Origin of the sequence: Clostridium pasteurianum BC1 (genome assembly GCF_000389635.1) — a bacterium.
Classification (GTDB): Bacteria; Bacillota; Clostridia; order Clostridiales; family Clostridiaceae; genus Clostridium_I; species Clostridium_I pasteurianum_A.
This window is the reverse complement of record NC_021182.1, coordinates 1,557,131-1,614,801: the sequence shown is the minus strand read 5'-3', so window position 1 is coordinate 1,614,801 and position 57,671 is coordinate 1,557,131. Positions and strand designations below refer to the sequence as shown.

The window sequence follows — 57,671 nt, the reverse complement described above, 5'->3', positions numbered from 1 at the left end:
TTACTTTGTGAGAAGTAATGGCTTCAAAAATATAATCAAGTCTTTCTAAGTCATCAGAACCATATTCTACTAATTTTTGTTTCAAATTTCTTACCGTAACAATTTTGTCTTTTTTAATATCATTTAATTTTAATCTGCTTTTGTACAAATATATTTTATCTCAATCTTTTAAATCTAACAATGTTTACACAATAACCACCTTCCTATTTATTATTTCGGATAAAAGAAAGATTTATTGATATGTTCTATTAAATTTAATTTACTATATTTTTGTAATTGTTAAATATAGCAATATTCAAATCTTGTTATTTCAACTTGATCAGCTACATTACTAAATAGTCCGAAATAATCGTTTAAGTTTCTGGTGTTAGTAATAGTTGATTGCTCTACTATCAACAAAAACAGTAATCGCTCCATCATAGTTATGTTCTACCCTTACTAATTGGTCTTACTAAATTTATAAGCTGCTCTTCTAAAAGAAACTAAATGTATCTATAACTTTTGTGGGAAAATAAAAATACAAGCGAATCTACATCATGCGTAAACCGGCTTGTATCAAGGCTTTGGTGTACCCAGGGAGACTCAAACTTCCGGCCTTCAGATTTGTTTTAATGGCTTTTTATTTTTCTGCACTTTTCTATAAATGTTGATATTACTAGCTTTGCTTACTTATACTTTCTAACCAAAACTAGAGTTATCTGAAACTTTTGTGGGAAAAGTGTGGGAAAATTTTAATTGACTATTTTCCATTTCTTTAAGCCTAGTAAAAGCAACGTTGCCTAAAATAATACTCGATGTGAGAACAAGAAAACTTGAAAAAGCTTCTATTTGATTTGGTTGTAAATTATTGGATACTTGTATACCCATTTCCCTTTGAAGAATAGCTTGCCTAGCTTGATTTGCAGAAATAATAAGAACTATATATGCTGTTATAGCAACGGTTGCTCCAAATATTTGTTGTTATATTAATTCTAATTCAAATTCATCATTTTCTAAGCTATTTTGAGCCATGTTTAATATTTGTCATAAAAGCAGACTTTGGGAATGCGTGGAAATGATCGTCATACACTATGCTCGAGTCCGTTTAATCCGCATTTTATACGGTGATAATCCAAATATAGAGTTAATTATCAGTGAACACAAGCTGCTGCTTGATGCTATAAAAAACAAAAAATCCTCTGAATATATTGAAGCTGTGCTCCGTCAACACTTTATGAAGCCTATGGAAGAATCTGCAGACTTATTTGAAAAACTTGCATTTAATTTGGATTTCAGATTGTTACTAATAGAAGAACCACTTAACATAGAAGCTCTGGCCCTAAAATAGATATTAGAAATCATCTTAAACTTATAATAAAGATTTTCAAATAATTAAATAGTCCAAAGCCCCATTGCAGGTGTCCTTACAAAGTAAATTTCTTCTCCATTTTCAAGTATGTTATAACCATCCTCAAGTTTTGCTGGATCATATAGCTTAGATGCTTCGCTAAGTGGCATATAATTAAATCCAACTCCTTCAATTTCTTCCTTAGTTAAATGCTGTGTTGCATAAGTAATTGTAAATCTTTCATCGCTAGAGCCTTGAATTAAATGTGCCGCAACCATCATGTTATCCTTAATTTCAGGGACAGTATTATATAAGTTCAATACATAGTCACGTCCCTTATATCCATATTTACAGATTGCACGATTGACTTCCTCATTTTCTCCAAAGCTTCTAATTCCAGGTGCTAAGAGAATTAATTCTCCTCCGTCTGCAACGATTTTCCTTGTTCTATAAATGCCTTTATTCCCTACCCACGTAGTTTTAAGCTCATGCTCATCAAGATATGCTACTACCTTTTTAACAGGTTTACCTACATACGTAATGTTTAGTTTTTGACTAAGTTTCACTGCCTGTTCGAATACTGTCCTTTCATTGCCTATATATAAACCATTTAGCTCAACTTTATTATTTTTCATAGTTGTAACTGTTTGTATATAAATAAGAGGTAAATCAGCTAAATAATGTTCTTGAGCATAGTCAAATACGAGGCGTGCAGGTGTATCTTGTACGCCCATAGCTTTTTCCATACCGCATATAGCACTAAGCATATGTGATTTATTAATCATCTGTCTACCACCACATCCTACGAAGATATTTTTACTATAGTTTGCCATTCCTACAACTTCGTGAGGAACTACTTGCCCTACTGATAAAATAAGTCCGTATTCACCACTTATCAATCGTTTATTTACTTCAACTTCAATATCCTCATTAAATAATCCCTGTGAAAGCTTGCTTACAAATTTTTTGGGAACTAGCCCTAGTGATACAGTATCATTTTTCCAGTGGTGAACTATAAAAGCATCTCTTTGAATTTCATTACCAAACATCTTGTCTAACTCTTCCTCATTCATTGCCATATGAGTACCAATAGCTGGCATTATGTCTACATGACAGGATGGAGAAATCTTGTGATATAAAATTTGCGTAATATCTCCTGCCATAGAGTAACATCTTGTAAAATCAGGCGGAATAATTAGAATTTTCTTTATATCATTCAATTTACATTGATCTATTAAAATATCAATTTGCTTTTCAATTTCTTCTTGACAAATAGAGTCTTTTTCCAAAGTAATTAAAAATTTATTCATCATATCCTCCTTGTATAATGTAGTCATATCCTACAAGTGTGTACTAACTTATAGTTTATTTATATGACAATTATATCATCAATTTCAATATAATGTATATAATTAAACAAGCCTTCTTTACAGGCTATAGAGGAGTTTAATAAAATGGGTTATTATTTAATTGAAAAACAAAAGATAATACTATAGAAACTAAAAGCCCAATACAAAAAACAGCTTAAAACATTGATTTTCAATGTCTTTTGTTTTATATAAATTGCAGTAATTGGGTTACATGACACCAGTGATAGGTAGAATATCCTATACTTAAAAATGTTGGTTTATCTTCTTCTTTTGCTTTTGCAAATATTTTTTATTGTATTTGTTAAAAATATAGCTGTTAAGTTGCTATATTTTTATGAATAGGAGGAGTAAAAAAATGAATAGAAATAAAAAGACTAAAAATGTCAAACAAAATAAAGCCATAAATAACATTACTGAAAAGACTATGGATATGAATGTCACAAAAACAACCTTTCATGATGGTTCTCCTGCTAAAAACAAGTAGTTACTTTTAGCTAAAAAGGTAGTTATATTATTGAAAAATAAGAGAAGGAATATATTATATGTATAGTATATTCCTTCTTTATATGTTATATGGATAACCTGTTAATACTTTTGTTTATAACTTTTAGTTCGAAAAATTAGAATATTTCGAACTAAAAAACATCTTATTATTCAATTTTGAATTATAAGATATTTTTTATATCGATCAGGCAGTTAATTACTTTGACCAATAAGTTGGGCGAACCAGCATCAGGGGTAGCTTTGTATGGGAATCACCCTTCGCCGTGTTGAGCTGGGCTTGAGTAAGAAAGATGCAATTTGTGAGATTAGCTCCTCTGAGATCAGCATCTCGCAAATCAGCCCCAATGAGATCAGCCCCACTCAAATCTACTCCTCTAAGGTTCGCCGCAATAAGACACGTTCCCCTCATGTCTGCACCTCTAAGATTGGTTTTTCTCAGGTCTGCGCCAAAATAATCTAATCGCCGAGAGTTGGCGTTCCGATTTCTTGAAGGAGTGTTCTTTCCACTGTGGGCTTTAGTACGTACCAGCTCACTGGTATTTTTAAGCAACATGTTAACTCTGGTTCGATGATCTGCCACATCCAGTGCTAATAGAGAATCAACGTCAAGAAGGGTAAGCCGCTCAGTATTGTCCAGCAATGAATTTATCTCCTCTTGGACACTGCGGTCCGCTTGCAGGATAAATGCTTGACTAAGATACTATAGCATTTCATGAAGCTGACTCATAATCAAGAACGCCTCAAACATTTGCTTAGCAGATTCAATTTATTAACTTTTTATCTTTCTATACTTTTCTATAAGTTTTGGTATTACTAGGTTTGCTTACTTTAATATTCTAAGCAAACCTATAGCTATCTGAAACTTGTGTGGGAAAAGTGTGAGAAACCTTTAATAAGATTATTGATTGAATATATTATATTTAATATCCTCTCTTCTTTAAAAGATAACCTGTCGCCATCTCCAAATCACCAGAGCTTGTTTGATAAATTCTTTTTAATTCATAGTCACTCTTATTTTCTATATTGGCAGCTAATCTTAAAATACGATTTCTATTTTTATCTGCTCTATCTGCTCTATCTGCTTCATTCTTTACAAAGTGTAAAATCTTTTTTGAAAAATTCACATCATTATCATCATCATCAAATTCTCTTAATACTACTTCTTTTAATTTATCAAATAAACGCAAACTCTCTCCTCCTTTTATCTATATTTTTTTATGTCTAATCATCTACTTTTCTTGTTCCATGACATTCAGAACATGAACCTTGTACAGTAACATTTTGTGCTCATATGTACCATAGGTCTATTCATACTCCTCACACATTACTATCTTTTGAATGTAAATATAGTATAAGTTATTTTTGCCATATTACTACCACCGCTCTTCTTTTACAGCACTTTACAAATTTATAATTTTACCAGTTAAGTTAATATATTCCTAAATCAACATAGTCACATACCAAAATTCTCCACACACTAATTTTGTACCCAATCATAAATCCAAGAGGTATCTACCCATTACTAGTATGTGCAATAATTCAGCAAAACAAACATTGAACTAATATTTATTACAATATCGTTCAATATTTAAGAAGTGAAGTTTCATTATATTTACTTGGATTATAACTACAATGCTATGCACTGAGGAAATTCGCAGTATCAAGTGTAAAAGGCAATTTATAAATCCAACTTTCGACAGCCTGTACTGTGTTTGAAAGATTGAATATTTATTCATTGAAAGAGAAGTAATAATAAGATAATTATCTAAATATGGAATTATATGGTACAATTGTTTTATAAATGTTTAGTTCATACTTTGAAAAATAGTACGAAACAAAAACATATAAAATAAGGAGGAAGTTATGAGTACACATTTATCGAGTTATATTTTAAGAAAAATACAACTAAAAAATGGTCAGGAATTAATACTAAGAAAACCTGCAATTGAAGACACAAAAAAGATGATTGAATATCTTAATATTATTGGTGGAGAGAGTGAAAACTTACTATTTGGTAAAAATGAATTTCTTCTTACTGTAGAGCAAGAAATTGAATATATTAAAAGTATGAATAGTGATATTAATACACTAATGATTTTAGGAATTATTAAGGTTCGTAAAAGAACGGGGTACTATAAGAAATGTAAGTCTCGGTGTTAAGGCAAGCAACCACAATGCAATTACGATGTATAAGAAATTTGGATTTAAAAAGATTGGTGTACATAAGAATTATTTCAATGTAAATGGTAATATTTTGGTAATGAAATTCTAATGGATTTTATATATTTAACTATTAAAATAAATACAAATCCATTTCGCTTTTAATACAAACATTTACAAGTAGTCTAGGTCCATTAGTATTAGCAGTTATATAATCACATTCATAAGCTTTCTGATAGGCTTTAGTGGCATTAAAATATTTTATATAATAAATACAAAAGAGCCTTTGTTTATCTGTAAGTTCTGAATTTGATATCTCAGTAACTTCTTTAAACTCTGGCTCCTTTATTTACATTATTCTTTTTCTTTTGGAACGTTCCGTTTAACTTCTTATCCCATTCATCTTTTTCTTCCATCCTCTTACTGTTCCATCTGAAATACCTAATTGTTCTGCTATCTTTATTAAATCTATATTTCCTTTATGTTCTTTACATATTTCAAATGCCTTATCCTATTTGGGCTTCGTTGTCTCGTCATCAATCACCCACCTGCCCCTAATTGGCTTTAATTATTTTCGTGTAATAAAAAAGAACCCTGTTAAGAGTTCTTAAAGTGTATTATCCTAAATGTGTCTTTTCTTTTATATGATTTATATCCATTTCTAAAGTACCATCTGTATGTTCAGTATTTTCAATAATTTTGTCTGCCACAGCATTAAATTCTTCTATTGTGCAAATATTTTTCTTTATTAAAATATCACATATCGTTGCAATTTTATAGCTCTCTACTGGTATACTTTTATATAATCTTTCATCATTTATATCCATACTACCACTCACCTTTCACCATATGTCTTCTACATAACTAAAATAGTTTCCTTCTTTTGTTCAATTATTTAAATAATCCAAAATATAATAATCGAAATAATAATTAATATGCTTAATATAGGTAACAAGCACCCTTGTCTTATATAATAATATATGCCACTTCTTCTTCCCCTACCTTTGTAATAAAACCCTCTTTTATGTCTATATCTATGTATTCTCATTATTTTACCCCTATTGTAAGAATTTTAATACTATGTCCTATTCAAAATTTCTTCTTTTATATAACAAAACACCAGCATTTCTACTGGTAATGTGTCGGAAGCTTTTTCATAGATAAATAATGTGTTTATGCACATTTTCATATTATCTTATTAAAATTAACGTAGTATTTCACTTTTGTAAATATTTATTAGCTGTTAATTACACTTTTTTAAACACAGAAAAAGCACCAGTATTACACTAGTGCTCTCTCTTATATTCAAATAGTTGCCTGCATACTATATTATTATTTTAATGTTAAGTTCTCATTTTAAAACTATAAATCTTTTATTAATTGTATGTTTCTAGTTTCACATACTATTGCAATCACCCAAAAGTCTGACGACTTAAAAGTAGCGTAATTAATTATAATTTAAATTTTTAAAGTTATCCACAGGTACAGTAGTACCTATCTTTGCTATTACTTTTTTTAATAAAATAAACAGTTACAATTTGTAATTTAGAAAAACTTAATTGTGCAATTTACTCAATTTACAAATAGTTTAGCTTAACTAACTTGGGAAAAGAGACTAAACCATGAAAATAATTTTGTTTAAATAATTTTCATTGATTAGTCTCCAATATTTTCGTTATCCTTTTCATCTTTGAATAGACATACTTGTATCTCATATCATAAATTGTTCATCATCTTTCCCATTTTATTATCAATTCTAATTCGTAATAATTTATTATTACCTATTGTCTTTTATTACAGCAACTACTCTAACAATATCATTTCTTGATTCATTTATATACAAATCAGATATATCAACAATTAAAAGTGCTAATTTTATGTTTAAGAATTCCAATTATCAATAAGTTTATATCTATTTCCTTTTAAACAATTCATTGTTAACATAATATTCTCTAATCCATATACTATACTAGCTAGATTTTCTTGTACAATTATAACAAATTATTATAAAAAGGTGGTAAATGTATGGAAAAAATATATGATGGACGTGGTAGAAGTTGTGGCTATTTAAAAGAAAACACAATTTATAACAAAGATAATAACATTATGGGTTACATTGCAGATCGAATGATTTTAGATTATAATGGTAACCCTGTAGCTTATATGTCAGACGACGGAGTTATTTATTCTACTATGGATGATATGGCTGTTGGATCTTATGATGATCCTCCTGTTGATCCAGATGGTTTCCGTAGTCGCCGTAGATTTTTCTTCCCATTTTTCCCATTCTTCCCATTCTTCCCATTTTTCTTTTTTTAATGATTCTTTAGATAATGCTTATTGTTATAAAGAATAATTGATTTGCATTAAATAAAATTGTACCAATGGGCAAGATTTATGATAATGGGGGTGAATATTAACCTTCACCCCTTTTGAATATTTAGAATCAAAATTCATAGAGAATAAAAAAAACTGCGAAGTATTGATTTCACAAGGTTTCCAATGGTGCATCAGAGAGGATTCGAACCCCAACCATTTTGTTTGTTTACAATCAAATTATATTCTTCTAGAATTGGCTATAACTATTGGTCTTACTAAATTTATAAACTATCCTCTTCTAAAAGAAACTAAATGTTTCTATAACTTTTGAGGGAAAATAAAAATACAAGCGAATCTACATCATGCGTAAACTGGCCTGTATCAAGGCTTTGATGCACCCAGGGGGAGTCGGACCCTCGACCTTCAGAAACGAAAGAATTAAATTTATATAATTCCAGCACCTCTCTAAACCCTGTTATATAGCCATTTTAATTTTTAGTCAATATTGATTTATACCCATTTATTTTAAACTATAAGGGGCAAAAAAATGGGCAAAATATATATTCTCAAAGTTAGCAATACCAATGGTTTATCCACTGAAAGCAAAATTGCGTTTAGGTGTAAATATCCATAAATTAATATTTAAATCCAATATAATTATATAGCCTCACGTCTTGTATAAGCTATGCGAAAACAATTTCAGAATATCATTGATCGATTTAAAACGCTCTTAAAACGTATTAAAACGCCAAACAAAAGTATAGTTATTATAACCACACCTTTTAAAGCCAATACTCATATTATATTATCAAGGAGGTGAGATTCTATGGCTAATGAACCTTATGCTACTTTGATAATAGGAGAAGGACCTAAGGCCAAGGAAACTCCGTTAACACAAGATGAATATGTCAACCTTTTAGAAAACGGATTGGAATTACAGACACAACCATCAGGGAATATTCCTCATGTCCGTGTTCTTATTATTTTTTTGCCTGCTTCTGTTGCAGATAAAGAGATTTTCCAAGTAACACCAGATGCAATGACTTTAATGCATGGGCATGTTTTATTTATAGGAGTGTTTCAACCAGAACCAAGACCAAAACCACGACCAATACCAAGACCAATACCGTAAGGTACAATTAAAAATTTTACAACTATAGGAAGTACACTTTTAATTCGTATAAAGAAAGGACCAGATTTTTGGCCCTTTTTTCACCATTAAATTTAATATACTCTTAAAACCCGTTTAAACGGAAAATAGATATATGAGATAGGATCTCCTAGCCAAAACTAGGTATGTAAGAATGAATCAATTCCTGCAAAATAAAAACTCCCATAATCTAAAAAGAAAATGAGAGTTCCTAAATAAGGAGAATGTATGGAGAATAATCCTGATATAAATTTAAAAGTATTGCAGCATGTTTAAATTCGTCTATTGCTATTTCCATTCAGTACATGACACAGATTCTGCCATTACCCTAAAAAGTTCAACTTTTTGTGTCTGATATATTGACATAAGTCCAAAATTTTTTCTTTAATTCTAAAAGTGCTTCCAAGTCATTTAAAAATTGAAAAAGCATTGCTCTATTTTCAAATTCATCTCTTGTCTTGGGAAGTTCCTGAGCCTTAAACATATATATAATTTCATTTAATTCCTTTAAAAGTTCTTCAGCAGTATTATATTCTCCGAAATTTAATGCAATCTTTTCAGTAAAAGCTGCTACAACTTCAGTCTGCTCTAAGGTCAAGTAAAACTTAATAAAATGACTTCTCATATATTTTAATATTTCATATTGTAAAGTTCTCATTTCCATATAATAAACATAATATTTTACATCATTAATAATATAATTGTTTAAATGTCTATATGCTCTATCTTTTCCTTCTTCCAATATTGCTTTTAGCTCATTAAAGAGCCTTTCTTCTTCAATATGTACCGATTGCTTTCTTAGAGCTTCTGCCATATGAAATAAAATTATACGCATATGTTCTTCAATATTTTTTTGAGTTTCTTTGATTTCATTTTCTATTTTAGGCATGTAGATATTTAAAATTATTCCAATTCCTGCACCCACAGTCATAAGTAAAAGTTCATTTTTTATCCAAAACATAGATGATGACTTCTGAGCTAGTAAATGCGTAACTAAAACTGAGCTTACAACAATTCCATCAGTAATCTTTAAGAATACAGTAAGTGGGATAAAAATAATTAAGTATATGCCAAATACAACAGGGTTATATCCAAAGATTAAAAATAATATACTTGATATTAGTAATGCTAAAATAGTAGACTCAATCCTTTGAAATGCTAGCTTTATAGACGTTTTTTTAGTATTTTGAATGCTTAAAATGGTTATAATTCCAGCTGCTGCTGCATATTTTAAACCTAAATATTCAGCAATAATTATAGCAAGTGCTGAACCTATTGCTGTTTTTAATATTCTAAATCCAACAAATCTTTTCATATTTACAACTCCTGAAATTTTTTTAGTACGCATTTATCTACTAGTCCGTATTAATTATATATAAGATAATGCCGTAAGGCCATTTCCTAAAATAACGACAATTGTTCAATCTTTTTTTCTTTAAAAGACGAAATTGATAGACCAATTAATCTTATTTTTTCTTCTAGTTTTAACTTTTCTAAAATATTACAAGCTTCCTTGTATATATCTTCTTCTCTATGTATATAACGTGTCAAAGTTTTGCTTTTAGTATGATTAATAAAAGATGAGGTTTTTATTTTTATAGTAATATTTTTTCCACTTAAACTTTTACTTTCCATAATGCTTGCAATAGAACTAGCGAAACTTTTAATATATGGTTTTATATCATCTTTATCATCAGTATCATTAAGAAAAGTGGTTTCTTTGCCAATAGATTTTCTTTCTCTAAAAATTTTAACTTCTCGATTATCAATACCCCGTATTCTATCGTATATTTCAGCTCCAAATTTTCCGAATAAATCTATTAAAAAAGCTACTGGAAGCTTATACAATTCTTCTATAGTAAAAATACCAATATCATTAAGATTTTTTACAGATTTTTTGCCTAAACCATGAACTTTATCTATAGATAGAGAAAATAGAATGTTTGGAACATCACTTTTTTTTATTATTTTAAGGCCATTTGGTTTGTTCCAATCTGAAGCTAATTTGGCTAAAAACTTATTATAGGATAAGCCTATAGAAATGTTGAGTCCAGTTTCTTTTTTTACTCTATTTTTTATAAATCTTGCTATGTATAGGGAATCTTTATTTACGTGAGTTAAATCTAAATAGGCTTCATCTATACTTAATGGTTCTATAAGTGAGGTTATTTCATTAAAAACACTAAATATTTTATTGGATATTTCCTTGTATCTTTCATATCTAACAGGAAGAAAAATTCCATTATGACATTTAGCTTTAGCCATGTAAATAGGCATTGCGCTCCTTACTCCAAAAGTTCTTGCCTCATAGGAGCAGGTGGCAACCACACCTCTTTCAGATATCCCTCCAACAATTACAGGTTTTCCTCTAAGACTTCTATTATCCATTACTTCAACTGATGCAAAAAAAGCATCCATATCCACGTGCATTATAACTTTATCCACTAAAATTTCCTCCATTAGAACTTTTACATAAATAATTCTTGCAATCTATATGAAAAGTATGAATTAATTTTATTCAATACCCTCTACTTATAAATAGGATAGCAAACGCATGTTCTGATGTCAAATTTAATGCGATAATATTTACTTCTCCATTCTTGCTATCATGCTTCCAACTCTTTTATTTAAATTATATACATATCTTTAACTTATCATAGGTATCTCCTGGTTTTATTTGATAAAACTGCTGATATAGTCTTTCTCAAATTGATCTAAATAATATTTTTTATCTTCATAGCTATTTATTACATATTCTATATAACCGCACACCTTTATATAATCTGCTTCATATTCTCCTTTTTATATTTGAAATACTAATGTTGGCATGAATAAGTTTCTCTTTGACGGGTATTATGATAACATTCTTAATTCTTTTGGTTGGCAGCAGATTAATATTGGGATTCCATTATACACCAAAATAAAGTCAAATTTCGCTGATAGTACACACGCTCTTGAAATAACAGGCACAATACCTGAAAGTGCTAGTTTAACTACTTTTAAGGAAGAACAATTAGATTTAGAAATTAACTATGAAATTCTTGGAGAAACTTTTATCTATAATCCAGACAAATGGCGCTTTAGTAAAATATATTTTTTTAAAGAAACGCCTTACCAACTTCATGATTTAGGTACAATTTATGAAATATTACACATATCTCTTGGTTAATAAAGAAGTTATAAAAGAATAACAGTTATTCAGTAATAATAAACAATTAATTTTCATTTAAACATTCCCATCAATCTTTCCTATAATTTCTTTTGGGTAATGAAGTATTTTAAGTAGTTTCACTGCATTCCTACTTTTACATATGCCATTTCTTAATTTATAATCAAAAATCATTCCTTGCTCATTTATATTTTCTATAAAATAGTAAAGTCCATATTTATCCTTTAATTCCTCTGCAAGTTCCATATCATGCGTAGCAACTATTGCAAGAATATCATTTCTTTGAAAATAATTTAATATTTCTATAGACGCATTAACTCTTTCGATTGGATTTGTTCCTCTAAATACTTCGTCAATTACACAAAGTATATTATAATTATCCCTTTTCTCTCGTATTATTCTGAGTATAGCTTCAGCTTCTCTAAAATAATAACTTTTACCAATCATTATGTTATCTTCTGGACTTATAGAAGTCATAACCTTAAAAAAACCACTATGGTAACTTGAAGCTGTTACTGTATATATGCTTTGAGCTAAAACAGTATTTACACCTATTGTTCTTAGAAAAGTAGATTTTCCTGACATATTTGAACCAGTTAAAATTATACCCTTGCTATCCATACTAATTGAATTTGGTACAGCTTTTTCTAGAAGTGGATGTATTATATCCTCAGCACTAAAATATTTACTTCTACTCGTAAACTGAGGATTACAGTAATTATTCAAACTGCACCTATAGGAAGCTATAGATAAAAAAGCATCTAATTCCCCAATACTTATATAAATTTTTTTTAAATCCTTTTTATGGTTATTTATAACTTTTATACATGAAAAAAATTCATTTTCTTTAATTAGAGAAATCATATAGAATAATTCAGTAAAAGCATTACCTGTACCTTCTATTCTGTTAACTTGATAAGCTTTTTTACTTATGCTTTTTACTGGTTTTAGACACTGATTAAGTATTTCTTTATAATCTCTCAATTCTTTTATGTCTAATTTAGAAATTTTATTTGATGCGCATATTAAATTATTTAGATATCCAATAGAAGAAGAATACATATAAATTTTATTATTAAGTTTAATATGTATTAATATATTTATAATAATAAGAACTATATATGTTGCAATCATTACCCTTATATCTTTGAAAGCCAGCAATATTATTACAGGTACTATATATGGGATAATGCTCAATACTTTACATATTGGTTTCCATCTCAGATCCATATCTATATCTTTCCATAATAATGACGGTATATCAACTTTATCTTTTTTATTAATTTTTATAAGTTCCAGAGCTAAAGACTCTCTTGATTCTATATTTTTTTCAAATACACTTATAATTTTATCTCTATTTTTTAATATTTCTTCATCAAATATTGGAGTTTTAAGTATACTATATAATATTTCTTCACCTGGAGATGTCAATGTCCTATCTACAATAGAAAAAACCTCATCCATAGTAAGATCACTCCAAGTTTGATCATCCAAATAAAAATCTTTTTGGGATTTTATATAATCGAAAGCATGTCTTATATTATGAAAATTTCTTTTTCTATCTACTCTTTTCCCCCATCTCCTAGTAAATTCATTAAGTGTTTCTTTTAAAATTAAAATTTGCCTTACATATAATACTGCTGCTAATATACATACTAAAGGTATTAATAAAAAAAGATACTTATATCTGCCATGTGTAGCAAAATTAACAATTATTATACCTGAAAATCCTATTACTAATAAAAATATATTTGATAAATAATTGATAAATATCTTTTTCAAAATAAATACCTCCATATGTACAACATTTTATATTAAGCCATAGCAATTATACCTGCAACGCTTGCTGTTAACTCTCCAATATAATACAGTTGCATTATGTCTTTTACAGCAACTTCATCACTCAGCCAAATAGAATCTGCTATATTTTCATAAAGCTATTTTTCTATAGGTATACGAGAGAATTTAACGATCACTATATTCTTCATGATAAAATCTCTCTCCTGTACTAGGATTATAATAAACTCTGGACTTTTTACCATTGCTTGGGTCCACAATTATCTCTTCAGTTTTCTCAAAGCCTGCAGGAATATTTAATCCATGGTTTTTCTTATACCTTTTATCCCAAACTACTAAGGATATAACAGCTAAAATAAGAAAACATAATTGGATCAAAATATAAAAAAATAATGCTTTTACCATAGTCCCTAATCCTTTTCAATTATAACAGCAGTACCGTAAGCTAAGACTTCACTCATAAATTGTCCAATTTCACTAGAATCAAACCTCTACTTTGGCTATTGAATAGTTACAATTATTATGTCTTGTTATACCTTATCAAATTACTTTTTGGAAATCCATTATATCTATTTTCCTTCCAAATTTTATAGCAATACCTTTGTAATGCGAACATTGTTCATATTCCAACTTTCTGAATAATTTAAGACTTGCAACATTCTCTCCGGAAATAGATACAATTATAGTTTCAAATTGATTTAGTCTCGCTATATTTTCCATATATCTGACTATTTCTTTACCATATCCTTTTCCTGTGAATTGAGGTTTTAAATATAACCCTAATTCTACAGTCTTATCATAGGCTATTTTTTCTCGAAATCGTGTTAAGAAACAGAAACCTATCAATTCATTATTAATATAAATTAAAAATATTTTATATTTATTATTGTTCAGGAATATACGATTTTTGAATTCTTCTAATGTGATTTTATCCCAATCAAATGTGGCTGTAGAATTCACTATGTAATGATTATAAATATCCAACATTATCTTCAGTTCATTCTCTTTTGCCTCTGTAAACCCAAATAAGTATGTTTCATTCATATAACATTTCCCCTTTGTGTATATTTACTAATTGTTAGGTAGGTAGGGAGCCTTGCGGCCCCTTTCCCCCTTAAGAACTGGTCTTATAATATACGTCATAACGTTCGTTCCCCCTAGCTAGATATGGTTTGGTGAAGAAATATGTCTTGACTTTTTCGAAGGATTGACTCTCTTACAGCCAAATCGTACTTGAATGCATTGCTATGTGACGTTTTATTTTAGGTCATCCCACTCTAACTCATTTAAAAATTTTCCCCATTCAAAACACATCAATTTATCCTCTTCAGAACCTTTAACACCTTCATTAACGAATTTTTTCGTTGCTATGTATATAGGATTTTTCTCTTCATCAAAGATAAATTTATAATCCAGTTCATCTATATCCCAACTATTTCTGAGAACTGCTTTCTTTCTATTCTCCAAGTCAATAAATACAATTTCCTCCGTATCTGGTATTTGATCTTCTGAACGAAAGACTATGTATTTCTCAGTTGCCATTTCAAATCCATGAAAATTATATGGCTCTATATCGCAACAATATTCTACTTTAAAACTTTCAATGTTAATCCTATATATCTCTCCACTATAGTAATCATCAATCAATAAACCAAACTTCTTCTCCATAACTAATTAAAAGATTGCTATATGCAATAATATATTTAAAATTACTATCTTTATTTATTTTATCTTCATAAGGTGTAAGAATTTTTAAATAGTTTTGAAGATTGTTTTCGATTTCTATTAATATAGGATGCTTTCTAATTTTTTCTGGCATAACGTTTTCTCCTTTTATCAAGTTATTTTCTTTTCCCTTATCACAAAACTTAATACTAAAATTGAAATAATAGATATGGCTGCTAGATAAATAATAAAGATATGCAAATTATTATTAGTACTCATAGGTAGAAAATTACCTAGTATACCTATAACAACTAAATTAGGATTATTAGGCAAATTAGTTGAATAAACAGAAAAAATAATACAATTATAGCTTTTAGTGGAGCTATCAATTACAGCACCACCTAAAAGTTCAATTGAACCTTGCTCTATTCCATTATTAGTTTGAGATATAGCTTTTTCTTTTAACCAACTTACATAGTCAGTTTTCTTAGTATTGGTTATTACTAAAATTAGTACTATGAACATGATTATAAATATTCCAATATATTTTTTCATGTAATCAACTTCCTATATATAAATTTTACTATACTCTTTTCTACAAAAATTGCATTATTCCTTCTTTTACAAAAATAAAAAGATACTCACATTATGAGTACTTAATTATATTTCCTTTTGATTATAGAAAAGATCTTTGATAAAAGTTTTTTATATTGTATATTATTGAAATCTTTGGCAATATTAAATTATATAAGTGATAGGATCCTTCACGATCGAATAGAGGTGAAAATTATGTTATTGAAATTTAAAGTTATTGGCCTTGAGTTCACCATACGCATAAGAAAAATACAATAATCTTATGCATCACTTCCCTAAGTATATTTTGGGATGTGAACCTTAAGGACATAGTAATAAATTAAAAATAACATGACTTTTCACAAACGGAATGAGCGGAGAAATCCGCTCTATTATTTTATAAAACTAAAAAGAAACCTTTTAAGAGCTATTTTAGAGTCTGTCAATAATTTTGTGTAAACTGCCATAAGAAATTTTAAATTAGATGTTTTTATGAGAAACTAGGTTTGGTATTAGAAATATAAAAACCTAGTTTTTTATATTTATTATATATTTTTACAGTAAAGCATTATAGCTATGACTAGAAGATTATAGGTAAATTTAAAAAATTACAGTTTCAAGCCTATCACTAAAATATATAGATAATTGAGCTAGTATTTGAGCCCATCCACGTATAGATTGGGTCCACTTTTTGCTTATATCCATTGTTGCTAGATAAAGCATTTTAAGTAAAGCATCATCTGAAGGAAATACGCTTTTACTCTTGGTTACTTTTCTTAATTGTCTATTATAGCTTTCCATTGCATTGGTAGTATATATTATTTTTCGTATCTCTGGCGGGTATTTGAAGAATGTAGAAAGTTCTTCCCAATTAGCTTTCCATGAGCGGATAGCAATAAGATATTTATCTCCCCATTTTTCTTCAAATTTAGCTAGCTCCGCTAAGGCTGCATCTTCTGTTGCAGATGTATATACTAGTTTTAAATCTGCATTGAATGCTTTTAAATCTTTATAAGATACATATTTAGAAGAGTTTCTAATTTGATGTATTATGCATCTCTGAATCTCAGTACGAGGATAAATCGCTTTAATAGCTTCTTTAAATCCATTAAGACCATCAACACAAGCTATAAGTATATCATTAACCCCTCTATTTTTAAGTTCATTTAATACTAAGAGCCAGTATTTTGATGTTTCATTAGCTCCAATCCAAATTCCCAAAACTTCTTTAATACCATCTAAGTTTACTCCAATAACTGCGTAAGCAGCCTTGTTTATGACTCTATTATCCTGTTTAACTTTATAATGTATGGCATCCATAAAGATTATAGGATAAACGGCTTCTAATGGTCTATTTTGCCATTCTTTAGCTATAGGAGTAATTTTATCTGTTATACCAGATATTAGTGTAGGCGAAGCCTCAAAACCATATATGTTTTCTAAGTGAGTAGCAATATCTCTGGTAGTCATTCCTTTTGCATACATACCAATAACTTGATCTTCAATTCCAGATATATCTGTTTGATTTTTCTTAACAACCTCCGGTTCAAAACTACTGTTTCTATCTCTTGGTACATCAAGTTGAAATTCTCCAAGATCTGAAATTACCTTTTTAGAGCTTCGTCCATTTCTACTATTAGATGTATTTTTATTTTTGTAGTCATATTTAGAATATCCCAGATGGTCATCAAGCTCCGCTTCTAACATTTCTTTAAGCGTATCGGCGAATAGATCTTTCAATGTTTCTTGAACATCTTTTGCACTTGTAGGCTTTGTTTCCTTAATAAGTTGTTTAATAAGTTCCTTTCTTGAAAAAGACATAATCTGTGCACCCTCCATTTAATAAGAATAATTATATCATCTTTATGGAGTTTACACAGATTATTTTACACTCTCATATGGTTTGTTACGGAATTTTCATAGTACGACTTAAAATCATAAAAATAAAGCAAAATAGCTCTCTTTTTTATATGCTTTGTTTTAATATATTATACTAGCACCAGTGTTGTGAAATTAAATATACAATTAAAACTCACATTATAAAAAGAGTGTGTCTTTTAGAAATTAAACCATATACTTATTATCCCAATGAATTCTACTATAGTATATAGTATTTGTAAGGCTTAGGTGGTGCACCCAGGGGGAGTCGAACCCTCGACCTTCAGATTTGTTTTAATAGACTTTTATTTTTCTGCACTTTCTTATAAATGTTGATATTACTAGGCTTTACTTGCTTATGCTTTCTAAACAAAACTATAGCTATCTGAAACTTTTGTGGGAAAAGTGTGGGAAAAATTTAATCAGCTTATTGATTGAATAATCTAGCTTTTATATCTTATACTAAGTCTAAAAATCTTTATTATAAATTTCAAACTTTAAATACTTGTGTATGAATGTAATCTTTTAACTATAATCGTATATTAATTTTATCCGAAATAGTATCCTCAAATACTTTTTTACAAATTAACACACGTTTATTATTGATATTTTATATAAGATATTCATTTTGAGACAGCCCCTGGGTTTTATGTTAGGCAGGATTATCATCCCCTATGATATTGGAGGACAATCAGATTATTTTTTATGTCCATCCAATATAAGTCTATATAATCTTTCAGATACTCCATTTACTATATATTTATCAGAAAGATTATTTGTTGATTTAATAGTAAATAAAAATCCGTTTGATAAACAGCCATTAGGTATTTTATCAAGTTTTAAACTGTCTATACAACACCGTTAAACAGCAATTTAATATTTATTAATTGATGAATAGTTAAAATAAATTCAAATAATCATTAGTTTAAAGCCGATGTTTTAGCTGTAGGATTTAAATCATATAGTTCAATATCATTTGTTCTACCGTAAAATCCACCGAATCCTTGATTTGAATTTTGTTTTTTTGATATTGTGGAAGAAGCCTTCCATTCACTATCTGGAACAACCTTCCCATTTGCTTTAATCCAGCTCATAATAGCACTATTTGAGTTGCTAGATCCTCCGAATCCAAATCCCATTCCTCTGCTATTACCTGTACTTGCCATAGCATATCTTATATCTCCATCATCAACTAGTTGTTTAAACTGATTTACAGTAAGTATTGGATCTGATCCACTAAATCCTCCAAGTGTCAATATAGGCTCACCAGTTTTAAGTATTAAATCTGAACCATAGTTCATGGCTGAAGGAACCTCAACAAGGTATTTTTCGTTTTTTCTGTTAGCTTCTAAAAATTTTATAAGCTTTGAGTTGTCAGTGGTAGTTGTCATTCCATATCCTTGCTGTTTGCTTGAAAAAAGTTCTAACCCAGCAGAAGGACTACTACCATTCATTTGATGAAACATGGGCGTAAATGACCAAACCGTTGGAGCTATTAAAATCCCTGTAAAAACAATACCAGTTAGTATTTTATTTAATTTGGTATTTCCTTGATCTGGAATATTATCTTTACTTCTAGTGATATTAACTATAGCTAGAATTATTGAAAATACAATACCTAAAAGCCCTGTTATTAAAATTACAATTTTATAACCATTTGAAGTGCTATAGTTATAGGACAGAATAAGTATCTCAACCAGCCCATTTATAATAAATGCCCCTGGTAAAATCCATTTCTTCCATCCATCTTCTTTGAAAAGCTTCCACATAGCTGTTAATCCAATTCCAACCAAAGCGGCAATAGATGGTGCCATTGTGGTTAAATAATATGTGTGAGTTATACTTTTTGAAAAACTAAAATATATAAACTCAGTCAATAACCATATGAACCATAATAATAAGGATAACTTTCTTTTGTTATCAAATGGATTTTTAAATCTTTCCTCTATTGCTGCCACAACAAATCCAATTAGTGCAAATGGTAAGAGCCATGCTATTTGATCTGACATATTATTTTTAGAAAACAATCTCACAATACTAGTATTTGAGCTCTGTCCCCCCATACCATATTGAAACGTAGTAGCACCTTTATCTCTTCCCGTCTGCATCCTGGTCATGGTTTTAGTATTAGTACGGTTTTTGCTTGATTCATTTCTAAATGATCCTTGCTGGCCTTGACCTCTACCAGTATTTTTTCCACCTAGTCCAATTCTCTCTAATCCATTATGACCTATTATAAGTTCCATAACTGTATTATTAGTACTACTACCTATAAACGGTCTATTGCTTGCAGGTACTAAATCAGCAATTACAGCCCAAGATAATGATACAACTAGAAGAACAATTGTACCTAAAACAAGATGTTTTATTCTCTTTTTAAAAGGTATGGCGGAAGAAAGAAGATATGTTATATATATAGCGGGAGCCACCATATATGCTTCTACCATCTTAATATTAAAACCTATACCAACAATGACTAAACTTAATATAAGGTATTTTAGTTTTCCTTTTTCAGCAGCTATAAAAAGAGCCCAACATGAAAGTACTAAAGATAAAACAAGTAGATTATCTATTGTATTATTTCTACTTGATGCTACAAATATAGGAGTTACTGCAAGACATAGTGCTGCAATTAGTCCTGCACAGCTTCCAAAAGACCTTTTAACAAGATAATATATAACCCAAACTGAAATTACTCCTGCAAGAGCTTGTGGAAGTATTATACTCCATCCGCTAAAACCAAATATTTTTGCAAATATAGTTTGTATCCAGAAACCCAAAGGCGGTTTATCAATGGTTACAAATCCAGCTGGGTCATAGGATGCAAAGAAGAAATTTTTAAAGTTCATCATCATGCTTTTTACACCAGCAGCATAAAAAGTATTTGCATAGCCTTCTATACCTATATTTGCAAAATTTAATATTGCAGATAAAATTAAAATTAGTGCTAGTAAAAGCTTTTCCCTTGTTGATTTTATTTTTTCCTTCAATTTCACGACCTCCTCAGGTAAATATCCATAGCTAGTAGTCAAGAAAATTTATTACTTGAGCTTGGATAGTGACAATTATTTTTGAATATATACATTCATATTGAAACTTTTAACTAAAAATCTTATAACTACCACAATAACAAAAAGTAAAATTAAATTTATTATTGATTAAGCTTACTATTGATTTTATTCTTTTTATCAGATCTATTATAATTTATTGTGCTAGCAATTATATAATTAGGTCTAGCTTTACTTTCATCAAAAATTCTTCCAATATATTGCCCCATTACACCAATACTTGTAAGAATTAAACCAAACATCAAGAGATTAATTGCTATTATTAAACCAAATTTGAGAATTGATGTATGATTAGCCATATTTTTTATAATAACATCCATAAGTAAAATTAGCCCTACTAAAAAAGTGAACCCTCCCAAATATGCAGCAATAACAAGTGGTTTATATGAAAATGAAGTTATACCATCAAAAGCTAACTTCAGCATTTTTTTCAAAGGATATTTGCTCTCTCCTGCAAATCTCTCCTGTCTTGTCATTTTAACAAAGGTCTGCTTATATCCAACCCAACTAACAAGACCTCTTACGTATCTATTTCTTTCAGGCAGAGAAATCAAAGCATCACAAACTTTCCTGTCAATAAGTCTAAAATCCCCTGTATCTACCGGAATATCGATACTAGTCATACTCTTTAATAGCCTATAAAATACTTTTGCAGTGAATTTTTTTAAAAAAGACTCACCCTGTCTCTTAATTCTTTTTGCATAGACAACTTCATATCCTTCTTTCCATTTTTCAATCATCTTTGGAATAACTTCTGGAGGGTCCTGGAGATCCGCATCTATTACAACAATAGCATCCCCTGCTGCTAGATCCATGCCCGCCGTTATTGCACACTGATGTCCAAAATTTCTTGAAAAATTTATAAGTTTAATTTTTTCATCCTTTTCACATATCTTTTCAACTTTATCTCTTGTGGCATCACGACTCCCATCATTCACAAACATAATTTCATAATTTTCTTTAAAGAATCCATGACTTCTTTCAATCTTTTGTAACTCTCATCAATAACAAGCTCTTCATTATACAATGGTACTATTACAGAATAAACTATCTCATTATACATTTATCTCTCACCTCATTATTATTTTAAATTGATTAAATAACTTTATACAATTAACGTATAAAGTATTACCATCTGAATATATGCATATTTTGTTATTTTTAAAAACCATATGAGGTTCACGCTATGTTTTTTTAGTACGAGGTACTAACTTTGCAATTGTGCCAAAAACCCAAAATCTATATCCTACAAAATTAACTACTTGAGCTAGTACCATTGAAATAATTTTTGCAAAGAAAGGATTCATGGAATTATCTCTCATTAATATACGTAAACCTATTAAACTTACTCCTAGGGATGCTGAATTAACAACAATAAATTGAACAACTTCCATTGTTGTCTTCTTACTAATTTTCGTATCATTAAAGCTCCAAAATTTATTTAAAAGATAGCTATTTAACGTACCACTAGAATAGGATGCTATCTGGCTTATGATATAATTAATACCAAATACACTATTTAAGAGAGAAAATATTCCAAAGTCAAACGTAGTATTTAAGCACCCTACACATCCAAATCTTATAATATGTTTATATTTTTCATTATTTATAAATGTATTGTAAATATTTTTCACAGTAATCATATATTCACCCCTTTGCTAAATTGCTATCTATATATCCCATCTCTTATACTATTTATTCCTGCCATCATGTCACTTGCTTTATACATATATGAAAAATAGCACCTGGAATCAACCAAATACTTATCCATATTTTAGTCTATATTTATATACTAATTTTTGTTTATGGCAATTCTATGACAATATTGAATACTAATTGTAAATAGTTCAATACTAAATTTCTTTAGCGTATTATATAAAACTTCTGAAAGTATCACATTAGCTTTTGAAACTGCATATTCAATTTCTCTTTCAAGTTTTCTTTCCCTCAAAGTAACTTTTTCAGAGATGCGTCCCTCAATTTTTTCAATGTAATGTACATTAAATCTTATACATGGCAAATCTTTGATAGAGATAATTATGCAGTTTTCCTTGTATTGGTCTATGGTCCTTTCAGATACTTTTCATCTTTCGGCTAGTTCCTTTTTAGTTGGGGTGGAGGTAGTATCCATGGAACCAGTGTCAGCGTATCTATAGTACATCCCTGACTTATGACATTCCAGCCACACATCACTGTATGGGTTGTTATTTCTAATTTCATATCTATAACTTACCTTCCAGAATTTCACAGGTAAGAGCACAACCTTTCACTCCATCTTTCTACTACATTTACACCGCTTGTTTCGGATAGTTTAGGGCTTTGTTTTGTGTAGCAAACTTACCCACAGACATGTGCCTTATATGTAGTTTCTTTTCGTCAGACCAGAGTCTTGCCGCTGGCTTCCTTCAGATCCCACCTCACAGTGGACACCCTCGTCTTAAGCTATGCAATTGGCACTATCAACCCGAGCTTGGGACTTTTACCTATTAAATTGCGCCTATAGGCTCACTGTAAAAAGCCTTGAATCATAGTGTTATCAAGGCTTTTCATGGTGCGTCAGAGAGGATCCGCCCCCCCGACCAATTTGCTTATTTACTATCAAATTATATATTTCTAAAATTCGCTATAACTATTAATCTTACTAAATTTATGAACTATTCTCTTCTAAAAGGAACTAAATGTTTCTAAAACTTTTGTGGGAAAATAAAAATACAAGCAAATTCACATTATCCGTGAACTGGCTTGTATCAATGTTTTGGTGCACCCAGGGGGAGTCGAACCCTCGACCTTCAGATTTGTTTTAATATCTTTTTATCTTTCTATACTTTCCTATAAGTGTTGGTATTGCTAGCTTTACTTACTTCTACTTTCTAAACAAAACTACAGCTATCTGAAACTTTTGTAGGAAAAGTGTGGAAAAAACTAAGTAAGCTTATTGTTTGAATAGGCTAACTTCTATTTCTTATATTAAGTCCAAAATATTTTGATTATAAATTTCACATACATTTAATCACATTAAAATATATTATCTAAATGAGTAAATTTCATCATACAGTTAATTATATGTTGAATTATACAGTTAATTATGATAATATAATTATAAAGCAATATATAAGGAGGTTGTATCATGATAAAAGAAAAAATTGACAATGATCAATTTGTATCTACTACGGATTTACAAAGATATACCTCTAAAGTTCTTGATAGAAAAAAAGAGATCTTTGTAATGAAAAATAATCGTCCATTTAAAATTATTATTTCTATTGAAGATTATAATAAACAAATTGATAGATTTGAAAATTTAAATGATAAATTGATTGAAGCTGAAGCTTATATTCGTATTCTTGAAGAGTCAAAAGGTAAAGTACAAAAGTTATCAGATTATGAGGTTCGTGGAATCAAATCAAATAAACCACTAATATTGAATGAAAATGATGGCTGGGAATAAGAGTATAAAAAATCATTATGACGCTATTAATCAATTAAAAGGAAACGATAATCATGCACTAAATTGGTTTGACAAAGCAAAAGAAGACTATTTTAATCTTGATGGTGATCAAATTACTTTTGTAGATAAAGGTTTAGATAGAATAAAAATTTTCGGTATGCAAGCTGGTGAACAATTACACGGTAAGCTTCATAATTGTCGTAAATTAAAGAATAAGAAGAAGGGTTTAAGAATTATATTTAAACAGGGAATCTCATCTGACGATATCGATATTATTGATATTATCGTTATTGGAAAACGATCTGATAATGAAGTTTACGATGAAGCTGAAGAAAGATTAAATAAAAATTTATAAGAGACATTTGTAGAAAGGTAATTTTCTACAAATGTCTCTTATAATTAATTTAATCCAGTTTTTTAATACATGACACATATGGTAATATTACCCTTATGAGAGATAATAGAAGTATCCGTGTCATGCATTAAATATCATGGTATTGTTATCTGTATTAAAATTTATCTTTTATTTTACTTATAAGTTTGTATATCCAATAGATTCCTAATACAAAAAATACGTAGTATCCACTTAAAGAAAACAATACATAATTCCTTAATACATATTGAAAAATACCCATTAAAATAATAAACGATGCAAATCCTGAACCAAATAGAAAGTTTTCTTTTTTCGATGACTTCCTATTTGAAAATTTGAAGCTATTTTTGCCAATGTATTTTACTATAGCAATAGATATAATAATAATTATTATAGTTGTTATAAAAAATGATACATTAAACTGGTAACTGATTAAAGATTTACTTGCAATTAATTTTGGTATATAGTTAAACACAAAATCTATAGTTAAAAGAATAAATATCCCATTTATAATTATTCCTAGATATTCTTTTAGATTATTAAATGAAATTCTCTTTTGACTTACAGATCCTATAATTGAATCACAAAATCCCTTATAATCATTTTCTATAGCTTCTTCAATTGGTTTTCCAGCTTCCTGGCACCTTAAAAACATATCTAAAATATCAGAAATAATTTCTTCTTTTTCATTTATTGAGCTTACTCTAATATAGCAAACAATATCCGTATATATTGCTTGATTTTCTTTATTAAGTTTTTTACTTATTTCATGATTTTCCTTTATCATTTTATTTGCTTCATTCATTTTCAGTCTCCTCTCTATAATCAATAAATATTTTATCAATGCTTTCTTTAAGCTTCATCCAGTTTTCATAGAAATTATTTAATGCTTCTTTTCCTCCAATGGATAACTTATAATATTTTCTTTTAGGACCATAAGGAGATTCTTTTTTCGTAGAATTTAGAAGTCCTGCTTTTTCAAGTCTTAAAAGCAGCGGGTATATAGTACCTTCACTCACTTCACTTAATCCATAATTCTTCAATTTTTCAGCTATTTCATATCCATAAACTTCATCATCATTAATAATCTTCAGTATACATCCTTCTAAAGTTCCCTTTAAGAATTGAGATTTATCATTCAATAACATCGCCTCTCTATTATGTAATACAAGTTAGCTTTACTATATTGTATTACATAGTAGGTTAAATGTAAATAAAATAGGTTATTAAATTAACAAAATTTATTTAATAACCTATTTTAAGATGAGAAAGTCTATACATTAAAGTTCTACAAGACGATAAACATCATCAATATCATCTTGGGAAATACCCAAATACAATTTAGTTATGGCCTGAGTAGAATGATTAAACAGCTCCATAAGCACTGGCACTGGTACTCCCTTCTTCCAGGAGTGATATCCAAAGGTCTTTCTTAATGAATGGCAGCCAACATGTTCTTTTATTCCCACTGCTGCGCAGCTCTCTTTTATTATTCTTATGGCCATATGTCGGGTTATAGCTTTATTCTCACCGTTGCGGCTGCTGAAAATATAGTCTTGATGATTTATATGCCCAAGCTTTCTTTTATGCTTTAAAAGACCTTCTATGGTATTTTTATTAAGTAAGAATTTTTTATCCTTACCGGTCCTTTGTTCCTTTATGTATACATGAGTTTTGAAGGTCTTTTCTTCAAAGTCATATACATCCTCCCATGTCAGCTGCAGTATATCTGAAATCCTTAGTGCTGTATTAAGCCCCAGCACAATTAAAGCATAGTTTCTCATATTTCCTGCTCCTAAAGGATACTTCTTTAGATCCTTAATTTTTTTCTCTGATCTTATAGGTTCAACTCTTTCCATAATTTAACTCTTTTTTTTGTTTTTAAAGGCCAAAATTTTTGACTTTTATTACCAATTATATTTTTTGTAAAGTCCGTATTTTAGGCTTGTCCCACGTGTTTATTTAATTCAACTAAATATATAATTTTATTATATTATGTTGAATTAATTTTTGCAAATTTACCTTTTAAAGATTAAAAAAATAGCGTGAGCCCTTATGTACCAAGGATTCACACTATTTTCACCAAATCAACACAATTGTCATTGTGTTGATTTCGGAATTTTTAATCTTATTGTGTACAATGTACCACTTAATCAATAATATGATATTATTTTGATATGTAATCAATACGGACTAGTAAATTATAAAGAATCTAGTATATATGAGGAGATTTCAGATATGGAATTATTACTTTCCAAAATGGGCTATGAAAAAGGTGAAAAATCAAGATTTTTAAACAAACGACTTTGTGGAATATGGCTTATTGGGATTGGATTTATAATTGTGTTAAGCGTAATTGTTGGAGGTAAATACCTCATAAATCCAATTGTATTTGTCATAGGATATTTTACGGGAATGATAATTATTTTTCGCTCTAAAACATTAAAAAAGAAATTTTCCTATGGACCACGTTCAAAATTCCAGTTAAATATGTCAAAAATATCAATAATATTAATGGTGTTACTTGCATCTATATTTTCTGGCAAATATTTTGGAACAACTAATTACAGAATGATATGGCTTGGAGCATTATTGGCAACAGCCATTCATTTTATACCATTTTCAACTGTACATGGGAAGTTATTATTATATATATCATTTCCATTAGCAATAAACACATTAGTTGGTATACTCGATGTAAATTTAAGTTTTTATTATTTAGCGATTATAGATGGTGTAATTAAAATTATATTTGGGGTAATTCTTTTGATGACTAAAAAACCACAGAAAATAATTGATTGAAATTCGCAACATTCTATTAATACGACACAAAGGATCTGTATTAAGCAGATTCTTTGAATTCAACACAACTACTGTTTTGTGAAATTCATTCTAAAATATAAAGTGTATCATATAACCTATTAAGTTACCTGACACACCTTTCCAACGAATTAGTGCTATTTAGTTGTGTCGCCACATAGCCCTAATACTGAAAATATTATAAATGTTCATACTGTTTAACAAGCTTATAAAATGTACTTTTCTTCAAATTGAGCCTCTCCATAGCTTTTACAGCTGTGATGTTATCGGATTTCCAAGCCTTATAAATATCTTGCCACTGTTCAGGAAACATGGCCTTTGGCCTACCAAGATGTTTTCCCTTAGCCTTGGCTATTTTAATACCTTCCTGTTGTCTTTGCTTAATATTTTTTCTTTCCTGTTCTGCTACAAATGAAAGTACTTCTAAGACTAGATTAGAAACAAAGTTTCCTATTAAATCTTTATATTGTGTAGTGTCTAGCAAAGGCATGTCCAACACTTTTATATCTGCACCTATTCCCTGAGTTATCTCTTCCCATTCCCTTTTGATATCTCTTGAGTTTCTTCCAAATCTATCAATTGATTTTATATATACTATATCACCAGATCTTAATATTGTTTTAAGGGCCTTATATTGAGGTCTTTCAAAGTCCTTGCCACTTTGCTTATCAATATATATATCACGTTCATTTATACCTAGAGATAACATTTCTTCAAGCTGCCTATCTATATTCTGATCTGTGCTGCTTACTCTGATATATCCAAAGATTTTTTTCATATATGGCGATTGCCTCCTTTTATTCAAAATGATACATATTAATTATATCACAAGTGTATATAAAGGTTGCTGCTTATTTACGTACGTGTTCAAATTAAATTTAATACCTTTACGGACTCAAATAGTATAAAAAACAAATAGTCTATAAAGGTGTACCTTATTGAACACTATATAATTAATTCAGAATTGTAAATTATTGTTAATATGGTGAAGTCATTAAATAATATGTTCTTGTCAAAATAAAATAAATTCAAATCTAAACTTAACCACGAAGTCATAAAGCTATTATAATATAACCATAAATGACCTCATGGTCAAAAGGAGTGATTCATAATAGCTTTATTTTGTAGTAAGACCGGTAATAAATCGGGAAAATCCATAGTTTTCATTTATGGAGGAGGATTCAACAGTTGGATGTGGGATACTCAAGTTGAATTTTTTAAAAATCAATATTATTGTTTGGCTCCTGATTTACCTGGTCATGGAAATAGCAAAGAGAAATAGATCTTGAAAAAACAGCAATTTCAAAAATTGAAGCCAAAACAAGGCCTGTTACTAATATCGAATATTACCAGCTATATATACATAAAAAGAACGTACATAGATTTGTGTAAATCAAATCTATGTACGTTCCCTACCATTGGACACATTTGTTTATTAGCTGTTGCTATTGATGCAATAAAAGATTCCACAGCAATTTGTTTTTTGTTTTAGATGTTTTATGAATTATGCTCATATCTATTCTTTTAAGAAGTTAGTGATTTTTTTAATTGAGTATTCTTCTGATAAGATTTTAAAGCTTAAACCTTACAATCAAGCTTATATAATTCTCTTCACATTCAGCTTCTATAGTTCCACCTTGTAATTCTACCATATTTTTCGCTATGGCAAGCCCTAAACCGCTTCCCCCAGTATCCGACGATCTTGATTTATCAATTCTATAAAATCTTTCGAAAATCCTTCCCATATCTTCTTTAGCGATTGTTTTGCATTTATTCTTAATACAAACTACGGAAAACTCTCTATCCTTCCATAAACTTATCTTTATATCGCTGGGTTTTACACTATATCTTATTGCATTTACTAATAGATTTTCAAATACTCTAACGATTTTATCAGGATCTACATTGACAATTATCTTTTCTTTTATAAATTCCTTTGTCACAGTCACATTGTTTTCTTCACATACAGGCACAAACTCCTCCACAAGCTGATCAAATAATTCGTTTAATACTATATTCTGCTTCTCAATTGCTACAGCATTGTTGGCCAACTTAGTGTATTCAAACAAATCATTAACCAGCACTTTAAGTTTTTCTGATTTATTATAAACAATGTCGATATATTGTTCTAATTGTTTCTCTCCAGAATATTTCTTACTCTTTATAACTTCCAAGTATCCCTTTATTGAAGTCAATGGAGTTCTTAAATCATGAGACATATTAGTTATAATTTCGTTTTTTATTTTTTCAGCCTTTCTCTCGTTTTCTATTTGACGTTTCAGCTCTTCAGCCATATAATTCACATTATCTGCTAATAATGCCAACTCATCTTCTCCTCTTTTGGATATTCTATAGTCTAGGTTTCCTTTAGCTATTTCAAGAAGTCCTGCAAGTATAAACTCAATATATTTCATTTCCTTATTAGTTAAAAGTAGAAAGAGAATTAAAAATGAAGTTAAGGTTACAATAGAAGACACTAATCTTATATCTGTTGTTTTGTACTCTTCAAAAATTTTTTCTTTAGAAGGTTGTCCGCTAATCACTATATAACCGTTACCATCATTGAATTTTATTGGATAAAAGTTAATAGAGTAATTTTTATATTCCATACTTCTTACGGATAGTATACCATTTTTAGTTTCATCAAATAAATTTTTTATTATTATATTAACTTCTATCATTATTTCGCTAATATTTTCAGACTTATATATTGCATTTCCATTCACATTACTAATGATTATTTGATAATTTTCACTGTGGTTAATATTTTGTAACAATTGCTTAATCCTTAAATTATCTTTAATACCAAGTTTTTCTTTTTGAATTTGGTTCGCAATACTTTTTGCTGGACCATCAATTTCTTTTAAACTTTTAATTAATTCGGTTCTTGAGTCTTGATCCTTTATTATCAGAAAATGTTCAGTTACACCCCCGATAATGAGAGAAGCTAAAAGACAGATTGCAAAGGTCAACATAATCTTCAATCTAATACTTTTAGAAATTTTTTTGAAAATGAATTTATATAAACCTATAAGAGAAGTAAAAGGCGCTATTATTATTCTTTGAAAACTAACTTTCAATTTTATAACCTACCCCCCATACAGTCTTTATAAATCTTGGAGTTCTAGGATTATATTCAATCTTTTCTCTAATTTTTCTAATATGTACCATTATTGTATTATCAGACTCAAGAAAATCATTATTCCATACCTCTTCATAAATTTTTTCTGCACTAAACACAATTCCTCTATTTCTAGCCAACAAAAGCAATATCTCAAATTCTCTTGCAGTAAGTTTTATATTTTTATTATCAAGCTTTACTTGGTGAGTATTTATATCTATAAGTAAATCATCTATTTCTATAATTCCTTCTTTTTTTTCTTCTGTATTATTTAATTTTTTATATCTACGCAATTGAGATTTTATTCTTGCTAAAAGCTCCAAAGGATTGAAAGGCTTCCCTAGATAATCGTCTGCACCAGTTGTTAATCCCATAATTTTATCCATATCCTCATTTTTAGCTGATAGCATTATAATTGGCATATTTTTATTTTTTCTAATGTTAATACAAGTTTCTATTCCATCCATTCCAGACATCATAACATCTAAAATAATTAAATCCACGTTATGTTTCTTAAGGACCTCTAAAGCTTCTATACCATTCATAGCTTTAATAACTATGTAACCATCGTTTTCTAAAAATATACCTACCAAATCTCTGATTTCTTTGTCATCATCAACCACCAAAATTGTTTCCTTATCCATAAAAACCTCTCTGAATTAAATTTATCTGATAGCTTGTAAAACACTTTGGCTAACTACTTCAATATATTTGTTCCTTTATGCATTTACAAAATTAATGCTACCATTATTGTAACACTTTAAGTTTGTGCTGCAGAATATAAATATAATAATAGGTGAAAAGGTTATATATACTTGATCATAGTTGTTTGATATTACCATAGCTAAACTTCTTTTTTATCAAACATATAATAACCAGTAGTAAAGAAGATAATTCCGTAGGCCACCATTAGTAAAAATATATTAATTGCTCTTAAAAAATTTGTTTCACCTGAAAACCAAAGTGAACTCCAGTTTAAATAATTAGTAAATATATTGCTATTAATACCTGGAAAAAATAAGGATATAACTTTTATTCCTATAAAAATGAGAATGCAGCTAGTCAAAGCAGTACTACTGCTTCTAAAAAATTGGGCAATAAAGGAAGCAAATATAGCCAAAATTAATGCAGGTATAACATCTATTAAGTAGCTGCAAATAACGTTAGATATGCTTGATAGGTTTATATTCAAGAAAAGAGCAGATATAGTTGAAACCAGTAATACAACAAATAAATTTATGATTATATAAATACCTATAGAAATAATTTTAGTAATATATACCTTAAGTCTAGTTATTGGCATAATTAGAACCAACTTTAGAGTCTTATCCTCAACTTCCCCAGCAAATAATTCTGATACTGCCATAAATATAAACAAAGGTAATATAATATTCGTAAATATGCTTAGAGCCATTAAGGGAAAACTTATTGAGCTCATTGCTATAAAAACTAATTTTGTCTGGATAGCTGTTATGAAAAAAGCAGATAAAAAGCTTGTTATTGCAATGATAATAAGAAATATCCAAGTTTTTTTCCTTGAAAATAGCTTTTGCACTTCATTTAGAATATTAGCTTTCAAACTTTCCATTATTATTTCCTCCATCTGCTATCTGCCTCATGTAATAATCCTCTAAAGAATTAAATTTGCTCTTTATATTTTGAATTTCCTCTCCGTTATTTATGAGTTTACCATTATGAATTATTGCAACTTTATTACACATTAGCTCAATTTCATGTACTAAATGACTTGAAATGAAAAATGTAGTTTTTTTCTTATTGGCAAGCTCAATTATTAAATTTCTCAGTTGAACTGTACCTTCAATATCTAAGCCATTAGTAGGTTCATCTAAAATTATTAATTTTGGATTTGCCAGCAGCGCCCTGGCAATAGCTAGCCTCTGCTTCATCCCTAAAGAAAATTTACTCACCTTTTCCTTTTTATATTCTGTTAAATTAACCATGTCCAACGCTTCTTCAATATTAGCTTCATTAATATTTTTATGAAATCTGGATACGAATTTTAAGTTAGCATATGCACTTATGTATTCATAGACCTCAGCCGTTTCTATTATGGAGCCCACATTTTTTAAAGCGGCTTCAAACTGGGTACATAAATCGTAACCAAGTATTTTAATTTTTCCACTTTGAAAAGAATTCAAACCAGTAATTGACTTCATTACTGTTGTTTTACCTGCACCATTAGGTCCTAGAAAACCAAATACATCCCCTTTATAAACGTCGAAGCTTATATTTTTAACCCCTCGTCCATTTTTGTAGAACTTAGTTAACTCAGCAACCTCCAAAACTTTATCCACCTTGCCTCACCTCATTCAAAATATGTATAAAAATATCGCTTTTAAATTAAACAAGCTAGCATCTTTTTTCCTTGGATAACGTGACAGGACTGAAGTCCGGTCACGGTTCACCTTTAAATAAATCAACTTTTGAGCTAGTATTTCTAACGATATACTAGCTCTTTTAATTTATCAAGTCATAGCTTGAACAAGTATATCTCATAGTAAATGAGCAAGTTAATTCTTTGCCCATTCAGTATATGACTTTTACTTATAAAATTATTTATATTTATTTTCTCCTCTGATGTCAGTTATATTTTTTACTTGTTTTCCTGCTAAATCTATCTTAGATGGAGTTGTATTGTTTATATTTGAAAGTTTCAAATCCACATTTAATGTAATCTCGTGCTGTTTACCCTGTGCATCTTTACCTTCTATAGTTATAGCTGCTGTTTGACTTGTGATTATGTCATCCTTACTAATCTTACCTGTTGAATTGACTTTTTTAATTACTATGTCGCTTTGAAGTTGTGGTAATACATTTCTTATACTTAAATCTTTGCCATCATTATAGTTTTCTTGCTCACTACCTTTAGTTAAACCAATTGAAGTTAACGCATTTACTAAAGGAGTTACTTCATTTTCATTCAAGTTTATGGTTACATTCTTTGTTCCGTCTGCATTGTTAGTAGTAGTTACTTTATCCTTCATATTTCCTACTAAAGTATCAACTACTACCTCCAAGCTTTTAGCAACAGTTGGATTTTGAACCTCATGAATTTTATCATGTTCGTTTGGACTAATTGTTCTTACTAAATATTGATCACTGTTACTATTTTTAGTGATGCTTTCCCCGTCTTGTTTGTAACTGTCAGAGGATTGTGTAGTATTTCCTTCTTTTAATGTAGTTGTGCTGCTCATTGTATTAGAAGCCAGATTTAGCTTTAAATTTGAGCTAAGATTCGCTTTATTGCTTCCGTTATCGACTACTGAGAGCTTTAAATCAACAGTTTCATTTTTTAAGTTTTTAGTATCTATAGCTGCTGTTTTGTATGCCTCATAGCCTGATAACTGAGATGCATTAGCTAGACCTGTACCCAAAAGCAGGCTACCTCCCACAACTAAGCTGGTTGCCATTGTAATAAATTTTTTGTTCATGTTTTTACCTCCATAAATTTATATTTTTGAAAAGCAATTTTCACTCTTCAAATAATATTTTACATTCTTTTTAAATTGAAGTTCTGAAGAAAACCTTAAGATTTTCTTAATTTGCCACTTAATTAAAATTGATGACTGGTCAGAGCAAATACATGAGTAAACAAAGAGTAAAATTTGGCAAAACAATGGATTTAACGCTTACTTAAAGCTTATTATGACAGTACCATAATATAAATTTATATTATGGTACTGTCATAATAAACAAAATAGATTAAAATTATATTAAATTAAAAGTTATTTATAAAAACTAAAATATATATCAAAAATTCATTTAACATTTTTAAGCCAATTTTAATCTTACATATATTTAATATAAATATAACAATATATATGAGTGCTTAAAATAACTTACGAATATTATATTTTTGCCAAAAGAGAAATTTAATTTTTACGAAAGGATACTTCAAATGAAAAAGAAAAAAACTAAGGTAAAAAAATCAATAAAACATTTATTTTTAGGTATTCTTATACTACTAATTATTTTCAACGCATTTATTTATCTTAAATATTGGCCAACTGTTACATATTTATATAAAAATGCAACAGTAAAAGTAAATAATTGTTCAGAAGATACTTTTAAAAATAGAGCAAATTCCTTAAATAATATGAATTCATCATATTTACAGTCCAATCAAATTCCCACCTATGTAAAAAATGCTTTTGTCGCTATTGAAGATACTAACTTTTATAAACATGGTGGAGTAAGTATAAAAGCCATTTTTAGGGCTATGTATTCTTTTTTTGCCAATGGTGGAGAAATAACTCAAGGAGGGAGTACTATTACCCAACAATTAGCACGAAATGTATTTTTAAATTTTGATAAAAGCTATGATAGAAAGTTAGAAGAAATGTTTATTGCCACTAAATTAGAAAAAAAGTTCTCAAAAGATCAAATATTAGAGTTTTATATTAATAATATTAATTTTAGTAATGGTGCTTATGGAATTAATCCAGCCGCTAAAAAATTTTTTAACAAAGATTGTCGCCAACTAAATCTCTCACAATTATGCTTATTAGCAGCTATACCTAATAATCCTGAATATTATGATCCAATAAAACATCTGAATAATACTTTACAGCGAAGAAATTTAATATTGGAAAAAATGAAGGAAAACAATTATATAACAAATGAACAATATAACAATGCTATTAATTATAAAATAGTATTAGATCTTAGTAAAAACTAAATAAATAGTGTAAACCCTTATGCATGAAAATACTCCTCCTATGATAACAGTTTTATTATTTAAACTGTCTACCATAAGGGGAGCATATCATATATAAGGCTTCGCTCTTGCTTTTTTATTTTGAAAGGGCAAATTTGTAAAAATTAATTCAACATATTATAACTAAAACATATATTATGTATAATTAAATAAAGACAGCTAAGGTGCATGAGATAGGGCTTTACAAAAAATATAATTGGTAATAAAAAGTAAAGATTTCAGCACTTTAAGGGGTATTAATAAACTGAAAATTTTGAAGTATTATTCCACATGGCATTAAATTCTTTGTCAAAATCTCCTGCTATTTTAGTATCATGTATAATAACTAAGTTTTCATCATTCTCGTAAGTAGCGTTGCTGGTATAAATATAATAAATTTTCATTTTGTACAATCTACCTTTAACCCTTGTAGCTATTCACTTTTTTTAAAATAAATCTTATATTAATGCAATTGTACAATAATCCTGTAGATATAAATATAAAAATTCATATAATAAGTTTTGCAACTGTACAATTTAATTATTAAAGTACACGTAAATTTCTCAATAAAATATACATATAATAAATACTAACTAGTAGGGGTAATACCACATAGCCGTGTCATGTACTGAAAAGTAGTCTCCATAAAATGTAATTTAATATTTATACTAAGTATCAATATAATAAATAGTTGAATTTTCATATATGAAATAATGGTGATTTAACATGGATAAAGAACTAGAAAGACAAATATTTGAAAAAATTAAATACTTAAACAATTTAGCAGTAGATAAATTTTCATGTATTTTTAATGAATTCAGTGCTACAGGTATTCAGTTTTGTGTATTGAGAAATATTACAGAAGGTATAACTATGACTGAATTAAGGAAATCAGTAGATTGCGTAGCAAGTAACATGACTACATTAATAAAAAGAATGGAAAGAGATAATCTAGTTTATACGGAAAAAAACCCTGATGACAGAAGAGAGACAAAAGTATATTTAACTGACCATGGTAAAAAAACACTGAATTTAATGGAACCTGAATATAAATCTTTCTTATCAGAATTATATTCAAAATTAACTCATGAAGAAAAAAATACATTAAATGAGCTGCTAACAAAATTAATTGATAAAAATAAATAAAAATTTTTTTAATATATTATTTCATATATGAAATAATATATTAATACGAGGAGTGAATAAATTTTGGAAGAAAAAATAAATATTAAACCTATAGTATTCGTATTATTTATGACTATTTTTATAATTGGCGCAGATACATTTATAATATCACCTTTAGTTCCTACAATTAGTAAATACTTTAGTGTTAATGCTTCTGAAGCAGGTCTTTTAGTTACAGCATATTCTATAGGATATGCTATTTTTGCATTTATTTTTGGTCCGATATCTGATAAGATTGGAAGAAGATTTTTACTAATAGTTGGATTGATATGTTTTTCAGTATTTGCCATATTATGTGGTTTTGTAAATAATTTTAAAGTACTGTTTTTACTCCGTATACTATCAGGTGCATCAGCATCTGCTGCATTAGCTGTAAGTCAGTTATTAGGTGTTCCTATCGGAGCTTTTATTGCAGGTGCTGGTGGATGGAGATCATCATTTTTTGCACTTGGAATTACTTTAGCTATTATATATTTCCCTAAAATTGGAACCAAAGCTATCAATGGTAATGCGATGTCATCTCAACTTCTAACTTCTTTAAAAAGTGTATTATTAAATAAGCATGCACTTTCAGGTTTATTTGTTACATTATTTTTAATGTTTGGAAGTTTTGGGATGTATTCATTTCTTGGTGTATGGCTTTCAAACTCATTTAGATTAACAGTAAATGCCATAGGAAGTGTTATTATTTTTGTTGGTGTTGGAAATTTAATAGGAAATTTGGCTGGTGGATTTTTAGCTGATACTTTTGGGAAGAAGAGAGTTGCTATCGTGGGTATGCTTAGTTTAAGTATACTTTTAATATTACTCCCTTATACAAATCATAATTTTATATTAGCTATGGGCTGTATTTTATTATGGTTTATAAGTGCAGGGATATCATTATCTTCTTTAAATTCTTTAATAGTTGGACTGGTACCATCTTTAAGAGGAACCATGATGTCCTTAAATAGTTCTTTTATGTATATAGGTACTACTATTGGAGTTGCTTTTAATGGTATTATTTTAAATGATTTTGGATTTCATAGTGTTGGATTATCAAGTGAAATTTCTGTAATAATTTCTTTAATATTAGTTTCAATACTTGTTTCATTAAAAAAAGATAAAGCTGCAACTGCAGATTAAAAGGATCTGGATTTGCACCTCCTTTTAATTCGCAGTAGATGAAAAGTCCGTATTAATTTATATAGTAATCATACCTTTAACTAAACATTATTTCCATATTTTATCGATACCATAAAAAAGATATAGCTCTAAGAACTATATCTAAATTAACAATGAAAATATATCAATGATTATTGATATATATATTAAACTTATTTGATATCATATAAGTTTTTAATCTAATATTGCAATGACTTTATTTAATTTTAATAAGATATTTGGATCAACTTTTAAAGTTGTATTCTTTTCTCCCAAACCACCACAAACAAAAGAAAATTTTAAAAGTCTTTTATCTACTATATATGGCAATGGTATTCCAAACATCGGCACATTTCCCACTGAAAACCCTGTTATCAACTTAACTTCATCTTTAGTTGCCATTCTAACATTTTTACAATTTAGCAAATGTTTTACTTCTTTAAAATCCACATGACCTCTTCCACCCGAAATAATCAACACATAAAACCCTACATTAGTATATATTATCAATGTTGGTGCTATTTGAGCAATATCAATTTTAAAATAATCAGCACCTTCTTTTGCTGTATGAATAGGTATATCATTATGAATCAATTCAAATGAAAAATTATTTTTTTCCAAGATATCTTTTATATTTTCCATATACATTTTCTATCCTTTACTATATTTTCATTATATAAATCTAGTTATTTAACCTCTTTTTTATTTATTTGACTATGCTCTTCTATTTCAAGGTTAATAAAAGAATTTATCATATTACGATAAACTATCTCTACTATATTTGGGCTTACATTATTTTTTTCTGCAAGCCTACTTACTTTTTCAATAACCATTTCTACTCGTCTTGGTGCTTTTACATCTTCTGTATCTTTTTTGAATTTAGCTGCTTGCTTCACATAATAACTTCTTTCAGAAATCAATTTAACTATTTGATTGTCAATTCTGTCTATATTTTCTCTCACTTCATTTAGATCTCTACAATTATTCACTTTTGATTCCCCTTACATAGATATATTTCTTATTTTACTGTGTAAAAATTAAATAACTCCTCAAAAACATTATTTAATAATTTTATTCCTGAATTACCTGCAGCAGTTAATATTGATTCTGGATGGAATTGCACAGCAATTATAGGCAACTGCTTATGTTGAATACCCATTGCTATACCCTCTTCATCTTTTGCAATTATATTAAATGAATCTGGAATATTGTCACAATAAATCGAATGATATAGTCCAGCTTGTAAATTTTCTCCTATATCACTCCATACATTAAATGATAAGTCATTTTTAACATTAAGCTTCTTACCATGTCTAGGATAATTAAGCTGTTTTAATTTTCCACCAAAATACTCTATCAATCCCTGCATCCCTAGGCATACTCCAAATATAGGTATTTTTTTATTCAAACATAATTTTATTGTATTTGATAAATTAAATCTTTTAGGTCTTCCCGGTCCTGGTGATAATACAACTGCATCAAAACTATCTTCTTTTAATACATTTTCAGCCAAATCATATCTTAAAGTTACTGTATGAGCTCCTAATTGTTTAATATAACTAGCTAATGTGTTAACAAAGGAATCTTCATGATCTACAATCAATATTTTCTTATTTTTACATACATTAAAATCAACTTCACGTTTTTCATTATCTTTTATTAAACTTTCTTTGCGATTTAAACTTTCCAGTAACGCTGCTGCCTTTGTGTAAGTTTCCTCTTCTTCCTCATTAGGCTGTGAATGGATTAATAGCGTAGCTCCAACCCTTACCTGTGCAATGTTATTCTTAATTCTTATAGTTCTAAGGGTTAATCCTGTATTCATATCACCATTGAATAAAATATAACCAACAGCACCTCCATACCATTCTCTTGGTGCTTTTTCCTGCTCCTCAATCCATTCTATGGCAGCTCTTTTAGGCGATCCTGTTATTGTAACTGCCCACATATGAGTTAAAAAAGCATCTATACAATCATATTCATCATTAAGATATCCTTCTACATGGTCTACAGTATGAATTAAATGTGAGTACATTTCTATTTGACGTCTACCAATTACCTTTACAGAACCTGGTATACATATTCTGGATTTATCATTACGATCCACATCTGTACACATAGTCAACTCTTCTTCATCTTTATTGGAATTGATTAATTTTTTAATTTGCTCTGAATCGTCAATTGCATTCTTTCCTCTTTTTGTAGTTCCAGATATAGGACATGTCTCCACTCTGTTTTTTTCAACTCTTACATACATTTCTGGAGAACTTCCCACCAAAAATTTATCTCCCAAATTAATAAAAAAACCATATGGACTTGGATTAATTTCTCTCAAGTTATAAAATATTTCATCAGCAGTCATATTAATTTCTTTTGATAATAAATGGGAAGGAACAACTTCAAATAGATCACCTTTTCTAAATGAATCTAAAGCCTTGCTTACTATACTTGCGTATTCTCCTAATTTAGAACTTTCGTTATTAAAATTTTCACATTGTTGTATTTTATTATTATTTAATCTTTCTATCCTTTTTAAACCTTCTGTACTACCTTTAGCTGTTGTAAATTCATAACTTAAAACATATCCATCTTTTGACTCATTATCTACTACAGTCAGCCTATCTGGTAAATACAGAACTAAATCTTGCTGCTTATCTGATCTCTCTTTTTTTAGTTCAATTTCTGGTTCAAATTGAAATACTAAATCATATCCAAATGCTCCATATAGTCCAAGATTACTATCTTCTTTTGATTCAAATATATCTTTTATCTTTCTAATAATTAAAAATACTGATACTTGTTTACTTCTATCCTCTTCGCAAAAAAATTCATTAGCTTCTTGAACTATTCCCTCAATATGTTCTTTACTTTCCACACATATTTCCACTTCTTTAATTTCTTTTAATTTACAGGCTATTATATCTAGTAATAAATCACCTCTTTTATTAAGTGAATTAATAGTAAATTTCCTTTGAAAACATCTAAGTTCTAAGCAGGGGTTTGTAAAAGCAAATTCCCATCTTGAATATCTATTTGGGTACTCATAATCACTTGCAAAAATTGCTCCTTTATTGTGAACCAACTTTTTAGAAATTTTAGCTATAGAATCATCATCCTTTAAGGATTCTTTTGTTCTAATAACCTTAATACCTCCTTTTGTAATATATTCAGATTTACAATTAGTATTTTCAGTGAAGTTATACAAATCTTTTCCTCCTCATTACTTAATATTATAAAATTTATGATTTAATATATTAAAATAAAAAAGTCACTTCATCCTAAAATGGGACGAAGTGACCGTGGTGCCAACCATATTAAATTTATATCATAAGTAGTACAGCAATATTAAAAACTTTTCAGAACAATGCATTACTAAATTAAAATGTAATAATGTAAAAAACACTTCGTCCTTTAAAGGACGAAGTGTTAAACTCCGCTATGCCACCTAAATATAAACATTTCTTTATCAGGTACAGATTTAACTCGATACCCCGTCTTTTTAACGGTAGACCACCGTTTACTGCTACTATCATTTCACATCACATCTCAGAGATCCATTCAACATAAGCTACAGTATTTGGCTTACACTATTCCAAACTCGCTTTAACTAAATTCTTACATTTACTACTTCTCGTCATCAATTTTTTCTATTATTTAGATAATATACTTAATTTTATAAGCTGTCAATACAAATTTTATTTAAATAGATTACTATTTAATTAAAATCTCTTTCATTTCTTCGTACTATTAGAAAAATGTGCATTAAATAAATCACACATTATGCTCATTTTATTCAGTCAGACAAATTGGAATTCGTCACGGGCGCTGTCAGATGTGTTTTAAGTTATTTTATTTCTCAATTCAAATATCATCTTCATCTTCATACAGACCAATTGTGCTGGACTTTCGTAAAACTCCTGTATAGTTTTCACCGAAGATTCCAATTTTATCTTTACCCGGATAATAGGTAATATCGAGAGGTACATAGGTGTCAAAATCAATATAAATCAGATCTTCGGTAGAGGAACTATTTATCAATTTGTGCGTACCTTCAATACCTGAAGGAAAGAATACTATATCTCCTGCCTTAACCTCGCGCTCCCCATCTTTGATTAATAATCTACCCGTACCCGATATTATATAAAAGGTTTCTTCACTGTATTCGTGATAATGCAAGGGAAAGGCAGCTTTCTTAGGTGGAATACGTAAAAACGCAACATTAGACTTAAAACCTTCTTCACCTTTAATAAATTTGTGGCGACAAAATTGATAATTATTACCTGAGATACTATTTTGCTGCTCGATATCGGCCATTCTAGAGATCTTAACTTTCTTGTCCATAAAAAACATCATCCTTTCAATTACTATTCATATTGCTCAACCTTAGTCGAGTAGACTTACACCTCACAATATAAGCCCCTCACAGAATCCGTACGTGCGGCTTTCCCGCATACGGCTCCTCATAATAACGTTCACAGCACAGCTAAAACAACTTAAAATATATCTTTGGTTTCGCTAGTGGATAATATTTCAGCATTTCTATATATCCATCCCAGCTGTAGCTTTTCTTATCACTTCGCCTATTCAGTGACTTACATAGAAATTGCTGTACTCTATGCAAAAAGTTTGTTATCATCTTGCCGTTGAAGGATACACCATAGTACCTATAATGTCCAACCAGCTTAAGATTCAATGCCTTTATCATTTCTTTAACCAGCATAGTTCTATTATCGTATAGCCACTTTTTAGTATCCTTCAGCTTTTGTCTAAATTTCTTTCTACTTGTTTGTAACATGACACATGGATATCCTCTGCGACTTTTCCCACAGAAAAATGTAAATCCTAAGAAATCGAATGTTTCTGGTTTACCTTCTCCCCTTGCTTTCCGGTTTTCTTCTGCAAATTTACCAAACTCCAGTAATCTACTTTTACTATCTTCCATCTCTAGATTGAATTTTCCCATTCTTTTCTTGAGTTCACCGTAGTATTTCTCAGCTTCCCATTTGTACTGGAATCCTGCTATAAAATCATCTGCATAAACTGTCAAAAAGCTATCTCCCTTTGTTTCTTTTGTAATAACAATCTTATACCACAACATTAGAACGTTATGCATATAAATATTTGCTATTATTGGGCTTATGATATTCCCTTGAGCAGAACCATCTGTACTTTCTTCAAATACGCCCTCAGTTATTACCCCAGCTTTCAAGTATTTATTAATCAGCCATAGGAGATTTGGGTCTTTTATGTATACTCCCAAAAATTTCATTATCCATTCATGACTCATGTGGTTAAAGAAGCCTTTGATGTCCGAATCAACAATGTAGTTTATCTTTCCATGATACATTCCGTTATAAACTTCCTTGATAGCATCATGACAACCTCGTCTCGGTCTGAAACCATGCATATTTCTCAAAAATCTTGGTTCATAGATTGCTTCCAGTATCTTCTTTACTGCTAGTTGCACCATCTTATCTTCATAGGATGCAATTCCTAATGGTCGCATTTTTCCATTACCTTTCGGTATGAATACTCTTAATGATGGTAAAGGTTTGTATGACTTATTCTTTAACCGTTTTACTAAATTAGATATATTTTCTTCTAGATTTACTTCGTATTTTGTTTTTGTAACTCTATCAATGCCTACTGCCTTATTTCCATCTAGTTCTTTGTGGCACTGTCTTAGCATACCATCATTAATATGATGATATAGCGAAGTAAATTCTGGCTTTCGAGTCTTTGCTGATATTTCTGCTATTCTTTCTAATTTTGTTTCCATCATTTCTCCTGTCCCTGAGTACAGATGATGTGTCCTCAGAAAGATTGTTATTATGTAATCCCCTTCCCTCCACTGGCATTACCCAGTTTCAGCGGTACTATGAGACTATCCGACTGCCTGTCGTTCATTTGACATTCTCCGTTTTATTGTTGTCTGTCATACTTATTACTAAGAAACGGCAGGCTCTCCCCAGTTGATAATTAACCACAATGTAAAGCATGATTGGCCCTTTGACCCCGCAGTGCCACATAGTTCTTACCATTACGACCTATGTGATTTTGCTTTCCGCACCAATTAAGACGTCAGCCCTCTGATATACAAAATTTCGAGGCTCAATAGCTTTCAACCCTACTTTCTCGCTGTCTACGCTTAGCTCCCATCATTACTGATGACAACTCAAGACTCGCTACTGCTGGTTGGTTAGACCTTGCTCAGACAGGATTCCCACCTGCTAGGTTAGTTACCCTTTGCTGGGCGCACAATTGGAATTTAGCTCTCAACATTTGGTTCGATACTCTTCGATCAACTGTTGAAATTCTGCATTCGAATGGAGGAACATATATTTAGGACTATTTTTAAGCTCAGAAAGCAACGCTAGTCGCACTTGTTTTCCTAAGTTCTCCTGTTTTTCTTTTATTACCTCTTCTTTTACTGCTTTTGCTGTTTTCAATTTTACTGCGATATGACGGTACAGAGAGGATTTACTAACGTCCCACGGTGTAAAAGTTGCCGAAAAATAAGATTTCAAAAGTGAAATACTGTCCTCAACATTTTTTTGTAAGATAGCAACGTGGAGTGGTATGGCAAGGGCTTGCATATCCCCAAGTCCAAACAACTTTATGACCTTCTGAGAAAGTTCCGCCAAATGAGAAGCATTTTGGCTGTCTCCTTCTTTCATCTCAATTTCAGCCAAACTCATTAAAATCATCTGCACTTCATTGGCTACATTGAGTAATTTACGTTCTAGTAGCCTAGCGGCTTCATCAAGTTTGTCTTGTTTGATGAAAAGTCTAGCTTGAAGATCTGTTTTATCTAAAGTAGTTCTTTCTGGCAATAAGTCTAACATTTCCTGTGCTTTCTCATATTCCATACGAGCAAGATATTTACAAACCAGCATATAAATTGCTTTATCCCTAACTTGATCATTATCGCTTTTAGCAGCACGCTCATACAAGGCTGTAATTTGTTTTTCATAGGATTCTTTATCGTCAATGCTTGCTCCATACATTAGCAAAGCACCGTCCAAAAGTAATGCAATTGAATGGATAAGCATATCACAGTTTGGATATTCCCGTATTTTTTTGATACTCATAGTAAAGCCGTCCTCAAAACCATTTGTACTAATTGTAGCTCCTACTTCATTGCTAAAGTGACCTATTTCTTGTTCTGTTAACCCTTCATTAAAACAAAGCAACGTATTCAAATCAACTTTGAGTAACCGTGCAAGTGCGGGTAACAAAGAAATATCGGGGTAAGTATACCCTTTTTCCCACTTGTTAACGGCAGGAGTAGACACACCAAGATAATCCCCAATTTGCTCTTGAGTTAATCCAATTTCTTTCCTTTTTTCTTGAATAATTATATTCATCGGCATTTTATCATCTCCAAACATGGTACTAAAGAAACGTTTCTTTGAGTATATTTTATCTAATTTCATCCACTTCTACAATTGAACATTTATTAAAGATAAAGGAATAAAATTAACCATAAGTTAATTTTTAGAATGTAGCACTTTTCAAAAACATGGCTTCAACAAAATATAAGGTTGAATGATGTTAAATGTACCAACATATAGCACCACACAGACTTGATTTCAATCCTTCACCAAATTGTCATTTATTATTCTGTTGTTAAACTTGCTCGTCAAATTACTATTTGCTTGTGTATTATTTAAATAATCTTTACTTCGCATTTTTTTACTATTGCATCTTATAAGAAAGTTGCGTACAAATTAAGTAAAAATAACGCTCATAATCCACATTTTTTATAAATTTCAGTAATAAAAGGACTTTTAGTTTCTATGTAGCTATCGATATCTGTTGGATACTTTATTGCTGCTTGTAATTTAATTACACTATATCTTTCCCTATCTTCTTTATGTGTTCTCAAATAATCTCGAAAAGCAATGTGCCTTTTTAACTCCTGAGAATCTCGTGGACAAACATATAAGTGATGAGTCATAAATCCATGCTTTTCATTATATCTAAAAGCTTCTCTATCTTTTATTCCTAAGTCTCCTTCATGATAATAGCCTAAATTTTTTAAACGAGATTTAACATCTTCAAATTTATCATAGTTTTCAATAATGACATCTATATCTATAATTGGCTTAGCGGATAACCCCTCTATAGAAGTGCTTCCTACATGCTCAATTGCAAGAATACTGTCTTCAAGTGCTTTTTCTAAATAGAATTTTATTTTTTCAAATTCATCATTCCATTTAGAATCATATGGAACAACAATGACTTTTTTTGTTTTCATTGGTCAGCACCAAGACCTTTAAAAATATTCTTAACATTTTCTTCTATAAGCATAACTTATCACCATCCATGTTATTGAAACTCTAAGTATACACATTAGTTACGTCATATTTTACTATGTTACATTACTCAATTGAAATTTTTAGAATATTCAGAATTATAAATATCTACCCCATCCAAGATATTATTTCTAATATTGCTGAAATTAAATCTTTTTTAATCTTATTAATATCAGTTTCAGGACCACTAAACTCTAAATTTTGTAAGTTATTTTTTATTTTTTTAATTGTACTCTTTTTCGTACTATCCTCATCAAATCTATTTTCTAACTCTTCAAGTTTTATTAATAATAATTCTTCTTCACTTTTATCATCTTTATTTGAAAAACTCATTAATTATATTCCTCCAGGTCTAACTTCTTAAAATTTTAAAACACATTATCTTACGATTACTCTCTTTAAGAATGCTCTATAGTAACATATAATTACACCCTTTTAAGATATCCTAATACTTTCTCATGTAAAAATGGTTGAATTAAAGGATAAGTTAAATTATCTGGTATCTTATCAAATAATTTAATTTCATTTATCTCAAAATCAGGAAGTTTTTCTAATGTTTCTACTTGTGAATAAAATAGCTGTCCAAAAGATTCAGTGTAATCCGTAGTTTCGTCGCTATCTACGGAATAAATACATACTGGAGTTAGGTTAAACTTTTTTGCTCCTGTTTCTTCAAATAATTCTCTTGAAGCTGTAGAATCTATAGTTTCATTTTGCTCTCTATGTCCACCAGGAATTTCCCAAGTATTTCTCTTTTTGTGCTTTACATAAATCCACTGTCCATTATATTTTGACATTACTACAGCAAATAATAATTTACTATCTTCTATTGTATTCAATCTATAAAAGTTTACTTTTAACATGTAATTTAGAAGCTCCTTATTTAATTTACAATGTAATAAAATTGTGAGCTAATAATATTTATTTACCTGCTCTAAAATTACTTTTCTTTTGTAAAAACCATACATTTTATAAAATTCCAATACATTTTCGTTACCTTCTACTACTCCTATTATTTTTGTTTTTACTTGGTTACCATTCAACCATTCTAATGCTCTTTTCATTAATTTATCTCCTAGACCATAGTGACGATATTCTTTTTCAATAAAAAGAGAGTCAATTTCTCCAATTAAGTCCTTATTTGATGTACTGATACAATAACCAATATATAAGTCTTTCCCCTTATCCTTAATTAAATCTATATTAACCCCTAAATTTTTATCATTAATAAACTTATTTTTTCTAACTTCAAATTTAAAATTTCTGAACTTATCAGAAAAATAATTTGAGCTGATTTTATGATGTTTATTTAATTTTTCCCATAAAGGTTGCACCAAATCAAGTAATTCCCTACTTCCATTAATAAATTCAAAATTGTCCATATAATATCCTCCTAAAAATTATGTTACGTCAAAATCTACGATTATTCAAATATTTTAAATCTTTCATTGATGAATAATATTTTAAAAGTTATTATTAACTTTCCTTATGCACATAATATTAAATTAATACATTACCATTCCACCATCAACATTTATAACTTGACCTGTAATATATTGGGACATATTTGAAACAAGAAACAAAACTGCATTTGCTACAGATTCTGGACTACCATATGTTTTCATTGGAATTTTGCACAATATTTCTTGGCTTATTTTATCAGAAAGTTTTGATGTCATATCGGTAGAAATATATCCAGGCGCAACAGCATTTACAGTTATTCCTCGATCTGCTAATTCTCTAGCAACTGTTTTTGTAAAACCTATAAGTCCAGCTTTAGATGCAGAATAATTCGCTTGTCCAACGTTGCCTGTTACTCCTACTACACTTGTTATATTTACTATACTACCCGATTTCTGTTTTAGCATATGTTTAGAGACGAATTTAGTACAATTAAATGCTCCTGTAAGATTTATATTAAGCACTTTATTCCAGTTCTCTTTTTTCATCATCATCATTATACCATCACTTGTGATACCCGCATTGTTTACTAAAATATCTATTCTCTTAGATTTATCAATTATACATTTTACAACTTCTTTTGTTGATTCTTCTGAACTTACATCATGTTTCAAGCTCAAAGTTTCAATATTGTAAGCTAATGATATTTCATTTGCTACTCGGTTTGCTCTATCTTCATTAGTACCAGTTACAACTACTTTTACCTTTTCTTCTGCTAACTTCTCTGCAATAGCTCTACCAAGCCCTCGAGTACCTCCAGTTATTAGAGCTATTTTATTACTCAAACCTAAATCAGACATATCTGACCTCCTTATTTTGTATGATCAATTTACTTTTATTTCGCCCAATCCTAATAGTCTGTATTAATTATATATAGATAATACCACAAAATTGATTAAATGGTAAATTATAATAATTAAAAATTTTACTATCAAATTATATTCTTCTAAAATCCTCTATAACTGTTGATCTTACTAAATTTATAAGCTACCCTTCTAAAAGAATCTAAATGTATCTATAACTTTTGTGGGAAAACAAAAATACAAGCAAATTCACATTATCCGTGAGCTGGCTTGTATCAAGGCTTTGGTGCACCCAGGGGGACTCGAACTCCCGGCCTTCAGATTTGTTTTAATAGTCTTTTATTTTTCTGCACCTTTCTATAAATGTTGATATTACTAGCTTTACTTACTTCTACTTTCTAAACAAAACTATAGCTATCTAAAACTTTTGTGGGAAAAGTGTGGGAAAACTTGAATCAGCCTATTGGTTGAATAAGCTAACTTTTATATCCTAAATATTAAGTCTAAAATATTTTTATTATAAATTTCATATACATTTAGTCACATTAATATATATATAAGGTGAAGTTAATCCACTATATAATTTATGCTCTCTTACAAATAAGCCTATCTTGTTGCCTGTATTCAAATAATTAATATATCTTTGTCCTGTAGGACTATCCTGTGAAGTACTGCTTTGACTTTGCCAGTGAAATAGTCTTTCATTATATGGCATAGTCCTCATAAAGTGTTGAAAGAGAAAAGTCATTTTCAGATTTATTTAGAGTTATAAAAAATACATCTGTTTTTCTATCACTAAAATATTTTGCTCCTTCTCTAAAGGAAGGATTTTTATTTTCATTAAAAAATTCAAATGCAGCCATTATCTGGTCCGTAGAATAGCTGCAATATAATCTAGGCTGCATAGTAAGTCATTCCAGTAAAACAATTATTATTATAATAGTCAATTTCCCTATTACTCTTCATAGGAAAACTTTTTCTTATACGTATTACTTCATTTTATATATGATCATGCAAAAAAAATGCATATATAAAAAAACTTATACGCATCTTTTTCTTCAATTATTCAATTATCATATTTTATTGAAATCTTTTTAATATTCTTAGCCTCACTTCTAGCATGATCTACATCCCCTTTATTTTATGAACGCTCTGAAACTTCATCAAATTTCTTAGTGTTTTCTTCTTTTCTTAAATATTTAAATATAAAGTATAGAGGAACACCTACAATAAAACCTCCAAGACCTACAAGCACTCTATTCTGAACTAATGGTTTCCCTAAATCTTCAATCCATGAATTATATATCATCCATAAGCTTAAAGAAGCTGCTACTATAGGAAGGGTATATCCAAAAGGTACTCTAAAGGAAGACTTTAATTTATTTCTTCTTCTAAAAACAATAACTGAAAGAGATGTTGGAATATACTGTCCAAACTTTGAAATAACACTCATTACAGCTAGTTGTACAAAACCACCTGATAATACAAGAGGAACAGCTATTAATACAGATATTATAATTGCAATATAAGGCTGATTAAATCTATTTTTACTTGCAATAAAAGAAGGCAAAATTCCGCCTTCTGCTAAAGCAACTCCACTCCTAGGTGTACTAAAAGATGTAGCTACATTAATTCCACCTATTGATATTAATGTTCCTAATGCAATTATTATCTTACCAAAATTACCTAGGAAAACTTTTGCTGAGTCTGCAACAGGAGTAGCACTTCCTGATAGTGCTGGTCCTAAATTTCCTACTGAAACTGTTTGTATAAGGACATATATAATAGATGATGTTAAAATTGTAGTAATTATTGCTATTGGTACATTTTTCTTTGGATTTTCCATATCTCCTGCGGCTACTGCTAATGATTCAAATCCTGTAAAAGCATAAAACACCAAAATCACAGTTGGTGCAAAATTTTTCATTTCTACTGGATGTACTTGAGTAAAATTGCTCCCCTTTATAAAAAACATTCCAATAACAATAAATAATATCATTGGAATTAATTTTCCAATAGTAATTACATCATTTAATACCTTTGCAATTTCTATGCCAAATAAATTTATCACACCAAGACCAACTAAAATTGTAATAGATATAATATTTTTAGCTGTACCATTTGCTGCTGCTGGGAAAAATATACCTAAAGCAGTAGAGAATCCAACAGCCATCGTTGCCCACCCAATAATGAATATAGCCCATTTCATTATTCCAACTTCAAAACCTATAAATTCACCATAAGCCTCTTTAGCATATATATAATCTCCTCCTGTTTTATCAAACATTCCTCCCACTTCTGCAAAACAAAGTGCTAATGACAATACTAGTAAAGTATCTAGAAGATATATCCAAATACTTTGTGCCCCAAATAATTTATAAGCATTCCCCGGCAATAAAAATATACCTGATCCTATAACACCGTTTATGCCTAATAAAATAATACTCATTAAATCAAACTTTTTCTTGTTCATCAAATTATTCTCCTTTATTTATCTTTAAACCTTATGCTGTTTCTTCAACAGAATTTAAAAATTTTACAGCTTCAAGGTATTCTTGTCCTTTTATAGCATTATACTTGCCCTCCCATTTTGATACAGCACTGCTACTTTAGTTGCTTTATTCTGATTTTCACCATTTTTTACATTATGTATATTATCATCACATCTATAAAATACAACACAAACCTACAAAATACCCTAACGGATAGGAGCAAATATCATTTAATTGATAATTTTATGCATAATTTATTAACCAATTGCTACTTTACAGCACTCCTTCCATCAATATTTTATTTCTTAAATCTATATCAGGTATTGTGATATTACATAATTCTTGTATTCTGATTCCGCAGTCAAGTATGATTATCATAATCGTAAAATCATGAAACCCTGCATAAGTATTTTTATTGTCCTAAATTTTTCATGTTTTGCATACATTTCAAAAGAAGAAATTACACTGTGAGATTACTATATTATCTCTTAATAAACTATTTAAATTTAAATGCCTTAATATATTGAACTATTATCATATCGAGTTCTTCACTAATATACAAAACTTTTTCATTATTAAGATTATATAAATCATTATCAATACATTCATTAAGTTTTTCTCTTAAAAATTCTATTCTTCTCTTTATAGAAGAGTTAAGGAATATGAATCAAATTAATCAGCGAACAAAACAGACAGCTTGATGATGTTAAAAAATACCATCAAGTTGCCAGTTTTTACACTTATCTCGGCGTCCACCCCTGGTGACACGTTTGCTGGTATTACCCCGAATTGCTGGCGCAATATATCTTCCTTGGTCAGAAAATTTACCGAAATACTGCCGTATTGAAGGCAATAAAAGAATTGAGGAGTCTACTTCTTTGTAGGCTCCTTTGTAGTATATTTTATTTTCTTAAAACATGAAATACGATATTTTCTGAATCGCTTACGTTAATTTGAGTAAATGGGGGTAATGGTGTCATCTGTGTAATTACTTTGTCCTAGTTACATTACCTGATTGTACTTGAGTTGCATTATTATGATTCCTAAGGAGTCCCCATCCATTATTATTAATCGCACTACAATTTTTTACTGTAACTAGTCCACCATTAGATAAATAATCTCAAATCAAAATTATAGAGGTTCTAGTTTGCAGTTGCCAGCAGCTATGTTCTTCACACCCGTATACCAAGTATATTAGGTAGCTATTTGTATATATCTGAGAATTCTATATTGAGTTTTTGAATTAAGCCTTCACTTACTGATTCAAGCACCGCAAATTTGTCATTAGAAGCGTTTACTAATTTGCATGGAAGATATATAATAAATTCAGTACCATGCCCTACCTTACTTACTACTGATATTTTTCCACCATGTAATTCTACTAATGCCTTTACAAGGGAAAGTCCTATTCCACTACCTTCATGATCCCTTGCAAATGATTTGTCAACTTGTACAAAACGTTCAAAAATAATATCTAGTTTGTTTTGAGGGATACCTCTTCCAGTATCCTTTACTCTCAAGCAAATATTTTCATTACCGTCCTCTATATTAACCATGATACTACCGCCATATGGAGTAAACTTTACTGCATTAGATAATAAATTCATAAATATTCTCTCTATTTTCTCTGGGTCACAGGCAATAATTTTTTTCTCAACTTCTGTATCAAATGTTAGAGATAAACCTTTATCTTCTATATAATCAGCTACAGATAAAGTTATATCTTCTACAAGCTTTATTATATTATTATTAGTTTCATTTATATCAAAATATCCTGAATCTATTTTGGTAATATCAATCAAATTATTAACTAATCTCAAAAGGCGAAAACAATTTTGCTTCATTATTTTTATATATTTATATACATCTGTATTTGAATTCTTGCATGGAAATTCTTCTAGTTTAAGTTCATGTACCTGAAGTGCAGAAAGAATAACATTTATTGGAGTTCTTAACTCATGAGAAATATTAGAAAAAAATTCTGTTCTAATCCTATCATACTCCTTAATCTGATCTAGTCTTTTTCTTTCTTCCTCTGTTTTTTTTGCAATTCTAATGAGTATCGTAGTTGTCTTTCACTTTCCTTTAATGCATCTTCAGTTTTTGTACGTTCAGTAATTTCTTCTTCTAATATAACATTAAATTCTTTAAATTCAGCAGTTATTTGTTCTAGTTGTGATTCTTTCTCCCTTACGTTATTTTCTAAAGCTTTATATCTTTGTTGCATGAATGGAAGTTTTAAATGTGTCTCAATCCGTGCAAGAACTTCTTTATTATTAAAAGGCATAGTTATATAGTCAGCTCCTCCACAAGCAAATACTCTATCCTTGTCAAAAGTCTCGTTGTCTGTAACAATGAAAATTATCGGGATTTTCTTAAGCTTTTCCTCACTTTTTAAAATCTCACATAATTTATACCCATCCATAGCAGGTATATTGGTTTTAAGTAAAATCATGTCTGGTGGATTTTCTCTTGCATACTGTAGCGCCAATTCACTGCTGAAAGTATCTCTAACATTGTATCCCTTCTGCTCAAGTATCATGATCAATACGTTAACACTTAAAGAACAATCATCCACAATAAGTATATTGACATCACTTAAATAACTTTGTACACTATCCATAATATAACTCTCCGTTTCAAAATGTTTTAATTATATCAATACTTTTGTTTAAATTTATGGCTGAAGATTAATAATTATTTATGAATTTGGTTTTAATCTAAAAACCAGCATAGCAGAAGTCTGGTTCATATGGCCTATAAATTCTTCACCATAAGTGGAAAACCCTATTGTTGGAATATCACTAAATATTTTACCGTACTGCTTTTCAAGATTCTTTTTCTCCAATTCATGTGTACGCTCTATGCAATGAAAATTTATGATACCATCGATCTGGCCAAATTCATATATTTTATTTTCAATAGCTTTCTTAGTGTCTTCAATAATATCTGTGGACTCAAGTAATCTTACCTCCATATTTTCTAATATATTGCAAAAAAACACTATATTTGTCCCTTTTAATTGTTGGGGGCTCCGTATGAATAGATTATTTTCTCCAACTAATAAACCTACAGGATTGGTCATAAAGTATTTTGGTGCGTCCTCAATTGAAGCTGCACCTACCGCATCTGCATATTCCAAAATTGCAGGTCTGTTATTAAATTCAATGACTTCCCTTGTTGCTTCATTGACTTTATTTGCAATTAAGGTGTAGTCCGAAACTTTGAAACTTTGTGTTTTAATAATACTAAACTCAGCATTGGTATTTATTTTCAACATAACAAGAACTGCTGAATCAGTAAATGCCTTTCCATTTGCACAAACATGCGTTTTTAAAAATTTAAAGTCATCACCTGCAGATCCACCAACAAAAATAACGTTAGTTCTATTACCAATCAAATCCATGATTTTTTCCTCTTTCATACTTACACCATCAATTAATACTATACCAACATATTTTGTTGAATCCATAGTATATGAACTCTCATTAAAGTATTTCTCAAAAGAAGTAAATGCTGCTTCAACACTTAGATTTTCTTTCATATTTTCAATTATTTCTACTTTTACATCAGAAACAATATTTGAATTAATTGACATTGCTACAACAGAGTTTTTCAGTATTTCGCCACTGACTATTTCACCCGCAGTAGAGCAGCCAACTACGGTACTATTCTCAAAAGCTGCTTTCATAAGATTACTCAGCCTTCCTTGGTCATAACTAGAAGAAGCAAAATATACTACTAACTTTCCATTACAAACATTCAACTGATTTCTAATGTCAAATACAACTTCCTCCTCTAAAAATTTAGTTGAAAACGCAGACTTAATTTTCACATTATTTTTTTCTAGATTTTTTACATTTAATAAATGTGAAATATTTAGAAGTTCTTCTATAATCACCGGATCATCAGCTGAGTAACCGTCAAATTTGCTTGGATTAATTCCCTTGAGAATTAATTTTGCTTTAGTCATTTCAGCAATAGCTGGATTACCTTTTGACCGTTCTCGAATAATATTATCAATTATATCCTTTATTTTACCAGACAATGATAATCGTCCTCTTTCTTTAATGCTTACCAATTTTATTTACAATTTGTTACGTATTAGTAAATAAAAGTTCATAATTACATCTATAGTCTTATTATAATCCACATATTAACATATTTCCATAAATTAATTCATATTGATTATTTTTTATTTACATATATGTACTAATAAGCCTATATATTTCATAAATATATTGATTTTTACCATATTTATTGATATTCTATATATCGAGGAAAACATTTGAAAATTTTTAAAAAAATTGGAGGAAACTATTATGCCAAGATTTACATTACCAAGAGATATATATTTTGGAGAAGGTTCACTAGCAACTTTAAAAACCTTAAATGGTAAAAAAGCCATAATTGTTGTTGGCGGCAGTTCTATGCAAAAATTCGGTTTTTTAGATAAGGTTATTAGTTACTTAAAAGAAGCTAATATTCAGGTTAAATTAATAGAAGGAGTCGAACCAGACCCTTCTGTAGAAACAGTTATGAATGGTGCAGCTGTAATGAGGGAATTTGAACCTGATTTAATTGTAGCTATAGGTGGAGGTTCACCAATAGATGCAGCTAAAGCTATGTGGATATTTTATGAATACCCAGAATTTACATTTGAACAAGCTATTGTTCCTTTTGGACTACCAGAACTAAGACAAAAAGCTAAATTTGTAGCTATTCCTTCAACTAGCGGTACTGGAACAGAAGTAACAGCTTTTTCAGTTATAACAGATTATAAAAAGAAAATTAAATATCCTATAGCTGATTTTAACATAACTCCAGATATAGCAATAGTTGATCCAGAACTTGCTCATACTATGCCTCAAAAGCTTATAGCTCATACTGGTATGGATGCTTTAACTCATGCAATAGAAGCTTACGTTGCTGGACTTAGATCTACTTTTTCAGATCCACTTGCTATGGAAGCTATTATAATGGTAAATGAATATATATTAAAATCTTATAATGGAGATAAAGAAGCTAGAAACGAAATGCACTCAGCTCAATGTTTAGCTGGAATGGCATTTTCAAATGCACTACTTGGTATAACTCACTCAATGGCGCATAAAACAGGTGCAGTTTTCCATATTCCCCATGGATGTGCTAATGCAATTTTCTTACCATATGTAATTCAATATAATTCTAAAAAATGCAGCCATAGATATGCTACTATAGCAAAACGATTAAATCTATCAGGACAAACGGATGAAGAATTAATTGATTCCTTAATTAATTGGATTAAGAATTTAAATGTAAAAATGGATATTCCTCTTACTTTAAAGTCTTATGGAATAACAGAGGAAGATTTCACATCCAATATTGAATGTGTTTCTCATAACGCAGTATTAGATGCTTGCACAGGTTCAAATCCAAGAGAAATTGATGATAAAACAATGAAAAGATTATTTACTTGTATCTACAATGGTGAAAAAGTAACTTTCTAATATGGGGTACGGCAACATAGCCATCAAGCTAAAAATAAAAATATAAAAAATTCGCCCCCATTTATAAAAAATAGTACAATAATAAAAAATTCAGTTTTTTATAAAGGGGGTTTATTTTTTAGGATTCTCTTAGCTTGATGGCTATGCCCCTCCACCCCTATTGGTGTGATTCAGAGAAATGTTGGCGATATCCCTTCTATGAAAAGTAATACTTTTTATAGAAGAGTTAAAGAATATGAATCAAATTAATCAACTAACAAAACTATAGATGATGTTAAAAAATACCATCAAATTGCCGATTTTTACACTTATCTTGGCGTCCACCCTACTTGTATAATGTAGATTTCTTCATAATATCCCACAATTACGAGTGCTCCAATCTTAAAAAGGATTTTTACATTTAATTGGTAATTACAATTACCCTAGAGTAAACATTCTAACTAATTATGAAAATATTCATCAATGCTGTGAAAGCACTTGCCCACCATGTATTCTATATCCTCTTCATTGATTACATAAGGAGGCATAAAGTATAATACATCCCCAATAGGTCTTAAAAGCAGTCCATTTTTTAAAGCTATTTTATATATCTCATAGCCTGTACGTTGCTTCCAATTAAATCTTTCTTTTGTTTTTTTGTTTTTAACAAGCTCTAATGCCGTAATCATTCCAAGCTGGCGTACATCCCCTACAAATGGATTTTTATCTGCTTTTTCAGTTACTAAATTCTTAATAATCTTAGACTTTACTTCATTATTCTCAATTACATTTTCTTCTTTAAAAATATTAAGACTTTCACAGGCCACTGCACAGGCCATGGCATTACCAGCATAGGTATGGCTATGTATAAAAGCTTTCAATGTGGAAAAGTCATCATAAAAGGCATTATATATCTTTTCAGTGGTCATAACTACAGACATAGGCATATACCCAGCACTGATACCCTTAGACAAACACATTATATCCGGACTTATATCAGCATGATTGCAGGCAAACATCTTTCCAGTCCTCCCAAAACCAACTGCTATTTCATCTGCAATCAAATGGATATCATAAAAATCACAGGCTTTCCTCAATTTTTTTAAATATACAGAACAATATATTTTCATACCCGCTGCGCCTTGTATCATAGGCTCAACAATTATAGCACTTAACTCTTCATGATACTGCTCTAATGCTTTTTCCATATGCTCAAAGCACTCTGCACTGCAGCTGGATCTTTCTTTTCCATATTTACATCTGTAGCAGTCAGGTCCTTCAACCCTTACAGTATCCAAAAGTAATGGTTTATATATCTTACTATAAAGATCTAACTCCCCTA

The 57,671-nt window shown here is 29.5% G+C and carries 62 protein-coding genes and 6 pseudogenes (2 of these 68 running past the window's edge); 15 read left to right on the top strand and 53 right to left on the bottom strand.

All coding sequences use genetic code 11. The features are described 5' to 3' along the window. Window positions 1-148: the 5' portion of a hypothetical protein gene (locus CLOPA_RS07490; protein WP_015614828.1), read on the bottom strand. The gene continues 113 nt to the left of window position 1, outside the view; 148 of the gene's 261 nt are visible here — the first part of the coding sequence; it begins with the start codon at window positions 146-148; the stop codon falls past the left edge of the window. A 530-nt stretch (window positions 149-678) separates the two neighbouring features. Then, window positions 679-867 (bottom strand): hypothetical protein, encoded by a 189-nt coding sequence (locus CLOPA_RS25530; RefSeq protein WP_172638602.1) that lies wholly within the window; start codon window positions 865-867, stop codon window positions 679-681. A 187-nt stretch (window positions 868-1,054) separates the two neighbouring features. On the opposite strand from CLOPA_RS25530, the gene CLOPA_RS07485 reads away from it, so the two are divergent. After that, window positions 1,055-1,327 (top strand): hypothetical protein, encoded by a 273-nt coding sequence (locus tag CLOPA_RS07485; protein WP_041710833.1) that lies wholly within the window; start codon window positions 1,055-1,057, stop codon window positions 1,325-1,327. 44 nt (window positions 1,328-1,371) lie between these two features. Here CLOPA_RS07485 and CLOPA_RS07480 read toward each other — a convergent pair whose 3' ends face one another. Together CLOPA_RS07480 and CLOPA_RS26780 are read right to left on the bottom strand one after the other, a co-directional pair. Further along, a complete protein-coding gene (locus tag CLOPA_RS07480; protein ID WP_015614827.1) occupies window positions 1,372-2,637 on the bottom strand; it encodes a lactate racemase domain-containing protein in 1,266 nt (421 codons plus the stop codon). Between the two features lie 250 nt (window positions 2,638-2,887). Further along, a pseudogene (locus CLOPA_RS26780) lies at window positions 2,888-2,980 on the bottom strand (DUF255 domain-containing protein); the annotation flags it as partial. Window positions 2,981-3,052: 72 nt separating this feature from the next. Between CLOPA_RS26780 and CLOPA_RS26450 the strand changes: the two are divergent. Next, window positions 3,053-3,181, top strand: coding sequence for a hypothetical protein (locus CLOPA_RS26450; RefSeq protein ID WP_015614668.1), 129 nt, complete (start codon window positions 3,053-3,055; stop codon window positions 3,179-3,181). A gap of 216 nt (window positions 3,182-3,397) precedes the next feature. On the opposite strand, the pseudogene CLOPA_RS07475 reads toward CLOPA_RS26450, so the two are convergent. Further along, window positions 3,398-3,964: pseudogene (locus CLOPA_RS07475) on the bottom strand (pentapeptide repeat-containing protein); the annotation flags it as partial. A gap of 157 nt (window positions 3,965-4,121) precedes the next feature. Beyond that, complete coding sequence (locus CLOPA_RS07470; protein WP_015614826.1) at window positions 4,122-4,388, bottom strand: hypothetical protein; 267 nt, start codon at window positions 4,386-4,388, stop codon at window positions 4,122-4,124. 676 nt (window positions 4,389-5,064) lie between these two features. Here CLOPA_RS07470 and CLOPA_RS25980 point away from each other — a divergent pair. Further along, window positions 5,065-5,361: a hypothetical protein gene (locus tag CLOPA_RS25980; protein ID WP_051115624.1), complete on the top strand. Its 297-nt coding sequence runs from the start codon at window positions 5,065-5,067 to the stop codon at window positions 5,359-5,361. 133 nt (window positions 5,362-5,494) lie between these two features. On the opposite strand, the gene CLOPA_RS25975 is transcribed toward CLOPA_RS25980, so the two are convergent. The 3 genes from CLOPA_RS25975 to CLOPA_RS07460 form a co-directional block, all read right to left on the bottom strand. Beyond that, window positions 5,495-5,626 carry a terminase small subunit gene (locus tag CLOPA_RS25975; RefSeq protein WP_242834316.1) on the bottom strand — a complete coding sequence of 44 codons (132 nt, stop codon included), beginning with the start codon at window positions 5,624-5,626 and terminating at the stop codon, window positions 5,495-5,497. A gap of 117 nt (window positions 5,627-5,743) precedes the next feature. Further along, window positions 5,744-5,824, bottom strand: a complete 81-nt coding sequence (locus CLOPA_RS25970; protein WP_242834315.1) for a hypothetical protein — start codon at window positions 5,822-5,824, stop codon at window positions 5,744-5,746. A 154-nt stretch (window positions 5,825-5,978) separates the two neighbouring features. Next, entirely contained in the window at window positions 5,979-6,188 is a 210-nt protein-coding gene (locus CLOPA_RS07460) for a hypothetical protein (RefSeq protein ID WP_015614825.1), read from the bottom strand. 1,198 nt (window positions 6,189-7,386) lie between these two features. On the opposite strand from CLOPA_RS07460, the gene CLOPA_RS07455 reads away from it, so the two are divergent. Beyond that, on the top strand, window positions 7,387-7,680 hold the full coding sequence (locus CLOPA_RS07455; RefSeq protein WP_015614824.1) for a 4-fold beta flower protein: 294 nt from the start codon (window positions 7,387-7,389) through the stop codon (window positions 7,678-7,680). A gap of 826 nt (window positions 7,681-8,506) precedes the next feature. After that, entirely contained in the window at window positions 8,507-8,812 is a 306-nt protein-coding gene (locus CLOPA_RS07450; RefSeq protein ID WP_015614823.1) for a hypothetical protein, read from the top strand. Window positions 8,813-9,167: 355 nt separating this feature from the next. Here CLOPA_RS07450 and CLOPA_RS07445 read toward each other — a convergent pair whose 3' ends face one another. Both CLOPA_RS07445 and CLOPA_RS07440 read right to left on the bottom strand, forming a co-directional pair. Beyond that, window positions 9,168-10,145, bottom strand: coding sequence for an aromatic acid exporter family protein (locus CLOPA_RS07445; protein WP_155241882.1), 978 nt, complete (start codon window positions 10,143-10,145; stop codon window positions 9,168-9,170). Window positions 10,146-10,231: 86 nt separating this feature from the next. Then, entirely contained in the window at window positions 10,232-11,275 is a 1,044-nt protein-coding gene (locus CLOPA_RS07440) for a DNA polymerase IV (RefSeq protein ID WP_015614821.1), read from the bottom strand. A gap of 382 nt (window positions 11,276-11,657) precedes the next feature. Here CLOPA_RS07440 and CLOPA_RS07435 point away from each other — a divergent pair, with 382 nt between their 5' ends. Next, window positions 11,658-11,999 carry a DUF4865 family protein gene (locus tag CLOPA_RS07435; protein WP_051115623.1) on the top strand — a complete coding sequence of 114 codons (342 nt, stop codon included), beginning with the start codon at window positions 11,658-11,660 and terminating at the stop codon, window positions 11,997-11,999. A gap of 57 nt (window positions 12,000-12,056) precedes the next feature. Here CLOPA_RS07435 and CLOPA_RS07430 read toward each other — a convergent pair whose 3' ends face one another. The 8 genes and pseudogenes from CLOPA_RS07430 to CLOPA_RS07400 all read right to left on the bottom strand — a co-directional run bounded on the left by CLOPA_RS07430 (window position 12,057) and on the right by CLOPA_RS07400 (window position 17,855). Continuing rightward, complete coding sequence (locus CLOPA_RS07430) at window positions 12,057-13,781, bottom strand: MutS-related protein (protein ID WP_015614820.1); 1,725 nt, start codon at window positions 13,779-13,781, stop codon at window positions 12,057-12,059. Window positions 13,782-13,964: 183 nt separating this feature from the next. Next, complete coding sequence (locus tag CLOPA_RS07425; RefSeq protein WP_015614819.1) at window positions 13,965-14,201, bottom strand: hypothetical protein; 237 nt, start codon at window positions 14,199-14,201, stop codon at window positions 13,965-13,967. A 5-nt stretch (window positions 14,202-14,206) separates the two neighbouring features. Further along, window positions 14,207-14,281: pseudogene (locus tag CLOPA_RS26630) on the bottom strand (hypothetical protein); the annotation flags it as partial. A gap of 55 nt (window positions 14,282-14,336) precedes the next feature. Beyond that, window positions 14,337-14,840 carry a GNAT family N-acetyltransferase gene (locus tag CLOPA_RS07420; protein WP_015614818.1) on the bottom strand — a complete coding sequence of 168 codons (504 nt, stop codon included), beginning with the start codon at window positions 14,838-14,840 and terminating at the stop codon, window positions 14,337-14,339. Between the two features lie 213 nt (window positions 14,841-15,053). Continuing rightward, on the bottom strand, window positions 15,054-15,464 hold the full coding sequence (locus CLOPA_RS07415) for a hypothetical protein (RefSeq protein WP_015614817.1): 411 nt from the start codon (window positions 15,462-15,464) through the stop codon (window positions 15,054-15,056). Continuing rightward, entirely contained in the window at window positions 15,436-15,615 is a 180-nt protein-coding gene (locus CLOPA_RS07410; protein ID WP_015614816.1) for a hypothetical protein, read from the bottom strand. Before CLOPA_RS07410 ends, CLOPA_RS07415 begins: the two co-directional genes overlap by 29 nt. Window positions 15,616-15,632: 17 nt before the next feature. Beyond that, window positions 15,633-16,016 carry a hypothetical protein gene (locus CLOPA_RS07405; RefSeq protein WP_015614815.1) on the bottom strand — a complete coding sequence of 128 codons (384 nt, stop codon included), beginning with the start codon at window positions 16,014-16,016 and terminating at the stop codon, window positions 15,633-15,635. Window positions 16,017-16,634: 618 nt separating this feature from the next. Beyond that, the gene (locus CLOPA_RS07400) at window positions 16,635-17,855 is read right to left on the bottom strand and encodes an IS256 family transposase (RefSeq protein ID WP_015614553.1); all 1,221 of its coding nucleotides are present in this window, start codon (window positions 17,853-17,855) and stop codon (window positions 16,635-16,637) included. A 706-nt stretch (window positions 17,856-18,561) separates the two neighbouring features. On the opposite strand from CLOPA_RS07400, the gene CLOPA_RS24890 reads away from it, so the two are divergent. Then, entirely contained in the window at window positions 18,562-18,777 is a 216-nt protein-coding gene (locus CLOPA_RS24890) for a hypothetical protein (RefSeq protein WP_155241881.1), read from the top strand. Between the two features lie 55 nt (window positions 18,778-18,832). Here the strand turns inward: CLOPA_RS24890 and CLOPA_RS07395 are convergent, their stop codons facing one another. From CLOPA_RS07395 to CLOPA_RS24885, 5 genes and pseudogenes are all read right to left on the bottom strand, one after another. Continuing rightward, window positions 18,833-20,902 (bottom strand): glycosyltransferase family 39 protein, encoded by a 2,070-nt coding sequence (locus CLOPA_RS07395; protein WP_015614814.1) that lies wholly within the window; start codon window positions 20,900-20,902, stop codon window positions 18,833-18,835. A 161-nt stretch (window positions 20,903-21,063) separates the two neighbouring features. After that, window positions 21,064-22,043, bottom strand: a pseudogene (locus CLOPA_RS07390) (glycosyltransferase family 2 protein). Between the two features lie 121 nt (window positions 22,044-22,164). Further along, window positions 22,165-22,623 (bottom strand): GtrA family protein, encoded by a 459-nt coding sequence (locus CLOPA_RS07385; protein WP_015614813.1) that lies wholly within the window; start codon window positions 22,621-22,623, stop codon window positions 22,165-22,167. A gap of 149 nt (window positions 22,624-22,772) precedes the next feature. Then, a complete protein-coding gene (locus CLOPA_RS07380) occupies window positions 22,773-23,000 on the bottom strand; it encodes a hypothetical protein (protein WP_041710831.1) in 228 nt (75 codons plus the stop codon). A 63-nt stretch (window positions 23,001-23,063) separates the two neighbouring features. Further along, the gene (locus tag CLOPA_RS24885; RefSeq protein ID WP_155241880.1) at window positions 23,064-23,228 is read right to left on the bottom strand and encodes a hypothetical protein; all 165 of its coding nucleotides are present in this window, start codon (window positions 23,226-23,228) and stop codon (window positions 23,064-23,066) included. A gap of 879 nt (window positions 23,229-24,107) precedes the next feature. Between CLOPA_RS24885 and CLOPA_RS07375 the strand changes: the two genes are divergently transcribed. Both CLOPA_RS07375 and CLOPA_RS07370 read left to right on the top strand, forming a co-directional pair. Then, complete coding sequence (locus CLOPA_RS07375; RefSeq protein ID WP_015614812.1) at window positions 24,108-24,428, top strand: hypothetical protein; 321 nt, start codon at window positions 24,108-24,110, stop codon at window positions 24,426-24,428. Next, window positions 24,406-24,783 carry a hypothetical protein gene (locus CLOPA_RS07370; protein ID WP_015614811.1) on the top strand — a complete coding sequence of 126 codons (378 nt, stop codon included), beginning with the start codon at window positions 24,406-24,408 and terminating at the stop codon, window positions 24,781-24,783. Before CLOPA_RS07375 ends, CLOPA_RS07370 begins: the two co-directional genes overlap by 23 nt. A 154-nt stretch (window positions 24,784-24,937) precedes the next feature. On the opposite strand, the gene CLOPA_RS07365 is transcribed toward CLOPA_RS07370, so the two are convergent. The 3 genes from CLOPA_RS07365 to CLOPA_RS07355 all read right to left on the bottom strand — a co-directional run bounded on the left by CLOPA_RS07365 (window position 24,938) and on the right by CLOPA_RS07355 (window position 26,660). Next, entirely contained in the window at window positions 24,938-25,606 is a 669-nt protein-coding gene (locus tag CLOPA_RS07365; RefSeq protein WP_015614810.1) for a DUF1048 domain-containing protein, read from the bottom strand. Next, window positions 25,599-25,943 (bottom strand): PadR family transcriptional regulator, encoded by a 345-nt coding sequence (locus tag CLOPA_RS07360; RefSeq protein ID WP_015614809.1) that lies wholly within the window; start codon window positions 25,941-25,943, stop codon window positions 25,599-25,601. The genes CLOPA_RS07365 and CLOPA_RS07360 overlap by 8 nt, the downstream gene beginning before the upstream one ends. A gap of 138 nt (window positions 25,944-26,081) precedes the next feature. After that, window positions 26,082-26,660, bottom strand: coding sequence for a site-specific integrase (locus tag CLOPA_RS07355; RefSeq protein ID WP_015614808.1), 579 nt, complete (start codon window positions 26,658-26,660; stop codon window positions 26,082-26,084). A 379-nt stretch (window positions 26,661-27,039) separates the two neighbouring features. On the opposite strand from CLOPA_RS07355, the gene CLOPA_RS07350 reads away from it, so the two are divergent. Continuing rightward, complete coding sequence (locus tag CLOPA_RS07350) at window positions 27,040-27,603, top strand: DUF6609 family protein (protein ID WP_015614807.1); 564 nt, start codon at window positions 27,040-27,042, stop codon at window positions 27,601-27,603. 196 nt (window positions 27,604-27,799) lie between these two features. Here the strand turns inward: CLOPA_RS07350 and CLOPA_RS07345 are convergent, their stop codons facing one another. After that, entirely contained in the window at window positions 27,800-28,399 is a 600-nt protein-coding gene (locus CLOPA_RS07345; RefSeq protein WP_015614806.1) for a recombinase family protein, read from the bottom strand. 414 nt (window positions 28,400-28,813) lie between these two features. Here CLOPA_RS07345 and CLOPA_RS26775 point away from each other — a divergent pair, with 414 nt between their 5' ends. After that, on the top strand, window positions 28,814-28,903 hold the full coding sequence (locus tag CLOPA_RS26775; protein WP_431602569.1) for an alpha/beta fold hydrolase: 90 nt from the start codon (window positions 28,814-28,816) through the stop codon (window positions 28,901-28,903). Between the two features lie 289 nt (window positions 28,904-29,192). Here CLOPA_RS26775 and CLOPA_RS07340 read toward each other — a convergent pair whose 3' ends face one another. The 5 genes from CLOPA_RS07340 to CLOPA_RS07320 all read right to left on the bottom strand — a co-directional run bounded on the left by CLOPA_RS07340 (window position 29,193) and on the right by CLOPA_RS07320 (window position 34,194). Then, complete coding sequence (locus CLOPA_RS07340; protein ID WP_015614805.1) at window positions 29,193-30,701, bottom strand: sensor histidine kinase; 1,509 nt, start codon at window positions 30,699-30,701, stop codon at window positions 29,193-29,195. Further along, on the bottom strand, window positions 30,691-31,386 hold the full coding sequence (locus CLOPA_RS07335; RefSeq protein ID WP_015614804.1) for a response regulator transcription factor: 696 nt from the start codon (window positions 31,384-31,386) through the stop codon (window positions 30,691-30,693). Before CLOPA_RS07335 ends, CLOPA_RS07340 begins: the two co-directional genes overlap by 11 nt. 200 nt (window positions 31,387-31,586) lie before the next feature. After that, on the bottom strand, window positions 31,587-32,330 hold the full coding sequence (locus CLOPA_RS07330) for an ABC transporter permease (RefSeq protein ID WP_015614803.1): 744 nt from the start codon (window positions 32,328-32,330) through the stop codon (window positions 31,587-31,589). Beyond that, the gene (locus CLOPA_RS07325) at window positions 32,311-33,057 is read right to left on the bottom strand and encodes an ABC transporter ATP-binding protein (RefSeq protein WP_015614802.1); all 747 of its coding nucleotides are present in this window, start codon (window positions 33,055-33,057) and stop codon (window positions 32,311-32,313) included. Before CLOPA_RS07325 ends, CLOPA_RS07330 begins: the two co-directional genes overlap by 20 nt. Window positions 33,058-33,315: 258 nt before the next feature. Further along, a complete protein-coding gene (locus CLOPA_RS07320; RefSeq protein ID WP_015614801.1) occupies window positions 33,316-34,194 on the bottom strand; it encodes a hypothetical protein in 879 nt (292 codons plus the stop codon). 467 nt (window positions 34,195-34,661) lie between these two features. Here CLOPA_RS07320 and CLOPA_RS07315 point away from each other — a divergent pair, with 467 nt between their 5' ends. After that, the gene (locus tag CLOPA_RS07315; protein ID WP_015614800.1) at window positions 34,662-35,441 is read left to right on the top strand and encodes a transglycosylase domain-containing protein; all 780 of its coding nucleotides are present in this window, start codon (window positions 34,662-34,664) and stop codon (window positions 35,439-35,441) included. 275 nt (window positions 35,442-35,716) lie between these two features. Here the strand turns inward: CLOPA_RS07315 and CLOPA_RS24875 are convergent, their stop codons facing one another. Next, window positions 35,717-35,863, bottom strand: a complete 147-nt coding sequence (locus tag CLOPA_RS24875) for a hypothetical protein (RefSeq protein ID WP_155241879.1) — start codon at window positions 35,861-35,863, stop codon at window positions 35,717-35,719. Window positions 35,864-36,185: 322 nt separating this feature from the next. Between CLOPA_RS24875 and CLOPA_RS07310 the strand changes: the two genes are divergently transcribed. Together CLOPA_RS07310 and CLOPA_RS07305 are read left to right on the top strand one after the other, a co-directional pair. Then, window positions 36,186-36,605 carry a MarR family winged helix-turn-helix transcriptional regulator gene (locus tag CLOPA_RS07310; protein WP_015614799.1) on the top strand — a complete coding sequence of 140 codons (420 nt, stop codon included), beginning with the start codon at window positions 36,186-36,188 and terminating at the stop codon, window positions 36,603-36,605. Between the two features lie 63 nt (window positions 36,606-36,668). Then, window positions 36,669-37,769, top strand: coding sequence for an MFS transporter (locus CLOPA_RS07305; RefSeq protein WP_015614798.1), 1,101 nt, complete (start codon window positions 36,669-36,671; stop codon window positions 37,767-37,769). Between the two features lie 213 nt (window positions 37,770-37,982). Here CLOPA_RS07305 and CLOPA_RS07300 read toward each other — a convergent pair whose 3' ends face one another. The 18 genes and pseudogenes from CLOPA_RS07300 to CLOPA_RS07225 all read right to left on the bottom strand — a co-directional run bounded on the left by CLOPA_RS07300 (window position 37,983) and on the right by CLOPA_RS07225 (window position 54,909). After that, window positions 37,983-38,429, bottom strand: coding sequence for an aminoacyl-tRNA deacylase (locus CLOPA_RS07300; RefSeq protein ID WP_041710830.1), 447 nt, complete (start codon window positions 38,427-38,429; stop codon window positions 37,983-37,985). Window positions 38,430-38,473: 44 nt separating this feature from the next. Next, window positions 38,474-38,776 carry a chorismate mutase gene (locus tag CLOPA_RS07295; RefSeq protein WP_015614796.1) on the bottom strand — a complete coding sequence of 101 codons (303 nt, stop codon included), beginning with the start codon at window positions 38,774-38,776 and terminating at the stop codon, window positions 38,474-38,476. 29 nt (window positions 38,777-38,805) lie between these two features. Then, window positions 38,806-40,992 carry an anthranilate synthase component I gene (locus CLOPA_RS07290; RefSeq protein WP_015614795.1) on the bottom strand — a complete coding sequence of 729 codons (2,187 nt, stop codon included), beginning with the start codon at window positions 40,990-40,992 and terminating at the stop codon, window positions 38,806-38,808. A gap of 656 nt (window positions 40,993-41,648) precedes the next feature. Next, on the bottom strand, window positions 41,649-42,128 hold the full coding sequence (locus CLOPA_RS07285) for a cupin domain-containing protein (protein WP_015614794.1): 480 nt from the start codon (window positions 42,126-42,128) through the stop codon (window positions 41,649-41,651). 142 nt (window positions 42,129-42,270) lie between these two features. After that, window positions 42,271-43,566, bottom strand: a complete 1,296-nt coding sequence (ltrA, locus tag CLOPA_RS07280) for a group II intron reverse transcriptase/maturase (protein ID WP_015614793.1) — start codon at window positions 43,564-43,566, stop codon at window positions 42,271-42,273. A gap of 496 nt (window positions 43,567-44,062) precedes the next feature. Next, window positions 44,063-45,223 (bottom strand): helix-turn-helix domain-containing protein, encoded by a 1,161-nt coding sequence (locus tag CLOPA_RS07275; RefSeq protein WP_242834280.1) that lies wholly within the window; start codon window positions 45,221-45,223, stop codon window positions 44,063-44,065. Between the two features lie 311 nt (window positions 45,224-45,534). After that, the gene (locus CLOPA_RS07270) at window positions 45,535-46,047 is read right to left on the bottom strand and encodes a GrpB family protein (protein WP_015614791.1); all 513 of its coding nucleotides are present in this window, start codon (window positions 46,045-46,047) and stop codon (window positions 45,535-45,537) included. 166 nt (window positions 46,048-46,213) lie between these two features. Further along, on the bottom strand, window positions 46,214-46,438 hold the full coding sequence (locus tag CLOPA_RS07265) for a hypothetical protein (RefSeq protein ID WP_015614790.1): 225 nt from the start codon (window positions 46,436-46,438) through the stop codon (window positions 46,214-46,216). A gap of 92 nt (window positions 46,439-46,530) precedes the next feature. Further along, window positions 46,531-46,968: an NUDIX hydrolase gene (locus tag CLOPA_RS07260; protein WP_015614789.1), complete on the bottom strand. Its 438-nt coding sequence runs from the start codon at window positions 46,966-46,968 to the stop codon at window positions 46,531-46,533. A gap of 48 nt (window positions 46,969-47,016) precedes the next feature. Next, entirely contained in the window at window positions 47,017-47,487 is a 471-nt protein-coding gene (locus CLOPA_RS07255; protein ID WP_015614788.1) for a GNAT family N-acetyltransferase, read from the bottom strand. A 123-nt stretch (window positions 47,488-47,610) separates the two neighbouring features. Further along, window positions 47,611-48,366, bottom strand: a complete 756-nt coding sequence (gene fabG / locus CLOPA_RS07250) for a 3-oxoacyl-[acyl-carrier-protein] reductase (protein WP_015614787.1) — start codon at window positions 48,364-48,366, stop codon at window positions 47,611-47,613. Window positions 48,367-48,916: 550 nt separating this feature from the next. After that, window positions 48,917-49,262 (bottom strand): annotated as a pseudogene (locus CLOPA_RS26445) (DUF3427 domain-containing protein); the annotation flags it as partial. A gap of 248 nt (window positions 49,263-49,510) precedes the next feature. Then, a complete protein-coding gene (locus CLOPA_RS07235) occupies window positions 49,511-50,842 on the bottom strand; it encodes an APC family permease (protein WP_015614786.1) in 1,332 nt (443 codons plus the stop codon). Between the two features lie 515 nt (window positions 50,843-51,357). Beyond that, entirely contained in the window at window positions 51,358-51,495 is a 138-nt protein-coding gene (locus CLOPA_RS25955; RefSeq protein WP_278246053.1) for an aspartyl-phosphate phosphatase Spo0E family protein, read from the bottom strand. Window positions 51,496-52,063: 568 nt separating this feature from the next. Further along, on the bottom strand, window positions 52,064-52,681 hold the full coding sequence (locus CLOPA_RS25950; protein ID WP_242834278.1) for a sensor histidine kinase: 618 nt from the start codon (window positions 52,679-52,681) through the stop codon (window positions 52,064-52,066). Between the two features lie 12 nt (window positions 52,682-52,693). After that, window positions 52,694-52,795, bottom strand: a pseudogene (locus CLOPA_RS25945) (sensor histidine kinase); the annotation flags it as partial. Between the two features lie 80 nt (window positions 52,796-52,875). Beyond that, window positions 52,876-53,484: a response regulator gene (locus tag CLOPA_RS25940; protein ID WP_242834277.1), complete on the bottom strand. Its 609-nt coding sequence runs from the start codon at window positions 53,482-53,484 to the stop codon at window positions 52,876-52,878. 78 nt (window positions 53,485-53,562) lie between these two features. Next, entirely contained in the window at window positions 53,563-54,909 is a 1,347-nt protein-coding gene (locus CLOPA_RS07225; RefSeq protein WP_015614784.1) for an FIST signal transduction protein, read from the bottom strand. 274 nt (window positions 54,910-55,183) lie between these two features. Here CLOPA_RS07225 and CLOPA_RS07220 point away from each other — a divergent pair, with 274 nt between their 5' ends. Continuing rightward, window positions 55,184-56,350, top strand: coding sequence for an iron-containing alcohol dehydrogenase (locus CLOPA_RS07220; protein WP_015614783.1), 1,167 nt, complete (start codon window positions 55,184-55,186; stop codon window positions 56,348-56,350). A gap of 440 nt (window positions 56,351-56,790) precedes the next feature. Here CLOPA_RS07220 and bioA read toward each other — a convergent pair whose 3' ends face one another. Continuing rightward, on the bottom strand, window positions 56,791-57,671 hold the 3' portion of the coding sequence (bioA, locus tag CLOPA_RS07215) for an adenosylmethionine--8-amino-7-oxononanoate transaminase (protein ID WP_015614782.1). It continues 466 nt past the right edge of the window; the window shows 881 of its 1,347 coding nt (coding positions 467-1,347); its start codon lies off the right edge, out of view — the gene reads right to left on this strand; the stop codon is at window positions 56,791-56,793.

Excerpts from the sequence above, each read along its gene's own strand:
- CLOPA_RS07405 (WP_015614815.1), bottom strand. The coding sequence starts at position 16,016 with ATGAAAAAATATATTGGAATATTTATAATCATGTTCATAGTACTAATT.
- CLOPA_RS07450 (WP_015614823.1), top strand. The coding sequence starts at position 8,507 with ATGGCTAATGAACCTTATGCTACTTTGATAATAGGAGAAGGACCTAAG.
- CLOPA_RS07425 (WP_015614819.1), bottom strand. The coding sequence starts at position 14,201 with ATGGTAAAAGCATTATTTTTTTATATTTTGATCCAATTATGTTTTCTT.
- CLOPA_RS07220 (WP_015614783.1), top strand. The coding sequence starts at position 55,184 with ATGCCAAGATTTACATTACCAAGAGATATATATTTTGGAGAAGGTTCA.
- CLOPA_RS07235 (WP_015614786.1), bottom strand. The coding sequence starts at position 50,842 with ATGAACAAGAAAAAGTTTGATTTAATGAGTATTATTTTATTAGGCATA.
- CLOPA_RS07275 (WP_242834280.1), bottom strand. The coding sequence starts at position 45,223 with ATGAAATTAGATAAAATATACTCAAAGAAACGTTTCTTTAGTACCATG.
- CLOPA_RS07335 (WP_015614804.1), bottom strand. The coding sequence starts at position 31,386 with ATGGATAAGGAAACAATTTTGGTGGTTGATGATGACAAAGAAATCAGA.
- fabG (WP_015614787.1), bottom strand. The coding sequence starts at position 48,366 with ATGTCTGATTTAGGTTTGAGTAATAAAATAGCTCTAATAACTGGAGGT.
- CLOPA_RS25940 (WP_242834277.1), bottom strand. The coding sequence starts at position 53,484 with ATGGATAGTGTACAAAGTTATTTAAGTGATGTCAATATACTTATTGTG.
- CLOPA_RS07315 (WP_015614800.1), top strand. The coding sequence starts at position 34,662 with ATGAAAAAGAAAAAAACTAAGGTAAAAAAATCAATAAAACATTTATTT.
- CLOPA_RS25530 (WP_172638602.1), bottom strand. The coding sequence starts at position 867 with ATGGGTATACAAGTATCCAATAATTTACAACCAAATCAAATAGAAGCT.
- CLOPA_RS07370 (WP_015614811.1), top strand. The coding sequence starts at position 24,406 with ATGAAAATGATGGCTGGGAATAAGAGTATAAAAAATCATTATGACGCT.
- CLOPA_RS07375 (WP_015614812.1), top strand. The coding sequence starts at position 24,108 with ATGATAAAAGAAAAAATTGACAATGATCAATTTGTATCTACTACGGAT.
- CLOPA_RS07345 (WP_015614806.1), bottom strand. The coding sequence starts at position 28,399 with ATGAAAAAAATCTTTGGATATATCAGAGTAAGCAGCACAGATCAGAAT.
- CLOPA_RS07480 (WP_015614827.1), bottom strand. The coding sequence starts at position 2,637 with ATGAATAAATTTTTAATTACTTTGGAAAAAGACTCTATTTGTCAAGAA.
- CLOPA_RS07485 (WP_041710833.1), top strand. The coding sequence starts at position 1,055 with ATGATCGTCATACACTATGCTCGAGTCCGTTTAATCCGCATTTTATAC.
- CLOPA_RS07300 (WP_041710830.1), bottom strand. The coding sequence starts at position 38,429 with ATGGAAAATATAAAAGATATCTTGGAAAAAAATAATTTTTCATTTGAA.
- CLOPA_RS24875 (WP_155241879.1), bottom strand. The coding sequence starts at position 35,863 with ATGAAAATTTATTATATTTATACCAGCAACGCTACTTACGAGAATGAT.
- CLOPA_RS07400 (WP_015614553.1), bottom strand. The coding sequence starts at position 17,855 with ATGTCTTTTTCAAGAAAGGAACTTATTAAACAACTTATTAAGGAAACA.
- CLOPA_RS07350 (WP_015614807.1), top strand. The coding sequence starts at position 27,040 with ATGGAATTATTACTTTCCAAAATGGGCTATGAAAAAGGTGAAAAATCA.
- CLOPA_RS07365 (WP_015614810.1), bottom strand. The coding sequence starts at position 25,606 with ATGAATGAAGCAAATAAAATGATAAAGGAAAATCATGAAATAAGTAAA.
- CLOPA_RS07420 (WP_015614818.1), bottom strand. The coding sequence starts at position 14,840 with ATGAATGAAACATACTTATTTGGGTTTACAGAGGCAAAAGAGAATGAA.
- CLOPA_RS07445 (WP_155241882.1), bottom strand. The coding sequence starts at position 10,145 with ATGAAAAGATTTGTTGGATTTAGAATATTAAAAACAGCAATAGGTTCA.
- CLOPA_RS24890 (WP_155241881.1), top strand. The coding sequence starts at position 18,562 with ATGTTAGGCAGGATTATCATCCCCTATGATATTGGAGGACAATCAGAT.
- CLOPA_RS07460 (WP_015614825.1), bottom strand. The coding sequence starts at position 6,188 with ATGGATATAAATGATGAAAGATTATATAAAAGTATACCAGTAGAGAGC.
- CLOPA_RS07285 (WP_015614794.1), bottom strand. The coding sequence starts at position 42,128 with ATGGACAAGAAAGTTAAGATCTCTAGAATGGCCGATATCGAGCAGCAA.
- CLOPA_RS07415 (WP_015614817.1), bottom strand. The coding sequence starts at position 15,464 with ATGGAGAAGAAGTTTGGTTTATTGATTGATGATTACTATAGTGGAGAG.
- ltrA (WP_015614793.1), bottom strand. The coding sequence starts at position 43,566 with ATGGAAACAAAATTAGAAAGAATAGCAGAAATATCAGCAAAGACTCGA.
- CLOPA_RS25980 (WP_051115624.1), top strand. The coding sequence starts at position 5,065 with ATGAGTACACATTTATCGAGTTATATTTTAAGAAAAATACAACTAAAA.
- CLOPA_RS26450 (WP_015614668.1), top strand. The coding sequence starts at position 3,053 with ATGAATAGAAATAAAAAGACTAAAAATGTCAAACAAAATAAAGCCATA.
- CLOPA_RS07255 (WP_015614788.1), bottom strand. The coding sequence starts at position 47,487 with ATGGACAATTTTGAATTTATTAATGGAAGTAGGGAATTACTTGATTTG.
- CLOPA_RS07410 (WP_015614816.1), bottom strand. The coding sequence starts at position 15,615 with ATGCCAGAAAAAATTAGAAAGCATCCTATATTAATAGAAATCGAAAAC.
- CLOPA_RS07260 (WP_015614789.1), bottom strand. The coding sequence starts at position 46,968 with ATGTTAAAAGTAAACTTTTATAGATTGAATACAATAGAAGATAGTAAA.
- CLOPA_RS07265 (WP_015614790.1), bottom strand. The coding sequence starts at position 46,438 with ATGAGTTTTTCAAATAAAGATGATAAAAGTGAAGAAGAATTATTATTA.
- CLOPA_RS07310 (WP_015614799.1), top strand. The coding sequence starts at position 36,186 with ATGGATAAAGAACTAGAAAGACAAATATTTGAAAAAATTAAATACTTA.
- CLOPA_RS07330 (WP_015614803.1), bottom strand. The coding sequence starts at position 32,330 with ATGGAAAGTTTGAAAGCTAATATTCTAAATGAAGTGCAAAAGCTATTT.
- CLOPA_RS07270 (WP_015614791.1), bottom strand. The coding sequence starts at position 46,047 with ATGAAAACAAAAAAAGTCATTGTTGTTCCATATGATTCTAAATGGAAT.
- CLOPA_RS07385 (WP_015614813.1), bottom strand. The coding sequence starts at position 22,623 with ATGATTACTGTGAAAAATATTTACAATACATTTATAAATAATGAAAAA.
- CLOPA_RS26775 (WP_431602569.1), top strand. The coding sequence starts at position 28,814 with ATGTGGGATACTCAAGTTGAATTTTTTAAAAATCAATATTATTGTTTG.
- CLOPA_RS07355 (WP_015614808.1), bottom strand. The coding sequence starts at position 26,660 with ATGGAAAGAGTTGAACCTATAAGATCAGAGAAAAAAATTAAGGATCTA.
- CLOPA_RS07320 (WP_015614801.1), bottom strand. The coding sequence starts at position 34,194 with ATGAACAAAAAATTTATTACAATGGCAACCAGCTTAGTTGTGGGAGGT.
- CLOPA_RS07435 (WP_051115623.1), top strand. The coding sequence starts at position 11,658 with ATGAATAAGTTTCTCTTTGACGGGTATTATGATAACATTCTTAATTCT.
- CLOPA_RS07455 (WP_015614824.1), top strand. The coding sequence starts at position 7,387 with ATGGAAAAAATATATGATGGACGTGGTAGAAGTTGTGGCTATTTAAAA.